Below are 57,671 nucleotides of genomic sequence, written 5' to 3'. Positions count from 1 at the left end.
GGTTGGGATGCTTCTTTCACAACCTCAAAAGCGCCCATCTGGTCAGTCGTGTATCGTGGAGTTCCACCGCGGCGGTCCACATAATCCCTGCCTTTTTCATCGACAGGATATTTTTTGTATTCAAAATCGTCGGTATACGGCAACGGCAAGATGGTGTCTTTTGAAACATCCACCGGTTCCGGTTGATATTCAAAGCCTTCCACTTCTGACTTCTTGTCTAATGTGGAAATGGTTACGATAGAATACGGTTTTACTTCAATCTCATATACACCGTCTTTTGGTGTTACCTTACCCACATTTTTAAACCAGTTGGCATCCACGCTTTCTCCCTTATCGGAACCACGGGTTTCCCAAACATAGACAGGGGCATCTTCTTTCTCTTTTAGGTTTTCAAGTTTAATCGTATATTTTCGGGTATTCTTTGTATTATTGGCAAAAACGGTTGTATAGTCATCTGTTTTTGGATCTTTTAAGGTTAAATAATTGTGTGTGCTCGTATCGACATCGACACCACCGTCGAAGAAGGCACCGTCACTATAGGTTGCCCCTTTTACATACATCCAGCTCTCATCTTCTGGGGTGGAGAGATCATCCTGTCCGACAAAGTTCATTACATGACGGACACCTTCTAAGCCGCCATCCGCTTCATAAAAACCGGACCATGGGTCGTACGCGCTAATCAGGTGTTTTGGATTATAGGCAGCACCTTCGTAGAAAGCTGCGACAGAAGGCTGGAAGTCAAATGAAACGGCATTAAGCGGTGTATTGCCCGCACCGGTCCAGTTATAGACAGAAATAATCCTTGATGTGACATCAATGATTCCTGCTTTTCCGCCAAGCCCATTATAATTCGGCTCCATGTTTTCACGGTACCTGGCATTGATCATTGGGGCAATTCCCTCGGACACCCAGTTTTCTTTAGGCTGTTTGCCCTCTGAAATCAATTTATTTTGCAATTGGTTGAGTTCATTTGACCCCGTCAGTCCATAATGAGAGCTGATGACATCAATTTCATCGATTAGATCCGGATTGTTAAGCAGCACTTGGCTGATGGATTTGGTATCACGATACCCATCGGCTGCAACCAGTTTAATATCTTTATAGTCTGTATCATAGTTGGGTTCTTGCTTGATTCTTGAAGTAAAAAATTTCAGCCAGTCCACTTCGTTACGACTATCACTAACATTATTATTTTGGGTTCTCTCATTTTGAGAGATTCCAATATAGTCCAGTTTAAAACCATACTCTTTATAAATCGCATCGAAAGTCTGCTTATACCATTGGTAGCGGTTCTCGTATTCGTTATTTTCTGCTCCGTTCCAAGTCCAACGCGGCTCACCCCAGCGCAGGATTTCAACCGAGATATTTGGATTGATTGATTTGGCATCGGCGGCAAATTGTAACCCCGCCCCTCGAAGTACATTGGCTGGTTCATCCGCATATCGCATCGTGGCAGGCTCCGTACCCGATGAGGAGTTTACATCGGCTCCAAGCTCTACTTTAATATGCGTTAACCCAGCCCCTGTGTCTTTATTAAACAGTTTGTTCATGATTTCCCAGTATTCTTTTGGATGTTCTTCCTTGTAATCAAGCAATAATCGGGATGTATTGTTGGCCGTGACCGTTCCAAAGCCTTTAAAACGATTATATTGATCTGTATCGTTGCCGTTGATTGTAATGGTTTTCGTGATGACATCCGCCTTTGAAACATTGGCACCGACAAATCCAACGGATCCCAATACCATGGAGGCCGCACATAGACCCCTGAATATCTTTTTAGCCTTTTTTCTTCCCATTTTTTAAAATCTTCCCCTCTTTTCGCTCAAGACAAAAAAAACGAAATCAACATATGATTGCGCTATTTCTATTAGAGTTTTATGAACTTACCTGGCATTACTGAAAGATTCTGAGGTTATTCTATGGAGGCGTGTTTGCATGCTGTCATTCTTAGGGGTTAAAAACATTTTGTAAAATTCTTATCAGATCCCTCCTTTTTTAAAAACCTATTTTCCAAAGGAACTTTGATAACGCTTTCATTATTTCATAGATTCTTTTCATCCATATAGCATTATATTGACTAGATTCATTGTTTTTTTTACATCTTTTTCCTTCCATACTTTTTAAAAAGGTTTTGTTAAATTTGGCCTTTGATTTCCGCTCCAGTCGCTTAAGCATTCCCGTGGGCGTGCCGGGGAGCCCCGTACTCCAGCACTAGTCGAGCGCCTTTCTCTCCTATCAACAGTGTTAAAAAGATCAACATTATTGTTGAAAAAAGTGAGAGGCAAGCGCCGCTTTATGGTAATATGTAGGTAATATTAGGAAAATTCGGACTTACACATACAGGACATATTTTTGAAGAAAGAGGTCTACTTTGTTGAGGTATTTAGAATTTTTATCGGGTGGAATGCTAGGTTCGCTTTTCCAATTGTTATATGGGGGCATCCTATATATTCTTTTCTCTTTTATTCGATTGTTTTTGCCATATCAGCACCTATCACCACTTATTATCGAAACACTTATTTTCGCATGCTTTTATGGATTCGGATGGTTCTTTTACTGGAAGTTCAACAATCGTCAAAGTAGAAAACAGGTCATTTGGAAAATTGGTATGGTGACACTTCCACTTTTCATTCCTTTAATTTTATTTGATCCATCCGATAAACCGATGGCTATGATTCCATTCTCATTTGCCGATTATCGATTTAATTTCATGCTCTTTGTTACAACACTTATCCTTTTCCCAATATATTCTTTCCTTTTAAGTCGCCACGTTTTTGCGGGAGAGGCCAATCGAGTTAGAAAAACAACCTTTACCTTCGCATTCTTATTTTTAATCGGTACCTGCTGCGCCTTTATGAGCTGGTCCATCATGCCGTTGATTTATAAAAAGTAGAACAAAAACGCCTCCTTTATAGACTAACCTACTGAAATGAGACACTATAAAACACCCTCGAAATGGTACACTTATTAAAAGTACTAATTCGGAGGTGTTTTTGCGTGGGCAAAAACGTTTATTCAAGTGAAACAAAGTGGGCAGTAGTTAAGGATAAAATGAGTGGGCAGTTTACAAATCAAGAAATTATGAAAAATTATGGGATAAAAAATGTATCTCAAATTAAAACATGGATGAAATGGTATCGTGAAAATCAAGTAAACAGATTTAATCAGCCGATTGGTAAACAGATTTAATCAGCCGATTGGTAAACAGTACACCTATGGACATGGGCCGGATTATCAAAGTGCTGAGGAAAAGAAAGAGAGTCAAATTACCCATTTAAAAATGGAGAATGAAATCTTAAAAAAGTATTTGGAGATCGAAAAGGAGTTGAGAAAGCAGTAGTCCTCCAGTTAGTACAAAGGTTGCGTAAAAAGTATACTGTTACAGCTATTTTAGCAGCTCTAAATGTCCCCAGAGCTACTTACTATCGTTGGGCATCCAATCAAGAAGTCAAATTGTCCAGGTATGAAGAGACAATTATTTCAGTATGTATTGAAACGAAATATCGTTATGGGCACCGTAAGATTACACAATTATTAAAACGTAATTATCAAATAAAGCTAAATCGAAACACAGTTCAACGCATTATGCAGAAACATCATTTACAGTGCGGAGTGAAACCCAAACGAAAATGGAAATCTCAAGGAGAATCGGTTATTATTGCGCCCAACCTATTAGAGCGTGATTTTAAGGCAGTTTTGCCTAATCAAAAGTGGGTAACGGATATCACTTACATACAATATGGTTCATCTACGCTCTATCTATCGACCATAATGGACTTATACAATAATCAAATTGTGTCTTATAAACTGTATACACATCAACAAACACCTTTAGTTATAGATACATTAAAAGATGCGTTAGAAGTAAGAGGAAACCCTACAGGCGTTATCATCCATTCGGATCAAGGTAGTGTATATACTTCATATGCCTATCAAAATATAGTAAAAGAGAAGAACCTGGTAAGTAGTATGTCAAGAAGGGGGAACTGTTGGGATAATGCAGTTATTGAGTCGTTCCACTCAAATCTAAAATCAGAGGGATTCCAGTACGTGAAGTTTAATTCAATGTCTTTAGAGGCGGTCAGAGAGCAAGTGGACCAATATATTAAATATTACAATGATGAGCGTATCCAAGAAAAATTAGGCTACCACACACCATTAGAATATGGTAGTATGGCAGCCTAAGAAGGTGTTTTATTATTGTCTCATATGCCTATGTCAGTCTATTACTACGGGGGCGTTTTTGTTCTAACACTAATTCACGTCTACTCAATTACATGCCAACTCTATGAATCATAAATTCAAATTCCAGGTTTTCATTCGCCTTGAGGAGGTGCTCCTCATGAACCGGTGACCCCCAGCTATCATCCCCGCCGACTCCCATTTGCTTGCCAGCCACAGTGACAACCGTATAGTGGATGTTAGGCAGCTCGTAAACATGCTGAGCGTTCTCAAGCTCGAATGCTGTATATGGAGAAAAATTGCACTCCAATGGTTCTGTTAAAGAACGTATTTCCATTCCCTGCTGATTTCCGTCCGTCAAGCTTACTCGTCTGACACCGGTACGATTGCCGGACTCTTGCGGCATCACATAGCCTGATAAATTGTCTGTTACGTTATTTTGGAAGATACCGAGTCGTGCTCCCTTGTTTCGGTCAGAGTAATTTTCTTCCGGCCCCATTGCATACCACTCTAGTTGATTATAATCTGCAGGAACCTTAAAGGAAAACGCAAAAATCGGCAGCTGCGGTAGACTCTCGGCACCTTTATACGCCGTTTTTACCCGTACACTAGCATCAGGATAAACCGTGTACGCTGTTCTCACCTCAATCTCCTGGTTAATTGAGAACGTATACGTGAAGCTAACAGTCACTTGTCCCTTGTTTTCCTCCACTTGGGTATCCACGCATTTCCTTGTTAAGCTGGCCGCATACCAAAGCCCAGAATGGAAGCCTTGGGAAAATCCCCGGTCATTGTCTGTCGTTGCTCTCCAGAATAATGGAGCCGGCGGCAGGGCAATCATCTCTTTTCCTGCGTAATTCAAAGAAACCAAGCTTCCCTGCTGCTTTGAAAACATGACCGTAAAGTCCTTGCCATGTACGCCAATATTGACATCTCCATGAGCGACCCGCAATTCACCTTTAGGGAGGGCTAACTCCTTTGAACCAGACTGGAAGACATATTGCCCAAACGCAATCTCATACCCGGCCTCCGCCCATGCCGTGCTCTCCTTCAGCTTTAAAGCTGTATGGACACAGTACTCACCATTAACTGCCATGATGCCTGCAGGCCAGTTAAACTCAAAGTGTCCCGTGCTTTGCGGTCCGACAGCGGCAGCCAGCGTGTTACGGTATACTTCCTGCCCCTCTATGAACAAGGCATATTCCAATTCATAGTCACTCGTATTCGAGAACAGGCTTTCATTTTTAATGGTTACACCGGTTTGGTCAGGCAGAAGCTTAAAGTTTTGATATAAAAATTTAACCTCCTGCATCTTTGGTGACAACTCCCGATTGGCATACACAATCCCATTTGTGCAGAAGCCGTAATCTGTCGGCCTGTCTCCAAAATCACCGCCATATGCGAGGTATTCATTGCCATAGCGGTCCTTCTTATATATGGCTTGGTCAATATAATCCCAAATAAATCCACCTTGATACATCGGATACTTCTGTTCTAACGCGGTATATTTATACATGCCCCCCACTGAATTGCCCATAGCATGCATGTACTCACAGCTGATGTACGGCTTTTCTGGGTTTTCCGTCAGATATTTTTCAATAGCATCAGGTTTAGCATACATACGGCTTTCCATATCGCTCGTTTCATTATAATCACGGTTATGGAATACCCCTTCATAATGAACCAAGCGGCTTGGGTCGGTCTTTCTGAAATAATGGGATACGTTCAGGATGACCTCTCCGGCATAGGATTCATTGCCACACGACCAAATCAGAATGGAAGGATGGTTCTTGTCCCTCTCCACCATCGAAATAGCCCGGTCCATGACAATGTTCTCCCAATCGGGCCTGTTGCCCGGAACGTTCCAAGATGGCTCTACTTTGCCCATCTTTTGCCAAGAGCCGTGTGTTTCCAAATTCATTTCATCAATGACATAAATTCCATATTCATCACATAACTGGTACCAATAGCTTTGATTAGGATAATGGGACGTCCTTACTGCGTTGATATTATTTCGCTTCAACGTCTTAATATCCCATAGCATATCTTCCTTTGTAATGGCACGTCCGCGGCGGGGATTGAATTCATGGCGGTTTACCCCTTTGAAGACAATCCGTTCGCCATTGAGCCGCATGATTTTATCAACGAGCTCGAATCTTCTAAAACCGATCCTTTGTGGAACAACTTCTACCAATTGTCCAAACTCGTTATAGAGTTGGAGATATAATTTATACAAATAAGGATTTTCCGCGCTCCACAGGTTAGGCTTGTCTACAGTGATGGAGATGTACCATTTTCCTTCCTTCTCGTTCCCGGTGGTGCTGGCAACGAGATTCCCTTTTGCATCCACCAACTCGGCTGTTATTTTTGAAGGGGCCTGCCCTTGAAGTTTTACATCTGCTTTCAATGTCCCTTTGGTAAAAGTGGAGTCCAGTTCCGGGCGGACAAATAAATCCTGGACATGTATTTCCGGCACTGTGTAGAGATAAACATCGCGAAAGATTCCTGAAAATCGCCAAAAATCCTGGTCCTCCAGCCAGCTTCCGGTACTGCGTTGATATACCTCAACGGCAAGCTTATTCTCTCCCTCCACTAGATAAGGAGTCAGTTCAAACTCAGCCGGAGTAAACGAGTCCTCACTATAACCAACAAACTCCCCGTTTAACCAAACAAAGAATGCGGACTCGACTCCTTGGAATGAGATATAAACCGGTTTATCTTGAAAACGGGCTGGGACTTCAAAATACTTAACATAGCTGCCAACTGGATTATGTTCATCAGGAATTTCCGGGGGCCGAATCTCATGGTGCCCATCCCATGGATACATGGTATTGACATATTGCGGTTTTCCATAACCTTGCAGCTGGATATGTCCAGGAACTGTGATGTCTCCCCACCCGGAGCATTGGAAATCTGTCTTATAGAATTCAGCCGGGCGGATGCCCGGGTTCACACTATAGCTAAACTTCCAATTTCCATTCAAATCCTGACGGAATCTCATGGGAGCACCATTTTGGGCTTCTTCCACTGATTCATAATATTCATGGTCCGAGTGCGCCGGAACACGATTAACCGCAAACACATTTACATCAGTTAGCCAATCTATCGTTGGAATGGTTTTTCTTATGTTTGGAATCACCGTCATAAACTTTTCACACATCCTATCTATTTTATATAAAAATGAGGAATTGAAATTCTACCAAAATAATTCCTTGTACCCTTTTAAACTCGCAAGTCCTTCGACAAAAAAGTAATCCCCATAAATCAACGGATTATCGGTGAATTTTCCTTCAGGGAAATGGCTGGTACCATGAAGAATCAGTCCTTCTTCCGTCCCTTCCCACTCACCATAATTTTTATATAACGATTCAAGGATTTTCTCCCCGGCCTTTTGATAAACAGGTGATTCTTCCGTCCGTACTTTTTCTGCTAATAACAGGAGACCGCACGCAGCAATGGCACCTGCGGAAGAATCCCTTGGGGACGCGACTTCAGCTGGAAGTCGGAAATCCCAAACAGGAACAAAATCCTCTGGCAGATGAGAGATAAAGAAATGGGCGACCCTTTTAGCTGTTTCTAGGTATTTTTCTTCTCCTGTATAGTGATAGCTTAATGTCAGACCATAAATTGCCCAAGCGGTTCCTCTAGACCAAGCAGAATAAGGGGCATAACCTTGCCCTCCTAACGCTTCCACTTTTTCACCGGTATCAGGATCGAATCGAATAATATGATGAACCCCTCCATCACTCCGGATAAAATGTTCCAGCACTGTATCAGCATGCCGTTTGGCAACACTTTTGAACCTAGGATCGCCGGTTTCCTCAGAAGCCCAGTAAAGTAACGGCAAATTCATCATGCAATCAATGATTGCGACCCCTCTGTTGTCTTCTCCTTCACTCCATGGATTCCACGCACGGATGAAGTTTCCATTGACGTTGAAGCGCCCCATCAGAAGGTTGGCAGCAAGCAAGGCCCGCCGTTTGGAATCTTCATTTCCAGTAATCTTATACTGGGCAATACTGGTTAATGTCCACATAAACCCCATATCGTGATCGAGACGGTAATAATCATTTTGGACCTTATCGAGCTTTGCCTCACATTCTTGAGCCAGTTGCTTTAGAGCATCATCCCCTGTCTCCCGATAAACTTGCCATAGGACGCCAGGCCAGAAGCCTGCCGTCCACCAGTACGGCTCTTCCAAAATATATGACCCTTTTTCACTTGCATGTGGAAAGTTAGCACCGATCCTTTTGCTTGTTCTCGTTACTCTTTTTGTTACTTGCTCCCACGCCTCATTAATCCAGTGCAATTGTTCTGCCATTTTTCTCACCTTTCCTGCTTATCCAAGAAACAAATGGGGTGCGCACCTTTGGGAATCGCTTTCAAAAATGTGGCAACCCGTTTCCTGGGTTATCTTTTTTAGTTACATTATAGGTTAGTGGCAGATTGGATGATTAACACTATTTTGATTACTATATAAACATTTTTGACCAATCTTTCCCCTATAAGATTAAAAGCCCAGCCATACACTGGACCTGAATACAAAGAATATTTTAACTTATTGAAACTTTTCCGCTTCGATACTCAACAGGGGTTACTCCCACATGAGTTTTAAATAGCTTTATAAAATAGCTTTGATTATCGTAACCAAGCCGTTCGCAAATTTCCCCAACAGAGCCGGCTGTTTGTTCTAGCAATTCTTTAGCTCTGGCAACTTTCATTTTGGTCACAAATTCAACAAAGGTTTCCCCCATCTCCTTCTTAAACAATCGGCTAAAGTAACTCTGGTTTAAGTACAGATGACTCGCAACCTCTTCAAGGCTGATCCTCTTTTCCAAATGAGCAGAAACATAACCGATGGCATCCAAAATTTCCTTGCGTTTCGTCCGATTGTAAACTTCATTTAAGAAGTGTAATAACGTTTTAAAGTAATCGATTAGAAGGAATTTTAACTCACATAAAAAGTCGCAAGTCAGGATTTTTTGATGAAGGCATTCCATCGAATGCCCGGAACGAAAATAATGCGAGGCCTGCAGCCTAATCTTGAGATCTAACAGAAGCTTTAGGATCCATTCCTTTACCTGCTCAGGTGAGTAATTCTTTTCTTCAATCAATTGTAACCATTTGGAGAAAATGGGATCTAACTTGCTTTCATCTCTCGTTAACAACAGTTCTCTGAAATCCGACGATGCTTTATCGTAATAGGAAAACAAGTCTTCGGACTCTGCAGGAACACAGGTCCCCCTTTTTACAATAGAGCCTTTCTGCATATAAAAACTCTGATGCTTTGCATTTAATAGCTGGGACAGCTCCTGTTTTAAATTAGATAAGTTGGAGACATTCTCGCCAATCAAAAACGATACCTCAATATTCAATATCCCCTTCAACGCCTTCTGTAGCTTTTTCATATTTTCATAGGATTTATTAAAGGGATCTAAATTGATGGGTTGAGAATACGGAAATAAAAGGATGAACTCTTTTGGACTGAAGCAGAAGTGAAGGGCATTCCAGTTCAACTCTTTCATTACTTCCTCCATGACATTATTAAGGGCATAGGTGAGCATATCCTCGGTCTGAAACCGTTCATTCACTTTGTGAAAATCATGGACTAATAGAAGTGTCGCCATGTAACTTTCTTCATTTAATTCCAGTCCCAGGGCCTTGGCATCCATGAACCATTCCTTTTCAGGTATTTGGGTTTGATGAATGGTTCTCCGGATGAATTGATCTTTTACATTCTCTCTATTTCTGTCCAACAAATGCTGCATTTGAAGCTGCTCAAATGTCTGCTGTTTTTTGTCGTCAAGGGATTCTTTTACCTTCAGAACTACATTGTACAAATCTTGGGGGTCAAATGTATCTTTAACTAAATAATCCTGAACTTGAAGTTTTAACGCTTGTTTGGCAAATTCGAATTCCGAATGGCAGGATAATATAATCACCTGCAGGTCGGGATTAATCTCTTTTAGTCGTTTGGTCAACTCGATCCCATTCATTTTTGGCATTCCGATATCAGTAATTAGGATGTCAGGCATTTCTTCCATTGCTCTTTCCAATGCGCTTATTCCATTTTCATGAGTGCTTTGAAGCGTTATCCCCAGTTCCTTCCACTGAACCGTTTCAGATAAAAACTCCACTACCGGATAGTCATCATCAACTAGCATTACTTTGTACATTAGACTTCATGCCTCCTTTAGGGATGGACAGGATGACCTGAGTTCCCTTGCCTGGTTCGCTTTTTATATCCATTTTGAATTCTGGGCCAAACGACATATACATCCGTTCATATACATTTGACAGACCCAATGAAGAAAAGCCTTTTTTATTGCTGCTATTCGAGTAATCAGTGCCATTTGATGGGATGAGTTTGCTCTTCAACTGCATCAAATTCTCTTCGTCCATCCCTTGCCCATCATCCTCTATCACAATCATTACTTTAGTGTCATCGGCCTTTGTCATGACTTTAATGGTCCCTGCACTCTGATTAAGACCATGGATAATGCTGTTTTCAATAATCGGCTGCAGGACAAATCTGGGAATCATGATGGAGTTTGTTTCCTCTTCTATTGATAATTCCACATTTACTTTTTCTTTTTGCCGCATATTCATAATGTTGATAAAGTCTGAGACAATCTGAATTTCTTCATGAAAAGCGATCGTCTTTTTCTCTTTTGATATCGTCATGCGCAACAGCTTTGACAACGAACTGATCATATTGGCACTTTCTTTGTCTCCTTTTACCATAACCTTCATTCGGATGGAATTCAGAACATTAAATAGAAAGTGTGGATTGATTTGCGCTTGGAGCATATCCAGTTCCGCTTTTCTTTTTCTCTCCTCCGTCATGGTAATTTCCTCAATCATTTCATTGATGCGGTCTAGCATCTGATCAAATGATTTTGATAATTTTCCAATCTCATCCCTGCTGTGAATCCGGGAGCGGATGGTTAAATCTCCTTGCTGAACGTTGTCCGCAACTGTTCCTAGACGGGCAATCGGCTTTGTAATGGTCCTTAATAAATAAATCATTAGGAGGATAAAGATGGCGAAAAACAGAACTTGTACTAAAATGACTTTGTTAAATATGGAATTCACTTTATTGGTTGCTTCTTTGTAAGGGACAACGGAAACTAGCTTCCAGCCTGTGAAAGAAATTTTATGCTCCGCAAGGATATAGTTCTTCTTGGAAACCCGAAAAACATTTGAATAATTATTCTCCTTTAACTGATTTCTGTACTCAAATAATTTCCCTATTTTTGAATGATTACTGCTAGAAAGCATGTGATTAGTGGAATCCAAGAGTACCATTTCTTCTTGGCCATCCATGTTTTTGAATATTTCACTGACTTTACTTTCCATTATGGTCACGATAACATAGCCATAAATGTTTAAATTTTCATCCCTTAATGTCCTGGCAACAGATATTTGATAGGGATTCTTTTTCTTCTCCGATTTAAATACGGTTGGTTCACTGCCAATCCAAACGGATTCGTATCCTTTTGTTTGGTTTAAATGTTTAAACCATTCTTCATGAAATAAATCAGTCGGATTATATTCATTAATCGAATAATTGGTATACGATTTTCCATTTTTTAAGAGGATGGTGACGTAGGATTTTCCTCCGAGCAACGTGATATTATCAATTGTTTCGTTGATTTTGCTATCATCCATAAATAATTGATAGGTTTGGTCAGGGGATGTCCCTATCGTATCTTTTGATTTTCTCTTTAATAGAGTATTCATTTCAGCATCTACTTGGATGAAATTTGTAATGTACATCATATCCTCGAAGAGCTTTTGCACATATTCATTCGCTATGGTCAACTCCCGATTAGCATTCGATAACGCTTGATCCCTAATAGTATCTTTTGTCAAATAGTTATAGATAAATAACGTCATCGCTGCCGGTATGAGCAAGCAGATGATGGAGATGAAAATTACTTTATAACGAAATGAACGAGCCGACAGTATTGTTTGAATCTGCTTCACCATATGCTCAGTCCTTTAATCAAAGTTGGTCGACTAAACTACCCCTGCCCAGTTTTATTGATTATTTTCGATAATCTCTTGTGTTCTTGCTTGACATGCTTTTATTGTTTCATCGATATCTTGTTCACCAAAAATTAGCTTTTCATATTCTTCATTAATAACTTTATATATTTCTTCCTGATAAGGGGCCGGAGAAATAAACTTGGACGACTTCGCATCCAGTATCACACTTTTTAATGACTCTTTATCCACTTTTTCGGGATGCTTTGTGCCACTAATAACCTTGTCTATTATTTTTGTTATCTCACTGTCACTAGTCTTGTTCCACGATGGAATATTTTTACCCTGTACAATTTGTCCTTCCGTCGTATACCAGCGAATAAACGTATAAGCTTCTTTTTTATGCTTGGAATTGGCGGCAATCGCCATATAGTCTGTTGTCACCAGCGTGTATCCACCAGTATCCGTTTTTTTATTTTTGGGGAACGGGGCAACAGCTACATTAAAGCTGAGTGGATAAAGGCCTGTTCCGCCAAGTTCTGTGTTCATCCAGCTCCCGATTATGATGGAACTTACGTGTTGGTTAAAGAACTCGTCCCGGTAATGAAGCTTTTTTGAAATCGTATCCGCATAGGGAACAGCCGAATGGTCTTGTTTTTCCATTTTAAGTCTGATTTCCAGTGACTTCTTAAACAGCGGGTTGTCTAAATTTGATTTCCCATCACCCGTTACAAATTCAGAGTTTTCAGGCTCACTAGCAAGTGCAAGCCTCATATACTCCAGCCAGCCTCCGTCCTGTGGTCCATGAAAGTATGTTCCGTAATGGCCGTCCCTAGTAAGCGCTTTAGCATATTCCATAAATTCGTCCCAGGTCCAGTCCGTTGGCACCTTAAGTCCTGCTGCATCCAAATGATCTTTATTTAGCAAGACATACCATGGATTAAATTTACCGGGCAGTGCATAATATTTTCCATTTATTTGAGTATCTACTTTGTATTCCTCTGAAACCTTATATCCTTCATGATTAATAAATTCATCCAAGGGTGCAGCCATCCCCATATTGACATGTTGAGCATAACTAGCAGAATCACTGAACATCAGAACATCCATTTGTTCTCCCGATGCTGCAGCAAGGTCCAGCTTTTTGATAGACTCCCTCGTGTCTCCCTTATCACTAAGAACCACTAAATCAATATCAATGTTTGGATACTTTTTTTCAAATGCCTTTATGGTTTTCTTCCAGTTGTAGTTCGCCTCGGTCCCGTGGGAATAGAATTTCAATGTGATTTTCTTGTCCTTTTTTGGAGCTGACGCAACCTTGCCTTCGCTGTCCGAACAGCCGGCAATTAGGCCGGAAACGAGTATGGTGCAAATAAATAAAGACCATATTTTTTTCTTCATTCTACACCCCCCAGGAGTCGAGCTTCAACAGAAAGCCCTTTCAAAATTCCTATCAAATTTTCTCAAACTGGTACAAATTTATTATACTAGTTTGAGAGGAAATATGACATGGTATTTTCCTCCCGGAGGAGATTGGGGGAGAAGCTTCGTCTTGTTTTCGAAACTTCCTCTTTATTATAAAGGAAGCCAAAATTTTCAATTTAACGTTATTTTGATGCATCCAGCCATATTTTTTACTATCTTCATTTAAACCTTTTAAAAAAATGAATTGCCTTCCTTGTTTTTGTAATCATGTAAAGAAAAGACCTTTTACAAAGCAGGAAGGGTTCCTTCTTTGTAAAAGGTCGTATTCTTGAGAAACTACTCGTGGTTAGTTCCTTCACGCTTAAATTTTTGTTTCTAAATCTAATAGTAATTTTGGGATTGAAACCTTATTTGGGCCAACAGATAAAACAACAGCATTTTCTTCCATCGAACAACTAGGCTCAGCTAGTGTATCCTCCATCATTGCCCCATAAAATCCATGAATCAGGATGTGTTTGCCAGGTGCCACGTGATCTCTTGCCGTTGGAATATAGGTTTGTTGGCTAATGATATTCGAATTTGGTTCACCATAAACAAACTCCAATTGTGAATGATGACTAAAATCTAGCACCCCAGCCTGATGTTCACCATTGTTAACCTTGAAATGTTCAGGCTCCATTACCATATTCTTTTGCATGTCAGCACCATCAATGTCAAACCCAAGAGCAAAGCCTCCATCAGCCAGATAGATCGTCTTATCTGTTTCCACTAAATGGATACGGAAATGGAATGGTGTAAACGGAACAATGATACTCCGTATTTTAACGCCATCGTATGGATGCCACTCGGTGGCCAAATAATTTTCCGTAATTTGATATGCTGACTTTTCATAACGCATTTTATAATACCGTTCAGGATCCAAGCTGACAGCAAGCGTATTGTCATAAGCTCCCTGCCTTAAGTTCAATTGGCCTTTCGAAACACTGAAGCCAAATACGCTGGAATAGACGAACTTTTCATATTTCGCATCACAATGGGTATGTGGCTCACAATGCAGCCCGACTGTATACAACTGAACTTGGTGATTGCTTTGGTCCCGTGTCACCAACATCCGCGCCGGAGCAATTAACTTTTTCTCAGGAAGGCTCGGGGCCTTCTCAGGTATTAGCCAAAAAGGATGGTCTTCAGGGAGACCCAATAACAAAAAGGTCTTAAATGCCCAATAAGGTGAACCAAAGGCATTGTATCCTTCCGTGTACACCTGATTTCGATAATAGTAGCCCACAGTCAGCAAACCTTCATGGCTAAAAATGCGTTGTTTCATCCAATGTTTTAAGTGCTGGACCACTAACCATTTCATTTCTGCATATGGCAATACTTCCACCTCAGCAAAGATGGCGGCACTAAAGAATGCCACTTGGGAAAAGCGATAAGTCATACTACGGCCAAATGGAACAGCTGCCCCATTTCCATCAAAGAAGCAAGCAAATGATTGGGCAAATTCCTTGGACCGCTCAATAAAAATCTTTGCATCTGGATCCTCCTCAACCGCTGTTTTTGCATACACCAATCCGTAGAAATGGAGGGCAAACGCCACATAATAGTCTACTTGGTCGGGATAACCGTCGACATACCACCCTTCAGACCGATAAAACGAGTGGACCGTCTCCAAGTCCTCCTTCAGCCTTGCTGCATCATAGGCCAAGCCATTAAGACGAAATCCATGATTAATTAAAATTCGGAAGAAAAGCCAGTTGTTTCTTGGAATATTTCGCTCATTGATTTGATTTAGCCAGGCATGGAGCTGCTTCTGTTCCAATTCCGAAAAGTAACTTAACCACTTATCCCCGCAAATGCATAGGGCTAACCCAATCACAGCCATTTCCACAAGGCGCTGGTCGTAATCATTCGTTTCCCCAAAGTAATGGGGATGCTTCGGATTAAAGCCATCCTTAAGTTTGCCGATAAATGATTCCAGTCCTTTGTATTCTGTCCCTCCGGCAAGCAATGGGACGATTCCCCACAGCGGTCTGAATAAGGCTTCCATCTGACGTGTTTTTTCACTGTAATGCGTACCGCCTGTGTCAAACTTCAATCCGGGTCCATCTTGGTCAAAATGCGGTAATAGCGGATCCGCTAATTTTTCTAAAATATCAGCAATATCCTTCCTGCTTGTTGCGTTCATTGTTTCTACCTTATTCATCCTTTTCACCATCCAGCCAAGATACCTTTATATCAAACTCAAGTCTATTATGATCTTTGGAAATAAACTTCAAATTGAAGACCGTTTCCTTTTCGCCAAAATGATTGCTTATTTCCAGCTCTTCCAACTCAAACATAAATAATTCCTTGTCAAAATGGAGAGTCCATTGTCCATGATTCCAACTAAGGGTCTCTGAGAAAACGTCGGGCTTTATTCTTGTGATAAAGTGTGTTTCATAGGGAATTGGCTGCGTAAAAGCATCTTTAATCCTAAGTTCCCGTTCACCTGCCGCTAATGTGTAGGTACGTGTAAACTGACTATCTTTTGTGATTGAATAAGCTTTGTGAAGGTCATACACAACCGAAAGTCGACCAGGTTCTTGGCTAATTTCTTCAATAGAAGATTGATAGTCTCGGCCTTCCCTTTGCTCCTGATGATCCAAATATGGAACAGAATGGAAGAAAGATCTTGTATGGACAAATTCATAACGTTTCTCTCCAAAATAATCAGCCGTATAAACCGGAGCACCTAAGTCATCAAAAACTAACCCCTTGGCATCACCTAGAACAAAATGCCCCAAATCATTGTGATTATGGGATTCATCATTATGTCCGCCTTTAGCGGCAAAATAAAAATCAGGCTGCTTTACTATGACCCATTTTGCATCATCGAGAATAAACTCACCATTTAGTTGTTGAAAGGAATCTCTTACTTCCTGCTTACTCCACCACAATATCCGGCTAAGGTGGCCCCAGCGGTAACAATGATCAAAGTGAAAGTCTGTTACGGCTGTTTCTTGTGCAGGAACAATCCCAAACTTTTTAAAGAAAAACGCATTTAAGCCGGAAGGAATGGACACTTTCTCGGGTGAGTCCGAAAAAGGAAGGTAATTCCCCGAAGGCAGCATGGCTTTTAATGGGAAGGCTGCGATATTTCGCCATTTGGAGGCTGTAAATAAGTCCTTCCCTTCGACCTGTTCATACATGTCTGCAAAATAGCTATAGTAACCTACCCCATATACCCAATAGCCCATTCCTTCCACGCAGGCCCCATCTTCCCCATAGCCTTGCAAGAAGCATTCCATCGCCTTTTCTACCCTTTGTAGGATCCGGTGCCTAGTTTCCCCATCTTCTAACAAAATCATTGCAGCCATTCCGATGGACCCGGCACAGACGGCACTCCAGTTATTCGTAAGTCTTTCAAACTTCCATTCCCGATTTACGAATGGGATTAATACCCGTCTCTGAATTTCCGTTTTCATTATGCTTAATAATGCTGGAGTTAACTTATTTTTAAAAAGAACCGTACACTCTGCCAAAAAGTGTGCCGTTTCCGATGCAAATAAATCTACCGTTTCATAAGCATCTGTATAACTGTTTTTTTCGCCATTGATGCGAATATGGGCAGGCAGAGCCCAGCTATATTCCTGACAAATAGAGAATAGCATTTCTTCGAATAGGCGCCATTTTTCTTCATTTTGCTCCCATTGCAAATAAAGCGCTAAAGATGTGGCATCTTTTCTGCGCTTAAAATAGACGTCCTCTAACTGCTTTCGATTGCCATCTTCTAAGTAAGCCAGATAGCCTTCAAACTTGGGCAATAGAAGCGTTTTATCACTGGTTAGTGTCTTAATATGCTGTTCTACTTCATCTTGAAATACCTTTGTATAGGGTTGATTTATACGATGGCCGGAGAAATACTCCTCTATCGATTTCAATGTTGGGCACTTCCTTTAATGATTGTCATTTCATTTCGAAAAATCGCTGAACTATTACGCACTATCAAGAAGAAAATGAGACTTGGCAGCACCATGAAAGCAAATACAGGCTTGATAAACAAAATAAGCAGGAAAAAGCTTGCCAGAAACAGATTCAGGAAAGTAAGATAAAACTTTTTGATAGCATAATAGAACGACAGAATCAAAAGTGTTTTTAAGGTATGTTTCGTTTCTGTAAGAATTACCAAGCCACATATCGCCATATTGATTAATAGGATTGATAATATAATAAATAAAGGAGAAACAATCGCAAAGATTGATTGGTTGGCAAACATCGCCATATCCATTGCTAGTATGAATAGCAGGGCAAGAGTAACGAGCCAAAGCTTCATAGAGCTTGAGAAATTCCCCTTATAAAATCTCCAAAAATCTTTTGTTACACTAATATCTTTTTCAACTACTATTTTTTTCAAGGCCGCAATTAAGGCTGCAAGGGCTGGGCCCATCGGAATAAGGGCAGCCGAATAGTAAACCAGATTGGATGGAACCAGCTGCAATAGCACGAAAGCCGCTATTAACGGAATATTAGCAAGTGCAAAATATAGATTTAACATGAGAAACCAATAGCCATAATTAAACAATGCAGCATATTGAAAATGTGACAGATTCATTCGAAACATACAGATCAGCCTTTCATACCAGTCGTTGCAATTCCTTCAATAATGTATCGTTGGGCAAAGATGAACACAATGGCAATCGGAATAATCGATATCAACGAGGCAGCCATAATCAACGCATACTGAGCATCATACAAAGTGACAAACATCCGCAGACCTAACTGAATCGTTTTCACTTCAGTTGAATTTAAATAAATAAATGGACCCATGTAATCGTTCCAAGTATTAACGAAAGTTAAAACGGCCAGGGTGGTCAGAGCCGGTTTTGATAACGGCAAAATGATCTTAAAGTAAATTCCGTATTCGTTTAACCCATCCACGCGGGCGGCTTCACTTAGTTCCTCTGGGATACTCATATAAAACTGTCTCATTAAGAAAACACCAAATGCACTAAAGGCTTGCAATAACACCAAAGACCACAAGGTATCAGTCAGATGCACTTCCCTCATCATGATAAACTGCGGAATCATATAAGCCTGCCATGGGACAGCGATCGTGCCAATATAAGCAAGGAACAGTGTATCTCGTCCCTTAAACTTCATTTTAGAAAATCCATAGGCTGCAAAACTGCTGGTCAACACTTGAATGATGGTAATGACTACACTTAAAAAGATCGTATTTTTAAAGAAGGTTAATAACGGGATTTGATCCCAAATAACGACAAAGTTATTCCATTGTGGTTTGGAAGGAATCCATTCCATTGGGATACTAAATACTTGGTTATCTTGTTTTAATGAGGATGAAATCATCCAGAAAAATGGGATCAATACCAACAAAGATAGTAAAAGTAAAAAGATATACGTAATGGCATTTCCGATTTTTTCTTTTGTTTTTCGTGACATCACTGGGCTTTTCGTTGCGGTATCCATTGTTTTTGCTGAAGCGTCCAAGTTGTTCACCCCCTAAAAGTCTGTATTCTTTTCCTGAACTCGGAATTGAATAATCGTAATTCCTAAAACAATAATGAATAATACTAACGAAATAGCAGAAGCAAAACCAAAGTCGTAATTGACAAATGCTTCGTTGTAAATCAGATAAACCAACACGTTGGTAGCACGGCCTGGTCCACCCATTGTCATGACCTGAATCAAGTCAAATACTTTAAAGCTGGAAATGGTTAATAAAATTAATACTAAGAAAGTAGTTGGTGCAAGCATTGGCAGTGTTACATGCCTAAATTCCTGCCAAGTATTTGCGCCGTCAATTTTAGCAGCTTCATATAATTCTCTCGGAATACTCTGTAATCCCGCTAAATAGAGGACCATGTAATAGCCCATTCCGCGCCAAACACTTACGATAATAATGGCTGGCATCGCCCATTTGGAAGAAGATGTCCATCCCGGAGGATTGTCAATTCCAATCCAGCGTAAAAAGTCATTAATTAGCCCCATATCCGGGTGAAATAACATATTCCATACCACGGCAATAGCAACTAAAGAAGTGACATACGGGAAAAAGATGGCGGCACGAAAGGTGCTGATTCCGCGGACTTTTTTATTGAGTAAAATGGCTAACAGCAAAGCGGCAATTAAGGTCAGTGGTACGGTGCCGATTGTATAATAGACCGTATTCCAAAGGGAGATCCAAAATGTCTGGTTATGAATCATCGATTTAAAGTTCTCAAAACCAACAAATTCTGGAGCGGAAAAGGCATCCCACTTCATAAAGGCAATAACAAAGGAAGCTATTACAGGGACTAAGGTAAAAATGGCGAATCCAAGGAAATTTGGGGTAATAAAGGACCATGCAATTAAGTTATTTCTTCTTCGCCGCTGCTTTTCTGTGACTATTTTGGGAGTAGTATTTAGCATCAAGTTTGTATTACTCATATTGGCCCGCTGTTTTTAATTTAGCGGTTCTCTCCTTTCAACAAAGGGGTTAAATGGGGACAAAAGCGAGGATACATTCCCCCTCGCTTTTGCCCCATTTATTGTTTCTATTTTTTCAATACTTCAGATTTCACACGGTCTTCCATCGCTTTAAGACCTTTATCCACACTGTTTTCGCCTATCATGATCAAGTCATGTTCTTCGTTAAGAATTTTGTCAATAGCGGCAGAGTTTTTGTCCATTGGCATTTCAATATTGAAGAAGTCTGTTTTAAACGCTTTCTTAGAAAGTTCATCGCTTGGCATTCCAGCAACCTTAAAGTAGGTTTCATTAATGGCATCCGTACGATATGCCGGAACGACGCCAACTCCTGCTACCACTTTTGCACCCTCTTCGCCAGAAGCCCATTTCACAAACTTTTCAGCTTCTTTGCTGTGGGCAGCGTTTTTATTAACCGCGAAAGCCGTTGGAGAGCCCCATGTTTTTACTTTGCCTTTTTCCTTTTGTGGAAGTGGAGCAATTGCCCAATCTACATTGGTTTTACCTGCGTTTTTCGAATTAAGGACACCAGCCATATACCAAGTACCCATTGGAAGCATTGCGGCTTTTTCTGTTTCAAATTGGGATGCATAAGTCGTGTTGGTTGATTTTGCAGTACCATAATCTAGAACACTCTTATCTTCCTGCATGCCTAGGAATGTTTTATACATATCTTTAATGAAGCTATAATCGCCTTTTACTAATGCATCTGGCTTACCAACAACTTGTGCGGCAGCAGTAGAGTTTGTAATTGATCTCCAAACATGGTTATAAGCACCGTATACTTTTGTATCCCCTGAGCCAGAGGTTAATTTCTTCGCTAAGTCTCTGTATTCTTCCCAAGTGATGTTGTCCGGATATTTTACGCCTGCTTGGTCAAACATTTTTTTGTTGTAATAAAGTACCCAGAAGTCGTTCCGGTAAGGCAATGCGTAGATTTTTCCATTATCATCTTTCATGTAATCTAAAGTGCCCATGTACTTATCTTCATCTAATGTTTTTGCGTAGGAAGTCATGTCTTTTAATTGGCCACGGTATGCATAGTTGGAATACCCAATCAAGTTTTTCATGGTTAAAACATCTGAATCATCGTTACCAGCCAGCATGGTTGTTAATTTTTGGTCATACTGTGCGGCTTCAATGTCAACTGGTTCGATGGTGACATTCGGATTTTCCTTTTCATAGGCTGTGAACAAAGCCTTGAATTCAGGTGTTGTATCGTAGTTCCATACGGTGACTTTTAGCGTCACTTTTTCATTTCCATCTTTGCTATCTTTTGAATCGCTTGATGCGGTATCTTTAGAACCGCACCCCACCAATACACTACTCATTAACAGAATGAGTGTAAAAATTAAGCCGAGACTCTTTTTCATAATGAACCTCCCATTTTTAATTTTTAATATCATTTTTGAAAACCTTTACATTTAAAGGTTATCAAATTTAACCTCTCATCCTATAAGATTAATTTTACTGGTTATATGACTTTTTTGACTTTATTGCTCCAATAAAAAGAGGACTTTGTTACCCCCCTTTACGTGGAGTTAACAAAGTCCTCTATGAGTAAATACCTATGCAATGTCCATCAAGCAAGACTTCTGACTTTAACAGGCACTTTTTATTTTGCGTTTTCATCTGGCTGATGAATACCAAAAATATTTCCTTCTGTATCTACGTAATAACCTTGCCAAGCCATTCCTGGCAGGGCGTATTTAGGCAAAGCTACCTTACCGCCATTCTCTAGTATTTTGGCTTCCACTTCATCGTAGTTTTCCACGCCCATTGTACAGGCATATCCGTTTAAAGGCTGGTTTGCTTCCGGAGGAGGACTTTGACGCTGCATAAGTGCTCCATTAATTCCAGGTTCCTTCTCTTCTCCAGTCACTGCACCAAAATAAGACATCCCTGCGTACTCACTCCAGTCTTGGAATGCCCAGCCAAACACCTCTCCATAAAACTTCTTTGCCCTATCCATGTCATCCACATGGATCTCAAAATGTATCAATCTTCCCATGGTAATCACCTCTATTATTTATAGTAGTATGTCGTAGTCTTGTATAATACCTCTCTATTATAGCTTATTTATTGGTTATATATTCCAACTTTTGGATTATAAAATTCTTCTCCGTTATGTATTTAGCAATCCAACTGTCCAAGCCCCAATTATATATCATTTTTCTGAAAAAAGAATGGACATCAACCATGTTCTTTTTATGAGACAGTTTATACACAAAAAAATATTTTGATATTTTCTGCACTGACTCGACAAAATCTTATACTACTAAATTTTAGGAAAAATAATAGGGAAGGAGCCTTCCAAACTCCATGAACACTACAGTCTTAAAGGTTCTGATTTTTTTAAAAACAAAGTTCCCTGATTAAAGAAAAATGGTTTTTTGCAAATTTTGTAGAATGGAAGTGATTGAGTTTTAAAATTGTTGTTTATTATAATGTACTTAATAAAGAACAAATTTTAAAAAGGAGGATTACATTTTGAAAGTCAAACGATTGTCTATCTTATTCATCCTCATGCTTGCTCTGAACACCCTGTTCTCTTCATTTGCATTTGCAGACGGCGAGGATGATACGTCAAGCCTCGTAGCACTTGGGGACTCTATCACTCTTAATTCTGGAGGAAATCCCAGATTGGCCTTTCCTCATCAGATAGGAAATCATGGGGAATATGTTGTACAAAACTATGGCAAACGCAATCAAACATCACAAGAATTGCTAGACTCTCTTGTCCATCCGGAAGGCCAGTTTCGATATCATTTAGAGCATGCCGATGTTATTACTCTTAATATTGGAAGCAATGATCTAATTCAAGCTACAGGATTGACAGACCTTGAGCGAAAGAAACTGACATGGGAAGAAAAGCTGGCGATGATTTCTTCGCTAAATGCTGCTGCAGATAAACTGGCAAGTAACTTACCAAAAATTATTAAAGAAATCCGTGACCAAAATATTTGTGCGCCGATTATACTTTACAATCTGTATAATCCATTTGGAGAAAGTGAAGATCCTTTTTATCACATTCTACATAAACTTGGTGATGAATTCATTTCAAAGGTCAACGATAGTGCCATTAATCCGCTTGATGGTCATTCTGATACGTATTTAGCAGACGCTTATTCAGCATTTGATGGATATCAGTCGAAATTACTGTTATCGGGTGACATTCATCCAAACCCAAGAGGTCACCATGTACTTGCCGGTTTAGCAGATGATATCATTGGCTCACTTGATGGGGAAGAGGAGCTCTCCATCCAATTGTCAGCAACACCAACAGAACAGACAACAGATCCAGTTACCATCTCTGTTGAAACAAATGCTGATGAGGTTGTTTCCATGAAATGGCTGCCTGGTGAAAAGGCGGTGGAAGACTTCGTATCAGATGGTACCGAGATTAGTGACTCTGCTTTTCAAGTAACCGAAAACGGCCAATATACGGTTTATGTAAAAAGCACAAACAAATGTGAATGTACTCAGGAAAAAGTTGCTACCATTGATATTGAAAATATTATAAAAGAGGAACCTGTACCGGCAGACCCAGAACCGCCAACACCGACTGAGCCTACAACACCGACTGAACCAACAACACCTCCTGCACCACCAACACCAACTGTACCGACAACAACGGTTCCGACAGTTCCGGCAACTCCTGTCTCGACCGTTGCTACGACAAACAGCCTGCCGCAAACCGCAACCCCAATGTATAATTATTTGACGGCAGGAGCGCTCATTTTCTTGATTGGTTTGTCCGCAATGTTCGTTCAAAGAAAACGGATCAAAAGTTAGAATGTTTAAGGATTATCGATAAGGCCATTTTGTCGAACTACAGCTAGGCTACTTGGCTGGAGCATGAATCAACAGAAGCTCAAGAATGATAAGTACAAACGAGGGTGTCCCAAAAAGTCATACTTTTGGGACACCCTCGTTTCTTAAAGTACAACTAATTATAAATTATTAATCAAGCGCAAAATACAAGGCACTGAACTTTTCGGTGCTTTTTATTTTATAAACCAATCATTCCAACCATGATAATGGCTCCTAATAGAATATTGGCTTGTATCACTCTACTTGTAATGAAATCCTTGTTTCTTCAAAGTGGGAGCGGAGTTCTTTGCATATTGATCAAAACCATTATCATAAAAATAGGCGATTTTACTTGACCAGTTACTCGTATCTTGGCCGTCCGTCCGTTCTGACATATAAGATGAGATGGTTTGATCATATTGGTCTATGATTTCCTCTTGGAGTTTTTTATCATAATGTTCTTTTTGAAGAGTCGCATTAAGCGGCAGCCTTGGTTTTTGTCCAGGAATAGTTTTTGAGTGACCGACGACCAGACCTGATATGGGAAAAACATATTCCGGAAGATTCAACACATCCACGAAGGTTTGGGAGTTTCTCCTGATGCCACCGATTGGCACTGTCCCAAGCCCCATCGATTCAGCTGCTGCAACCGCACTTCCTAAAGCGATTCCGACATCGGTTGACCCGACAATCACCGCCTCTATGTCATCGACAATTTTAAAATCAGCACCATTCTTTTCAGCCGCAAGCTTCGCACGAAAGAAATCCATGCAAAAAACAAGAAATACCGTAGATTCCTCTATCCACTTTTGGTTGCCAGCAGCTATTGCCAATGCCGCTTTCCGTTCAGGGTCTCTTACCTCGATTACACTCACCTGCTGGCCGTTAATCCAATTGGGTGCAGCCAATGCCGCCTCAATAATGGTTTTTATCTCATCCTCATTTACTTCTCTTTCCGAATCAAAGTCCCTTACTGAGCGATGGTTTCTTAACGTTTTAATGGTTTCATTCATACAATTCACTCCTCGTGTATACGATACTACACCAACGACTTAAAATACAAACTGAGGAAAGCCTCACGAAAAAGACCAGTACAGACATTTTTGCCGTGTTGGTCTTTTGCATACCAGATAAACAAAAAAAAGAACCCGTTCAGTTTATTGACTGAGTCGGGCTCATTTTTTATATCGTTAGGAACCGAATATTTTATTCTCCAACTATCTTGGCTTCCTTTAACATCTCCTCTGTTAAGGTAATCCCTTCTTCCTGAGCTGCCTTTTTGTTGATATACAGCTCAAGCTTTTCTGGGAAACCAACAGGGATATCACTTGGTTTCTTTCCTTTCAGAATATCTACTGCCATTTTTCCTGTCGTATAGCCAAGGTCATGGTAGTCCAGTCCATAAGATGCAAAAGCGCCCCGTTTTACAGAGTCTCCTTCACCAGCAAACAAGGGAATATCTTGGTCATTGGCAACTGTTATAACAGATTCTAAAGCAGACACAACCGTATTATCCTTTGGAATATAGATTACATCTACACGGCCCACCAATGACTCGGCCGCTTGCTTTACTTCGGAGCTCGTTGTTATAGTCGTTTCAACGGATTCCAGCCCAGCTTCCTTTAATGCAGCCTTGGCATTTTTAACGTTTACAACGGAGTTAGGTTCACCGTTGTTATAGATAATTCCTACCTTCTTTGCATCGGGTACAAAGGTTTTAATGGAAGCAATGGTTTTCTTTATCGCATCTGGGTGCGTATCTGATGTCCCCGTTGCATTTCCGCCAGGCTTGTCTAGACTTTGCACCAGTTGTGCACCAACGGGATCTGTTATAGCAGTGAATAAAATGGGAATATCCTTCGTGGATTTGATCACCGATTGGGCGCTTGCTGTAGCAATCGCCAAGATGAGATCTTCCTTATCAGCTACCAGGTTTTGGGCAATCGACATATTATTGTTCATGTCCCCCTGGGCGTTCTGGTAATCTAGCTTTAGATTCTTTCCTTCTTTATAACCGGCATCCTTCAAGGCGGCAATAAACCCCTCCCTTGCTGCATCCAAAGAAGGATGTTCAACAAGCTGGGTAATCCCTACTTTTACAACTTTCTCTTTTTCTTCTCCTCCGGCTTCTTTATTCCCCCCACCGCATGCTGCAAGCAGCAGGACCAAGCTAGACAATAATAGTGCTAAACTCTTTTTCATTCCTTTCCCCTTTCTATTGTAAGATAATCTTACAAACTATTTATAATATTCAGATTTTAACACGTTGTGTCATTACGCGACAATAGAAATTTTCAAATAAAATGATATTTTGTCATTTTCTACCTCATTAAGAAAAATAAAAAAGCGTAAACCATCTATCTTGGGTTTAAGCTTTCCTTAAGTTTACCGATTTATCTATTCATATCTCGTACTTTAGTATTCTCGATCATGGACTTATAAATATTTTATATAACTATCATACTCATTCGACACCTTCATTCCCATGCCCTCATACAATGCTTTGGCTGTATAATTATTCGGTGCTGTTTCTAACATGATATACCTTGCTTTCTCTTTTTCTCCAAACTGGAAGGCTGCGTTCATCAGTGCTATGCCAACACCTCTTTTTCTAAAGTCTGGATCGACAAATAGGTCATTTAAAATGTAGGCTTTCTGCATGCCAACTGATGAAAAGGTAGGATATAACTGCAGAAATCCGGCGGCCTGTTCTCCCTCAAAAGCTACAAATATGATAGATTCACCATTTTCTATCCTAGCTTGAATAAAAGCCCTTGCCCCTTCTTCGTCATTTGGCTGTTCATAAAACATACGATAGCTATTGAACAATGGTACAATATCATCCAAGAACTCCATACTTGCTCTGACAATTTTCATACTCTCTAACCCCTTTTTAAGAGAATGCCACTGCAACTTTTTCTTGCATTACCTTGATTCCTTAACTATATTATTCACAAGAAGTGACATAAGAAAAAGGTACAGATTTAATCATATTTACATGTCAGTTAGGGGACTTTAATGAGGGAATTATTGATACTATTCGATGAAAATAGACCGAAATATAAGCAAATCTATCATTCGATTCGACAATTAATTGAAAAAGGAGATCTGGAGCCTGATACACATCTGCCTTCGATCCGCCAACTTGCTGAGTCTCTAAACGTAAGCAGGAATACATCGCTTATAGCCTATGAACAATTATTGGCGGAAGGCTATATCCGAAGCGTACATAAAAAGGGCTATTATGTTGAACCATTTACCCCCATCCATATCTCTGGTCCTCAGGAGACAGAGCAACCCATGATTTCAGGTAAAAAAAAGATTGCCATAGACTTTCGGGCAGGTGCAGTAGACCAGCAAGCCTTTCCCCTAAAAGATTGGCGACGTTGTTCTAATGAAGTGTTAAGACAGAAGATCACGTACACTTATGGCCAACGAAACGGGGAACTGCAACTGCGAAAAGAGATTGCAAACTACCTATTGCAATCAAGGGGAATTCAAACCGGACCCGCATCGATTATAATAGGCAGCAGCACCCAACAATTATTAATGCAATTAGCCATTTTATTAAAGGCGTTTTACTCTTCCATTGCAGTTGAAAATCCAGGATATGATGGAGCTCGATCCATTTTTGAGATGCACCAGTTTGAAATTGCCCCGATCGATGTGACATCAAAAGGTATCAGCATGCAACAGTTGCAGCAATCGAGTGCGAGGTTAGTCTATATTACTCCTTCCCACCATTTTCCATTAGGTGTTACCATGCCGATACCTGAGCGTCAGCAATTATTAAAATGGGTACAGGAAGTAAATGGCTATATTATTGAGGATGATTACGACAGTGAATTCCGGTACAAACAACAGCCAATCCCCGCTCTATGTTCGCTTATACCGGATGCAAGAGTTATTTATTTAGGTACTTTTTCAAAGGTATTTTTGCCATCAATCCGGCTGAGTTATATGGTTTTGCCTGCCCCTCTGCTGGAACGGTTCAACCAACTTTTTGACAATGTTGAACAAACTGCTTCCGTTATTCACCAGCAAACAATGGCGCTATTTATGGAACGCGGCCACTGGGATTCACACATTCGAAAAATGCGAGCTACCTATAAACGAAAAATGCAGACGCTCGTCAGTACTTTACAAGAGACATTCGGTGAAGCAATCACCCTTATTGGAACTGTTTCAGGACTTTATTTATTAATCGAATTTCAAAGCGGCACCACCGAGGATACGCTTATCCCACAAGCACTAGAACAGGGAGTAAAGGTGTATCCTACTTCACAATATTACATAAACCAAAAACCTCCAAGACCCATGCTCCAACTAGGCTTTAGCAACCTATCAATTGAAGAAATCAAAAAGGGAGTTCATCTCTTGAAACAAGCCTGGATTGGATAAAACATGGGGACAGTCCCCCATCTTATTAACGCGATAAAGCCTCTAAAAAAGCTTGTCACCACCCGAATTGAATGAAAGTTTCAGGGAGGTGGCAAGCATTATTTTTCATTCCACTTTTTCACTAAACGTTTGGGTGCTGCTCGCAAATAGGCTTCTTGTATTAAATCGGCCAACTCAGTCCATACTTCGCCAGTTGGATTCTCAATTGAAACCCAGCCGTGATGTCCTATATAAGGCGTTTTATAAAAATAGCTTTTTTGCAGCAAAAGTTGTTGTGTCTCCCGGTCTGACTTAAATGACAACCTGAATCCTTTCTCCCCTTCACCTGAGATTACAAAAGATTTCCCATTCACTTTATAAGTGTTGTGACCAAAACCATCAATTAGTTCTTTTGCTTCAGGCATTTCAAGACAAACCTTTCGCAATTGTTCAAGTATATTCTTTGAATTCTGTGTCATCATCTCTTGTTTCACCTACTTCAGATTTAATTTACCTTCAAGAACTGCAATGTTATGTTAGGAATAAGCACACAAGATATCGGTTGTCCATTGGATGGTGTCTCCTCGCAAATAAATTTGCAACGATTGCAGAAACCTCTTCCCCAAAAACATCCTTAATGGCGCAACCTAAAAAAAACAAACGAGTCCAACTACTCCCTCTTTAATAAATAAGGCGCAGTGCCAATCACTCCTATAATATAGAGAATAACCGCCACATAAGCCGGCAATAAGTGGAGAAAATCAGTATAAGCAATGACAAAATGAGTGACAATTCCAGCTGCAAAGGCAGGAATTGCACCAATGGCAAAAGTCCACCAGACCCAGCTCTCTCCTTCTCGAATTCCCCATAAAGAGAGCATCAAAACGAGTAAGCCCACACTTAGGAGGGCACTCCCAAAACCAGCCCGGTCATGCGCTATAACCGGAATTAGCCGTTCATTAAATTCATCCATCATCTCTGCAGACAGACATAAATAAGTAAGGTCAGTTGGGACAAAAACACTTGATACCCCAATGCTAGAGATGACCACCCCGCCAACCGCTAAAGCTGTCCCTAACGAGATAAACGCCAACTGTCCAATTAAGCTCCACTTCCAAAAGCGGTGATTGTAAAGGTTGGTTCCGGCAGGTGCTGCTTTGGCATTTCTAGATTTGACATATCCTCCAATAAATAACGGCAATAAAATAAGCCAAAACAATCCATGAAGCCCGTCAAAATAACCGTAACCGATAAACAACAAAATTCCAAGAAAACCAAGAATTCCTGCCGTATTGACCGCCCTTCTTGCCCAATGAAGGTTATGCCGGATACCATGCCTCGCAAGCTGCATGTAGATAAATCCCCCTGAGATCATCGTTCCGGAAAGAGTCGTCCGGTCATGTGCCATAAAATACAAAATAGCTGGATTAAAATTTAGAATATCGTTTCGCAGAATCCCTAAAAACGATTCATCATACGGAAGGATAATAGAAGTCATGCTGAATATGAGTGCGATGAAGCCGGCAATGGTAATCGCCAACCCAAATAACCAATACCAAAGCCATCCTGTAGTCATCACTGGTTCCTTTGGGAGCCTGTTAGTGTATGCCTCATTGATCCGCTTTGGCAAACCCGGTCCAGCAAATATATACTCAAAGCCCAACATGACCAAGGAGGCTCCATTATTCAATAAATGGAGGGCATCTGCCGGCTGGCTAACTCCACCTGAAGTGATAATTGGAGTCTCTTCATTAAATAACTTTTTGAATGCATTCAAGGAATCAGTCATCTCATCTGTCGAATTACAGCCTTCTAGGAGAATTCCACTAGGATGATAAAGTTTCAGCTGATCCACATTCGAAAAATCCCCCCCAAAACAGGCCAATATAACCGGTTTCCTAACCTTTTCTTGAAAATCATGATATTGGGCTGGTGAATCGAAAGCATCGTTGTTTACAATAAATCCAACACTAAAAGGAAAGAGCTCTTCACAAATCCGCTCGATTTCTTGAATATTTCCCTCTACTCTTATAAAGAAGGGTAACTTCTTTTTCTTAATAGCCTTAAGTCTCTCCTTAACCGCCTCTAGCTGTATAGGCTGTCCGGTATATCCCTTTATTTGTTTCAGTTTTGAGTCGACAAAAAGTTTTTCCTCCACTGTTGGGCCTTGTATGGAAACGGGACCAATCTCTAGGAAGCCAAAACCAAGGTTTTGAAAAGCTGGCAGACCAGTTAATTGAGAGTCAATTTTGCCGCTTAGTCCAACTGGAGATGGGAAGGAACTGCCGAACCTTGTTTTTTCAAGTTGTTTCGAAGGACTCATATGGCCAAGGAACTCGATCAACGCTTCCCCTATTGATATGGAAGATAACAAACTCATGCTACGGTGAATGAATTCCCGGCTAAAGGAAGTCGGCAGCTTATGGAGTATGGGTTTAAATAGAGTATGATACGACCAATCTGGCAAAGCTGGACTCCCCCTCCTCTCTCAACATCCTCAAAAGGATTTTTTTGTTTAATTTTACTATATTTCTGTACATCTATAAATTGGAAGAAATCGTTTTGGGGATATTAAAATTACATCACTGTTATTCATAGGAGGTAAAAGTTTGGCAGATTTTTGCGCTTCATTATGGCCGGAAGAACTCACTCCTGAAGACCAAAGGAACTGCAGCGAATGTGGATTGGATAAGCATGGATCACGAATGGTTTGGGGTGAGGGGAATCCAGATGCACCGATCTTGATTTTGTTAGACAATCCTGGAGCACTTGAAGACAGAGACAACAAACCCTTTGTCTGTGGAACAAGGCACACGCTGCAGCAAGCCGCCAATGAGGTGGGGTTAACAGTTAATGATTTATATGTCACCAATATTTTAAAAAGAAGGCCTACACGGGCATATGATAAAGAACGAACAAGGGACATCTGTATGCATCACCTAAAACAGCAACTGGTATCAAAACGGCCTCAATTTATCTTCTGCCTTGGAAACGTTTCGGTCCAAACCTTTTTTCAAAATCCTGAGACCGACGTTAAATCATTACGGGGGAAAATGCATGATGTCCACGGGTTTCTAACAACTGCAGCCTACCATCCTTTAGCTGTCAGGCGGCGGCCTAACCTTTGGCCATTATTCTTAGAAGATTGGAGGTTGCTGGCAGACTGCTATTTTAAAAATGGACCATTCCATTAGCCCTGTTATTAAAGCTCCTTATATGGGATATGCTTTTATTTGCTGCACAAAGTGGCACATTTGAAATGTCAGGCAGAGCCTGGCTGTTATTAACTTTTTGTTCTCTACATCATTATTTTTTTAATACTTTGCTCTTTGAAAAGAACATGTTTTGGTTACCAGCAGTTTGGATCTGTTTACCGGCAAAGTTCACAATTTTACCGGCGCTTTTTCCATTGCCCCCAAAAAAAGAGGGTCCTAATTAAAAGGGACTCTCTCCAAGCTCTATTTATCGCCCCATCTACTTGCTAACGCAGAAGGATTGTTTAGCTGTGAACTACTATCTCGGTCCTTTTCGTTTTTAATGACATGGAAGCAAGGGCAGACTGATTGAATCCTTTAACAATCAGCCATACCGCTAAAATCATTTCATTTGCGGCTACTGGCAGTGCCAAAATGCCACCCCAAAAAGAAACCTGTGCAATGACACCAAACATGACTAACAAAGCACAAAGAAACACTAGTGCTGCCCCCGTCATACCCAAGATAGGGATCAATCTCGGAACGAGCTTGGATTTATAAAAAATATAACTGTACATAATCGTATTGATACCCAGCATAAAAAGGGGGCCGAGCATGAATGTCCAGTCATGTATCGCTTTTAAAATAATACTTGAAGCTTGAAAAGAAGCAATATCTGAGGCACCTGCTGATACGTATTCCCGTCCTAATGTTACTAGTGACAACACACTGATGACACCAACAGTAATGATAATCGCTTCAAGAAATCTAAAACATACATGCCAAAGAGCAATCGTTTCATTATACTTTCTTAAAATAGGAAACATGGTAGTGGCTGTACCTATGGCTGAAACCACAAGAATTAGCTCCATTAACGCTCCCAGCAGCACCTGATTGGCATGTTCCGAACTTTTCACGAGATAATTGGAGTCGTTTAGGACAGGATCATAGAAAACAAAACTGCCTATTACCGCTGTTACAGCCGCCAGTATAAACAAAGTCCCTACAATCCTTGCCGCCTTCTTTGAATTCATCTTATCCCCTTCTTTCCAATAAATTCATTTCTCTCTTGTGCTATCCCCGTAAAAGAATACTTCTTCCAAAGGTAAGTTAAAGACGTGAGCAATCCGAAAAGCCAGTTCTAGTGATGGGGAGTAGTTTCCCTTTTCGAGCGCCACGATTGTTTGTCTTGTGACGCCTACCTTGTCAGCCAACTGTTGCTGGGTCATTTCATCATGGTTGAACCGTAATTTTCGGATATGATTGCCGACAAGATTTTTTCCCATGCTAAACTCCTTTCCTATAGTGATAAAGTCTTGTGGCAGAACCAATCAGGTCAGAAATAAATCCTGAAGCGATGAGAATCATGAACATCACTTGTGAAGGCTTAGAAACGACCAGTGACCCCATTGCCATAAGAAAGCCTAAGATAAACACAAAAAAGGAATTTCGAAATGCCTTTAAGGAAATTAACTTATCCAGTTCATCCTCAAATTTTGGTTCCTTTTCTCCAGTCATCATTCTAAAGGTGATATTAAAAATAATGCTAATTATGATGTGCGCTATGATGGAAACCAAAGTCAAGATGAGGACAAAGGAACCCCAAAATCGAAATGTTTCAGTCGACTCGAGACCGCCACCGGGATACTTTGGGTACATGTACAAACAAAAAGAGATAAATATGAAAATTACGCTGACTAACGATACAATGCTTTTCTTTTCTTGATAAGTCAGGGTTAACACCACCTTTTCCTTATTTAGTAAAGTTTGTTATACATAATGTAAAGTAAACTATACATCAAGTCAAGAAATTTTTACCAAAAAATAACAGAAAAAATCACCGCTCCAATTCTGCAGAATTCAGTTGGTTAGAAAACTGCAACAAAAAAAGAAGTACGATTAACTTGTACTTCCTTTTTGTAAGGCACTCCTCGTTTCTAACACCTTTAACTATTGACAGGAAAGTTGACAAAAAATGTGGTGCCTACATTCTTTTCGCTTTCAACCCTAACCGTTCCATTAAAATGATCCACCAATTTTTTAACCATGAATAGCCCGATTCCCTGACCGCTTTGTTCTTGATTTACTTTTTCGTACTTTCGAAAAAGCTTTTGTATTTCCTCTTGAGACATACCAATACCATGGTCTTTAATTTTAAAATGCAAATATTGATCCTGTTCAGTAACATCTAAATAAATGGCACTGCCCTCAAAGCTATATTTAATGGCGTTACTAAGCAAGTTGGAGAGGACTAATTTAAACCCAATTAAATTAGCTAGGATCATTTCATTTCCACAAAGCATGATGTTAGCAATCAATGTAATTCCCTGGGTTTGTGCCTTTATTTTCATAATATCGTACACTTCTTCGATAGCATCCTTCGCTAGAAGTAACTTCTTCTGCCAAACTGCATCTGTTGATAGCATTTGTTCGGTATTAATAATATGTGAGATTTCATGGTCAATAACGACCGCATAGTTTTTAATCGCTTCTAATCTGGCAATTCGATGTTTATCCTTTTCCTCATTCGCCAAAAGTGCTGCGTACGATTTGATGACCGTTAACGGATTTCGTACTTCATGAGATACTACATGAACAAAGTCAAGCTTTTGCTTATACAAATCCATTTCCGATTCAATCTTACTCTGTGCACTTAAAGATGGAAAAACGGATGGATTATGAAGGTTAGAAGTCTTATAAAGGCCGCTGCGTACGATTTCATTATCTGTCATGATGTATGTGTGACTTCTCATCATTTCTAAGAAAACGTTAGCAGAAACCTTTCCACTTTCATAGGCACAAACGGTGGTATATCCTAATTGGTCCACTGCAATATCACATGAACATTCATATTTCTTTACTCTGCTTAGAACTTGATTTTCCTTCAACCAATCCACGTGACCCCATAGCCTAACAATCAGTTCACCATCAACATATGGCTGGAAAACATCCTTTAAATTCTTTAGAACTCGTTCAAAGTGAAAGTCATGATACATCTCGTAAAATTCAAAATTACACACATATTTAATTTTTGACATATCAATCTTTCCCAGTCTTTCCAAAACACTCTCATATATCTGGGGAGTATCTATGAAAACAATATACTGCCCTAAAGCAATACCTGTTTCAATAAAGGAAACGGCATTATCCACATATTTTTCGTATGATTCATAGAAATACAGTATATGTGCACCTTGTTCGACTTTTAATGAATTGGTTAAAGGAACTAAATAGGTCATGTTATCCTCCATTTCTGTGTCTGTGTTGTTCAACATTCTATCCATCCCATATTTACAAGGGATATCCTTTAAGCCTGCTATTTATACAGCTTGCAATCAATTATCGCTAAACCCGAGTAGAACCAGCGTACTGTTTTAATCTAAGATAATCGGAAATTAGCGCAATAAATTTCCCATTACTAGGTTTACTCTTCCATTCGCTTACAGAATGGCCAAATATAGTTTCTAATACATCCCTATTTCCTCGATTCCACCCCACTTCAATCGCATGCCTAATCGCTCTTTCTACCCGGCTGACTGTAGTATGGTGTTGTTCTGCAATAGCTGGATAGATTTCTGTCGTTAACCCCCAATTTCCTCCTAATAAAATATCCTCAGCACCAGCCATTTGAATCGCTTCTCTTAAAAAAAAGTATCCCTTAAGATTTGCTGTAATCCCTAAAGAGCGAAGGATGTCTGTAACTTTCATTTCTAAATCATCTATTTTTTTATTCAATTGCTCCTTCTTCTCTTTCTGTTTGTTTGTAGAGAGGCTTTCCTCTGGGAAAATTGAATTTATTGTATCAGATAAAACGCTTAGTTCAACGGGCTTCATCAAAAAGTAGCTTGCTCCCAACTCCCTAGCTCTTATAATGATATCCTCAGACCCTAAGGAGGTAAGGATTAAAACCTTTAAACCTTTGTAGTCTGTATAGAGGTTTTTCAATAATGAAAGACCATCGGAATATGGCATGATGAGATCTAATATTACGAGGTCTGGGTTTTCATCGCTTATTAATTTCATTCCATTTAGCCCATTATGCTCTACCCCTACCACGTCTATGTTTTCCAGAGTTGATAAGTACTCTTGGAGAATCTCTGTAAATTCGATGTTATCATCAATGATAGCAACCTTTATCATCTTGACGCTCCCCCTTTTTATCTATTAATTTTTGGCTTTTTTCTCAAAATGGTTCATTTAAAAACAAGGCTCTGCTAAATTTGGATGTTGATTTCCGCTCCAGTCGCTTAAGCGTTCTCGCTGGCATGCCGGCGATCCTCCTCGGCCCCGTACTCCCGCAGGACACTGAAATTCATCCTCGAATCTGCCCACGCACGAAGAAAATGTGATAGCACAAGGAAAGCATCCATGAACTTTCTCCGCACGAAATTATGCGTTGCATAATTGAGGATTTTCGAGGAGTCAAGCGCCTTCCGCTCCAATCAACGAAGTTAAAAATTCTACATTATCGTTTAATAGAGACAAAAACAAAAAAAAGCCAAGACGGGAATAGGACCCATCTTGACTTATGACTAGCTCAATCCAATTGTCTAGCACATTACAGTCGGTCTATAAAGGAGTATTCGAATAATCTATCAAAATGTAAACAACCATAAAAAATAAGAGCTTTATAACCCCTATCCAAAATATTATTATAATGTAAAAATAAGTATTTTGCAAGATATTTCTAAATTGTGTGAATTCAAAGAGAGATAAAACAGACGTGCAGCGTATGGTGAAAAGGATTTAGGACAAAACTAGAGCGTATAAAAACGGCAAATAACTTCAAGAAAGAGCAGGTCAAACTATGATTCGATGAGGAAATAATTCGTTATAGGAGAAAAAGCAATGACAAAGAGTGAATTAATGAAACTACTAGTTTTAACGGAAAAGGCCTATCCCAAGTTCCTATTCAAGGATGGTACGGTTCAGCAATGGTTCGAGTTTTGCAGCCAAATGGATTTTGATAAGGTGATGGCCAAGCTGAAAAACCATATTAGGATTAGTCCGTTCCCACCCGCTATGGCTGATATTGCGGTATTTGCCAGTGGAGATGCGGAAATCCCAAAAGCGTTACAGAGATGGATGAATGAAGAACGTGAGAGAATTGAACGTGAACAACACCATTTCCACCGAACTGAACTTCCTTACTGGATTGCTGAATATTCAGTAAGGAGTGTAAGGTAACCTCTTATACAACACTGTAAATCTCGCTGATTCTTACAAAAAAACTAGCTCCTGTTCAGCCATGCCGGGCTATACCAAGACAACAGTAGATAAAAAGGCGCCTAGTATCTCCAAAACAGGATGTCGCAGGCACCTTTTTAACAGAGTTATTTTAATTTTAACACCTTTATTTGTAATTGGTTATCTAGATCCCAAAGTTCAATTTGACCATTTTCATAAAATGCAAAAGAGCTGGTCCCGTCCTTTGGGATCGTGGTGCTTCCGGGATTAAGTACGATAACCCCGTCTTGTTCCTTTAACACTTTGACATGAGTATGGCCGGAGATGACAACCTGGCATCCAAGCTCTTTTGCCCGCAGGATCCGCTCTTCTTCCGTCTCTTCATATCCATGAACGAGATAAAACTTGTAATTGTCAAACGTGATTACTCTTGATTTATGGGAAAGGTCTTGCCCCAGCACCATCTCGTCGACATCCGCATCGCAATTGCCGCGGATATAGACTATATCTTTCCGTCCCTCAAGAAATTCCGCCAATTGCTTTGGGTTATACGTTTCCGGAATATCATTTCGCGGGCCATGATAAAGGACATCACCCAAATGGCAGATTTGATCAGAACCTTTAAGAAGCTTTAGAGCTTGGAGTGTATTTTCATAACCTCCATGTGTATCACTGATAATTCCCAGCTTCATCTAATCATCCCTCACATGCAGCGGTCACCCGCCATCATTTATATAACCATTATATTAAAACTGTATGAACGGATAAAGCCATGGCAGAAGGATTGAAGTAATAATCGCTGCAAAGCCCATAGCCATACTGGATACCGCTCCTTGAACTGGTCCTTCTGTCATGATTTGACTGGTGCCAATCCCATGGGATACCGTACCAATACCAATGCCACGAGAAAACGGATCTGTAATTTTCATTAACGTTAATAAGATTGGTCCTAATACGGCTCCAAAAATGCCTGCCGTAATGACAAATGCTGCTGCAAGTGGAGGATTTCCACCAATAAGAGCTGCCGCTTCAATGGCCACAGGCGTTGTAACGGCCTTTACAGCAGATGTCGCTTGGATGGTATCGGATAAACCCAATAATTTCGAAAGCCAAACGGCAGAGGTAATCGTGGCGATCGTGCCGCTGACCAAACCAAAGACAGCTGGCTTCAATCTTTCCTTTATAATCTTTTGATTATTATACATAGGCACTGCAAGAGCAACAGTAGCAGGCCCTAACAAAAAGGTCATCCAATCTTTCGCCACCGTATACTCGTTATAGTTAATATGCAGCAAGCTAAGGATAGCGATAATGGCGATAGTGGCCGTTAGGATTGGTGTGGTAAACGGCGATGGAAAACGCTTTGCCAGTTTGGATGCACCTATGTAAACAGCAATTGTAATGATGATACTAAGCAGAGTGAGACTGTCCATGGTATCCCTTGTCCTCCTCTGCTGTTTTCTTATCCTTCCTCGTCAAATACTGTGTGATTCCAGCCGTGATTGCTAGGCCAATCATGGTACTTCCAGCTATCATGAGCAGCAATTGTAATCCATGAGCCTTGATCAATCCTCCATAATTCATTAATCCGACGGCAATTGGTACGAAGAAAAATCCTAAATGTTTGTTTAAAAAGGCGGCTCCCTTCTCAATAAACTTTACCTGGATGACTTTACAAGTTAATAGAAGATATAAAATCACCATCCCCAACACACTTGATGGAATCGGAATATCAAGGGTCTCAACCATGTATTTTGAAAATGCATAAATAGCCCAAATAAAGAATAATTGGGCAACGAACAGGAAGGCACTTTTCACAAAAAGACATCCCTTTCTCTTTACTTTTCTATGATACTACTTTATCAACAGCAAATGGATTTGAAAAGGATGAAGTTTATCCTTCATACTCATCGACCATTTTTTAGACTATGAAACAATAAAAGGATTAGCCCTCCCGAGGACTAACCCTTTATTATAGTTTATATGGCTTATTTAAAAACTAAAATTTTGCCAACTGTTCCATCTGCACTTTGGCCAACTACACGCACCTTAAGTCCGAGCTTTGGAATATTGCGGCCAACATCCGGTAATTGAGGGTTGCTGTAGTCTTTGCTATCATCGAACAACGCATTGCTTTGGGTAAAGTTGTCTTTTAGATAGAAAGATGGATCACCAATGGTGACGTTGCTGCCCTTATTTAAGCTAAATGCAGCATCATGCATTTGATAGCTATTTGAACCCAGTAATTTATCAACAGAAGCTGAAGTTGTTTTAGTCTTATCTAACCAAACATTATTATGCTGGTCTGCATCGACAACGCCCAGGAAGCCGTCACCAGGGTGGTAGCCAGGTCCTACCCAGTTGTTATCATATTTATTGTCCACATACCATACAACTAAGCCTTGATCGTAGGACAGCATAGTTCCTTTACGGTTTACATTTGCTAGACCTGAGTCAGAACCGTTATGTGTTCTCCATTCTAATAGATAGTATTGGCTTGTTTGTTTTGTACCATCAGATTTAGAGAAACCTTTGAATGTGAATGGAGTTGTTCCTTCGGCATTATCTGAAAGAACTGATTGTCCATCCGCAGTTACTTTTACATCATCTACAAAGAAACCAGGCATCGCTAAACCGCCATCTGTGTCGTAATTAAAGCTTAGTTTTATAGATTGACCGGCAAATTGTGACAAGTCAAATGTAGCATCTACCCAGCCTTTTGAGTCGCCAGTGATGCCATTAACTTGTTCTTTAGTAGTTGTTGTGATGCTGCCTTCAATTGGTGTACCATTTACCTGAACTGTGGCAAAATCGTAATCCTTCTCAATGGAATACCAAGTTTTAAAAGTAAGCTGAACTTTTGACGCACTTGGAACGTCTAAATTAACGGTCATACCATTTCTTAAATTATCTCCGCTTCCACTGAAATATTCTGACTTTCCACTTGCTGGACTGTTAACAACAGTTACTTTATCAGGAAGATCTACTTTGACAACATCATTGTTGGTTCCTTTTGAACTTGCTTCATCAAGTAAAAATTCCTGTCCTTTTGTAGTGACATCTTTTACGTTAATCTCACTGCCTGTCTGCCAGTTTGGTGTAAAGGTGTCAGTTGTCATGGACTGTTGCAAGTATTCTTTATCGTATGGGCTGAATCCAGATGGTTCCGTTCCAGGAATTTTCCCTGTCCAGCTTCCGCTTGACATGATGGACCAGTAGCTGACTGCCTCACCAGCACCGCTGTAGATGGTATCATATTCATCTGGCAATCCAAGGTTGTGGCCGAATTCATGAGCGAATACACCAGCTGCACCGTCTTCTGGTTCAACGGTATATGCTAAACCTAATAAGTTATCTGAACCAAGATAATTTACATTTGATTTTGTACCTGGAATCTCATAAAGAGAACCTAAATCCCAGCTATGAGACCAAATAGCATCTTCGCCAATTTTTCCGCCGCCTGCTTCTTCCCCTACACCAGAGTGAATGACCATTAAGTGATCGATAATTCCATCGGGTTCACGGGTATTGCCGTCGCCATCTAAATCATAAGGATCTTCTTTATCGTACTTATTTAAATCCCCTACCTTAGGGTCTTTAGCTGCATCCGCTAACGCTTCCTTAATAAGCGCTCGAGGATCTATGTCGTTATCATCATTTTCAGTATGAGCACCATAATAAGCAGCCGAATTCTTTGCTGTATACCAACCTGCAACTTCACCATCAACGGTATAGCTTCCACCAGATTGCTGTTCATAAAACTGCTTCATGGAAATTAATGTCTTTCCATTTGGACCAACATAACCATTATCACCAAAAATCATATCTTGATAATGCTGGTGAGAATAGGCGTCGGAACCACTGTAGTACATATCAGTTTCATCTTTACTTAATTGACCATGTGGAAGATCCGGGAAGTCAATTAAGAGAACAAGTACCTCATCCTTTCGCTCTTGTCCATCCCATCCTTCTTTTTGCACTGGTCCAACTGTGTTTTGTTTAGCTTGTCCAAGCTTATTGCCTTTTCCGGCTTTAATTCCATTAGAATCCATTTCCGCTTTCACTTTTGCTTTTAACTCAGCCTGCTTTTTAGCAAACTCGTTTTCACTCTTGCCAGTCGCCGCATTCATTGCTAGCTTATGGAGATACTGTTGTAACGCCTTTTCTGCTTCCGCAGCATTTGCATCTTTGGCAATTGTGCCATTTTTCTTTAGCATTTCAATTAGCCTGTCATTATTGGCAATTGCTAAATCTACTGGCGCTGACTCTTTCGCCGAAACTTTTAATACCGGTGATGATACACTCTCTTGACTTACCACCCCAGGAGCAAATGCACTAAATGCAAGTCCAGCAGATAAAAGTGGCATGCCGATTCTCTTGTTCCACTTCAAAATGGATTCCCCCAATAGTAGAAATTAATATTCTGAAAAAATAATTTATTAGTAGCAAATAACATTATACTCCGGGTCTCGAAATAAACAACGGTACTTTCAGACTATTTTAACTAATTTATAAATTTTTTACTTTCCCAACAAACTAATAGTTTTCACGGAAGTTTAGCATACTTAGATACTTTCCAATCTTCTATGAACAGGCCGATATTTTATTGAAAAAATTATATTCAAATGGAAAAGAAAAGAACTTATCCATCTCTCCGAATCAAAGGTGACTGCCAGTTCCGTGGCATTAAACAATTTCAAACAATAACTGGATATGACAATATGATATTGAAATTATTGTGACAAATCGTAGAGATAAATGTTTTATAGTATACTTGTGTATAGTATATGAAAGAGGTGAGCCTATTCCGTGAAATTAAAACTCATGACAGTTACTTTGCTAATAGCTAGTTTGTTGACTGCTTGCAGTGGAAAGAGTACAGATGAAGGTACTGTTGTAAAAGAAAAACAACCAAGTGACATAAAGGAATTGGTGGCAGATTATAGCGCACACAAAATAAAGGACCAAAACGCATCCATTACCTCTCAACAATTGATTGTCACTAAAAAGAATGGAAAAGAAACGACTTACGACTTACCAAAGGATCAATTTTTCGTGTCTATTGCACCCTATAACCAACAAACCCATCCATGAACGAGTCATAGCTTGACAGGTTGTCAAGGTGAACTAGCAAATGAAGAGTTTGATGTATATATAGAGGACACGGAGGGAAATGTGATTGTCGATAAGACGGTTACATCGCAATCCAACGGCTTTATGGATTTGTGGCTGCCACGTGATAAAACCTTTGAAGTCAAAATTACGCATGAAGGAAAACAGGCCGAATCCCAAATTTCCACTTCTGAGAATGACCCTACTTGCATCACCAATATGCAGCTACAATAGGAATGAAAAAACATCCCCATGACGAACATGGGGATGTTTTTTTTATTCTTCCTTATAAAATCTTTCACCGGTATCCGGATTGAAGTAAACTGTCAATTTTTTATTGGTTGTCGGGTCAATAGACACCTCATTTGTACGTACAAAGCCTTCAGGCACTTGTTGGCCATGGTTTTTTTTTAAGCGCCGGTCCCAAATTAGCCAAGAGCCAATTACTAAAATAAGGAGGATTACAATCTGCAAGCCGAAATAGCCAAGAATCCATTTCATAACTATTCCTTTTCTGCAATAACAGCGGTGCCATAAGCAACGATTTCACTCATATTTTGGCCGATTTCACCCGAGTCAAACCGCATCATAATAATGGCATTAGCCCCCATCGCTTGGGCATTCGCTACCATCCGGTCGATTGCTTGTTTTCTGGCATCTTCCAGCATTTCTGTATATTGATTGATTTCTCCGCCCACCAGTCCTTTTAGAGATGCCACGATGTCTTTTCCAAGTCCTCGTGCCCTGACTGTTAATCCAAATACAGGTCCCTTCACTTCTGTAATTTTATAGTTTGCTATTTTTTCCGTCGTAACAATAATCATTTGCCCTTCCCTCCCTTAATATGGTCTATCTATATGTTTATTTTACTTTCACCTTACATAATATACCATTGTTTTCAAAAATATATTTTAAGGTTTGTTTTTATAGAATTACGGTCATTAGCTGTCGGAACTTCATAGTTTAGACAGGAAGTAGTATAGATGTTGATTCATTTTTTCCTCAAGTTCCTGTGTATCTTTACCGTCATACCGCAACAGCAAAAATTCCGTCATCATTGCAAATAAAGGATATTGGTATTCTACAGCTAAAACCGCTGCGTTTTCCTGGTTAATTTTCTGTTCCTGCATAAATCCTTGAAGTGCCGTTTCCAAAAAGCGAATCGTTCCATAATAAACATCTTTTAAAATAATCTCTCTTGCCCGTTGATCACGAAACTGCTCAATATTTAGAATTCGCCACATTTTTTCATGAAGAGGGTCTGCAGCGGCCTGTTTGAAATTAGACAATCCTTGCGTTAAAAACTCCTGAATAGTTGTATGTTTTACAATCATCCTAAGTTGCTCTTCAGTTGGCCTCGTTTTTGCATGTAGTTCACGGAAAAGGTCATAAATCCATTCCAAAATTTGGTCTTTGGATTTGAAGTGATTGTATAATGCACTTTCTTTTATCCCTACTTCTTTTGTTAAATCACGGACTGATACGGCAGAAAACCCTTTTCGGGAAAATAACTCAATAGCTGTTTCCAGGATTTTGTACTTTGTGCTTGTCTTATCTAGATCTTTTACTGAGTTATTCATTTTTTAATTCCTTTCTCTCTTTCTTAAAATGTCATGATGAGCAGCTGTACTACAAGCTGTAAATCCATGAGTCCATGCGCTATGGCGATTGGCAGCAATCGGTTTGTTTTTGTAAAAATAAAGCCTAAGACCATTGCGAGAGGCACGAAGGATAAAAATCTCCAAAGCATGTAAGGGACATCAAACACCAAGGGAAGGGCAATGTGCTGCAATGCCAGGAAGGTACCGGCCAAAAGAATAGCCGGCCAAAGCTTACCCGTTTTCCCTTTAATCCTAGGTAGAGCGTAACCAATATAGGTTGGAGTTTCAACCAGGCCATTAGTAATTGGAAATAAAATTAAAGCAATAACTGCTGCCCAAACAGGAAGCTCTTGAAACATTGTATCTGGCGGAATGACCGAATCCAGCAAGAGGTAAGAAAATAAATATAAAGGAATCGCACCAGCTGCCAAACCAACTAGTAAGAGCCACAATATCTCGATAACATTCTTCTTTATATTTCCTTTTTTATAACTAAATAATGAAAAATAAGCAATGCCTTCTTTACTTAATAACCCACGCAAAATGAGGAATGTTAGGATATTCGCCAGGATGGCTTGAAATGGCCACCATTTTTCCGCCGCCTGCAGGGGCGACTCGTTTCCCATTAAAACAAAGAGTCCCACAATCGAGGCCCCTGAAAGAGCAAACAATAATGTCCGCATTACTAAAGAGATGGCAATACTTCCTCCAATATGCGTTTTATTCCCAGAGGTATTCGTTTTAACGACTTTCTTGTTTATCACAAAATCCCCCAAACCTACCCCTCCCTATATTCCATCTGTGCATGAACGTTCGTTCATACACATCGTATATGTTTATATTAATTAACGTTCGTTCATACGTCAATGAAAATATATAAATTTTTCCAAGTAAAATCTTCTGCATCATTTTCATTCTCCCTCTGGAAAACAAAAGAAGGGATCCTAAGAATCCCCCTAGCTTCAATCTTATTTTTGAACTAATTCTAAAAAGGTACAAATCGTCAAAATGCCTTTATCAAAGTTTTCCAAGTTAAAGTGCTCATTTGGGGCATGAAGATTTTCATCTGGCAAGCCGAAGCCCATCAGGACAACCGGAGCATTTAGCGCTTGATTAAAGTCCGATACAATCGGAATGGATCCGCCTTCTCTTTTGTAAACAGGTGCTTTTCCATAGACTTTTTCATAGGCCTCAGCCGCTTTTTGAATCATTGGACTGTCAATCGGAGTTAAAAATGGATTACCCGTATCGCCAAGAGCTACTTCGATTGTACAGCCTTTTGGTGTATGTTCTTCTATGTGTTTCTTGATTAATTGCTGGATCTTTTCAGGGTTTTGATTGTGAACCAGGCGGCATGTGATTTTCGCATGGGACTCATTCGGGATAACCGTTTTCGTGCCTTCTCCCTGGAATCCGCCCCATAACCCATTGATTTCTAATGTTGGCCGAGAACTAATTCTCTCAGGATAAGGGAAATTGTGTTCTCCACCGGTCAATTCCGTTAACCCCAACGATTTTTTTAGCTTCTCTTCGTCAAAGCCCAATGCTTTAATTTGTTCTTTTTCAAATTCCGTCAATTCCACAACATCATCATAAAAATGCTCCACATTTACTTTTCCGTTGGCATCATGTAGGGTGGAAAGCAGCTGTACCAATAAATGATTGGCGTTTTGGACTCCCCCGCCGAACATGCCGGAGTGCAAATCAGAATTAGCCGTTTTGAGAGTAAATTCTAATGAACAAAGACCTCTCAAAGAGTAGGTAATAGCAGGAACGCCTCTATCCCACATATCAGAATCGGAGATAATGACTACATCAGCGGATAGCTTTTCATTATTCTCGGATAAAAATTGCGGAAGATGAGGACTTCCGATTTCCTCTTCCCCTTCAATGCAGAATTTTACATTAACCGGTAACTTCCCTTCTGACTCTAATAAGGCTTCAACCGCTTTAATATGTAAGAACATTTGCCCTTTGTCATCTGTTGCACCTCTGGCAAAGATCTTTTCATCACGAATGGTCGGTTCAAACGGAGGAGTTTCCCATAAATGAACAGGGTCAACAGGCTGTACATCATAATGACCGTAGACTAAGACAGTCGGTGCGTTTTCCTGATGAAGCCAATCTCCATAAATGATGGGATGACCTTTGGTTTGAACGATTTCCACATGTTCCAAGCCAATTCTTTCTAATTCATTGGCAATCCATGAAGCTGCTTTTTGAATGTCCTGTTTATGGTCTGATATGGCACTAATACTGGGAATCCGAAGCAATTCCTTTAATTCTTCCACGTTTTTTTCATGATTAGTGGAGATAAACTCAGATAATTTACTCATGTTCTCACCTTTTCTATTTTGGTTTCCATTCTATTTTATACAAAAAATTGCAGAAAACATAATAATGGCTCTGAAAAAACATGGTAACCCTTTCTACTGTCTTGTCCTTAACTGTAGCTGCGGCCTTTTCCTAGTTCAACCAATTAATTTAGTTCTAATCGACCATTTTTCACAAGAACAATGACAAACAAATGATACTTTTTTATACTTTTGGTAGTACACTAAAATAATTTTTAGAAAGAGATATTAGATGAAAACAAAGCAAACAAAAACTTCCCACGTCGAAAATGGTACCTTAATGAAAAATATGATATTTGTCAATGTGGTTTTCTTTGCTATTACAGCTTTTTTCACGTTGGTCTGCTATCAATTTTCAAATATGATTCCCAACCAGTTTATACTTATCTCAGTATATATGATGATGTTAGTCAGCTTAGGCCTTTTTCTTTATGGGATATGGCTGCGAAACCATTTAAAGAGTACCAGACAAATGAGCATCTTTAGCTCCTTTTACTGTATACTAGCCAGCATCCTGCTTTTCTTAACTTCAAATGTCTTGTATGGGGCTGGTGTAGCAGAAGAATTTATTGATGAGAAGGTTCACTACTTCACTTTTTCATTAATCATATATTTAATTATCATTGCTATCTTATCAGCCATCATTTTCATCCTTTCAAAAGTTTTAAGCCGAGAAATCAACACCCCAAAAGGATATGTTTGGATAAGTTTACTCGGTATTGGCATTGTCATTCTTGCTTATATCGTTATGATGGCGATCATGAACAAGACTTTTACCAATCCAGACTCTGTTAAAGATTCGTATGAAATCTTAGTTGGTTCAGTGGGATTCGGTTATATTGGCTGTGCAATAATGATTGTACTAAGCCGCGGAAAAACAAAAGAATCTAAATTCAAATAGGCTGTGCCAAGGCTCTTTGGCACAGCCTATTATTTTTTTCATCTATGTCATGTCCGGAGAATGCCAATGCACTCATTAGTTTGACATAAATAAGATACCGACTGTGTTTGGCCCACAATGGGAAGAAATGGTGCAACCCGCACGTGTTACTAAAATTTCCTTAAAGTCGGCAATCTCTCCTATTGTGTTTTTAACCACCTCGATATTCTCAGAAGATGTACCGGAATGGGTAATGAAAATCCGGTCAGCTTTTACATTAGCCTGGCCATCTAACTTGTCTTTTGTGTAGTGTTTTAAAACCTTTGGCAATGCCCCCCGATATTTTTTCCCTGGGTTCATATTTCCACTGCTAGTGTCGACCTCAATACAAGGTTTAATATTTAATAGATTTGCACTAAAGGCAGTAAGCGCCGAACATCTGCCACCCTCACGAAGATAGGTGAGATTATCAATGACAAAGCTTGCCTGAACCTTCGACCTTAATTCATTGACCTCTCTTGCGATTTGGGCTGCCGGCATTCCCTTTGCGATTCGTTCTGCAGCTTCAATCACAAGAAGCCCCATTCCTGTCGATAGATTACCAGAATCTATGGTATACACATTGCCAAGCTCTTGGGCAGCGATACAGCTATTTTGGTAGGAAGAGGAAAGCCCCGACCCAAGACTGATGTGGATGACTTCGTAGCCCTCATCCGTCCACTTTTTAAAATAATCGATGTATTCCGCTAGATTTGGTGCCGATGTTTTTGGCAACATTCGTTGCTGTTGATAAGTTTCATAAATGTCATCCGGCGTAATATCTACTCCATCCAGGTACTGTTCACCGCCCAAATTGATATGGAGCGGCTGACAATGAACTTGGTATCGTTCTTTTAAACTATCGTCAAGATCACAAGTACTATCTGCGCTGAGAATAATTTTATTCATTTATTGTGCCCCCATCAGTGTGTTTGGATGTTCCATTTTCACAATTCCATGAATTGTGCTCTATTATGTCTATTATCAATCGTTAATCATGAGTTTTTACCTATATCTTACCATAGGGAAAATGAATCTTCATTCATAAATTTGGATATTTCGACAATCTGTGCGGAGTGACATGCATCAACTTAATGGTGATGTACAGACTAATCCCTAAACGGAGGTGTGTGGATAGAGTGAGGATAAAACTCGTCGTAAGTTTATTTATATTTCTACTTTTATTTTCAGCAGCCTGGTTTCTGGAACAAAAAAACCATCTTGAATATGATGTAAAATTCATAGAAACACATAGAAACCAATTAACCTTAATGCCATTAAGTACACGCAATACTGAGGTAACAGATAATCGCAAGAAATTATCTATACCATTTAAACCACGAGAGTATGTCCGGATTACAGGGCCGGAAAAAAGGTGATCTCTCACCCTTCCATGACAAAGGCTGTCCCATCCAAGGTTCACCCTCTTACAAGACAGCCTTTTTCCAATTTTAATCTGCAGATGAATCATCCTGCATTTTCTTATGATATTCTTTTAAGTCATCCCTTACACTTTGATCCCAAAGCTTTACACCGGAGTTATAGGCAGCCCTGTTAATTAAATGACCCGAAATTGGGGAAGTCAAAAACAGAAAAACGATTCCAAGAATCAGCCGTGAATTAAAATGCCCTTCCACGGAATAAAAGTATAGAAAAGTCCCCAGCAGCACAAACATAACCCCCAATGTAGCCGCCTTTGATGCCGCATGGTTTCGTGTATAAACGTCAGGAAGCCGAATGACTCCGAACGTAGCAATGAGAAAAAGTAGAGCCCCTGCTAGGATTAAAAATCCAATGATAAAATTAACGATGGTTGTCACGTTCAATAATAACCCCCTTCTCCAAATATTTCGCGAAGGCCACCGTTCCAATAAAAGCGAGGATGCCAATCAATAGGATAATTTCAAGAAAAGCGGAGGATTTCAGTACAATACAAATGAGTGCTGTAACCGCCACAAGATTCACCCCAATCGCATCTAGGGCAATCACCCGGTCCGGCACGGTGGGTCCTTTGATCACCCGGTAAATGAGCCCCAACATAGCAAGCGAGCAGCAAAGCAAAGCAATTCGAATTACGATTTCAAGCACTACCGGCTCACCTCCAAAATGGCTTTTTCAAACGTTTGTTTAATACTGCTGATTTCGTCCTCTACTTCCCCTATATCCATGGCATGAACAAATAATGTCCGATTGTCTTCTGACACATCAATGACCAATGTGCCCGGGGTTAAGGTGATTAAACTTGATAACAGAGTGATTTGCCAATCCTTTGTTAAATCCGTTTCTAAGGCAAAAATCCCTGGACGCATGTCTAATTTTGGCTTTAAAACAATTTTGACAATCGCAATATTAGACAATACCAGTTCTCTTAAAAAAATAAACGTCAGTCTGATAAACGCCCACACTCGGTACAGGTAAAAGCGGCTGCGAAAAAAACGCCTTAGCAAGAACATGACAAGCAGCCCGAATAAATAACCTTTGATAAAACTGATTGGGTCAAAGGCTACCTTGATAAACATCCATAAGAAAGCCAGTACGACATTGAGCAATATTTGAAATGCCATTTCATCACTCCTTTAAGACAGCTTCAATATAAATTTGCGGATCTACTAACGTGTCAGCTGCCTGGGCAATATACGGTAAAATGGCTTCTGAATTTACTCCATAAAGGGCTGAAATAGCAACCAATATAACCGGTGCAATCAGCAGCCATTTGACCGGGGCTTTTTCTTCGCCTTCGTAAGTCTGATTCTGCCCCCAAAAACCGTTTATAAAAATTTTCATGACTGAAAATAATACCAACAAGCTAGACATTAACACAATCGCAGCACCGAAAAAGCTCTTTCCTTCAAATCCTCCTTGCACAATCAGTAATTTTCCAACAAACCCGCTTAAAGGAGGAATCCCGGCTAACGCCAAGGAAGCAATAAAGAAAGTCCACCCCACCCCCGGATATCGGCCGATAAGGCCGCTCATTTTTTTCAAATTTGCACTTCCCGTTAAATTGATGATGATTCCAACAAGAAAGAACAGGGCTGCTTTGATAATCATGTCATGAATCAAATAGTATACCGCTCCTTTAATGGAAGCAGGATTCATAACCGAAACGCCATACAGAATGACACCAACCGCCACGATAATGTTATAAATAATGATTTTCTTGACATCCCAATAAGCAATTGCCCCAATCACCCCAACGACGATTGAAAGAATTGCCAAAATGGATAACAGCTGAAAAGCAAACCCCTTATCATGATAAAAGAACAACGTATACGTTCTGGTGATCGAATAAACACCGACCTTTGTCAGCAAGGCTCCGAAAAGAGCCAACACGGGAGCAGGCGGTGCATAATAGGAGCCGGGCATCCAAAAGTAGAGTGGAAAAATGGCTCCCTTTAGGCCAAAAACAATTAAAAACATCACGGCAATCACGGTTAGAATACCAGGCATTCCATCAGCGCTGATTTGACTGACCCGCTCGGAAATATGGGCCATAGTCAGCGTTCCGACAACTGAGTATAAAAAGGCAACCGCAATGACAAACAGGGCAGATGAAATGACATTAACAAGCAAATATTTAATGGATTCTCTCAATTGAATTTTCGTTCCGCCAAGCACGAGCAGAACATAGGAAGACATCAGCATGACCTCGAAAAAGACAAACAGGTTAAAAATGTCCCCCGTCGTAAAGGCTCCATTGACCCCAACCAATAAAAAGTTAAAAACTGAGTAATAGTAATGTTTTTCTCGCTCTTCCCCAATCGATTTGAAAGAGTAAAGCAAACAACAAAATGCAATAATACTTGTTGTTAATATCAGTAAGGCTGATAACATATCCGATACTAAAGTAATGCCAAACGGCGCCTCCCAGCTGCTAATATTAAGCGACTGAATTCCCTCATTATGGACCTTTTGAACAATAAAGAGGGCAGCAATCATCGTCAAAATCGATGAGAATACCGCAACAATGCGCTGGGCAACTATTTTCTTATTTAAGAAGATTAAGATGGCTCCAGTTAATAACGGAATTAATATGGGTAATACAATTAAATTAGTCATTTGGCTCTGTTCCTTTCATTTCTTCCACATTATCCGTTCCCAATTCTTGATAGGCCCGATAAGCCAAAACTAAAAAGAAGGCGGTAACGCCAAAGCTAATGACAATGGCTGTTAATATTAAAGCCTGCGGCAAGGGATCTGTATAATTATCTGCATGTTCACCCAATAGAGGGGCTGAACCTCTTTTTAACCCGCCCATCGTTAAAATGAGCAAATGGGCGCCATGGCTCAACAAACCGGTTCCGACAATAATGCGCAATAAACTTTTGGACAGCATCAAATACGTAGCTGACATAAATAAAATACCGATGACAAACGCCATTAAAATTTCCATTATTCATCCTCTCCTATCGTTTGAATAATGGTCATCGTCACACCGACAACAACAAAGTAAACACCTAAATCAAAAAGTGTGGCTGTATGCAGGGATATCTCCCCCAATACTGGAAGCTCCACATGGGTAAACCTATGGGTTAAAAACGGGACATGAAACAAAAGGGAACTTGCGCTCGTCCCAATTGCCAATAATAATCCAATCGCCGTGATAATCCGGTAGTTAACGGGCAAAATCCTTTGTACGGTTTTAATATCGTAAGTGATTAATAAAAGCACAATGGCTCCCGCAGTCATCAATCCCCCGATAAAGCCTCCGCCCGGATAATAGTGTCCGGCTGTAAAAATATAGACGGAATAAAGGACGATGAAAAACAGCAATGCCTTTAAAGAAGTCTCGAGAATGATATTATTGGTCTTTTTCATCCTTCCTTCCTCCCGTTCCCTCTTAATTTGATCATGCCATAGATTCCCAATGAAGCAATTGCAAGAACAGTAATCTCAAAAAGGGTATCAAAGCCGCGGAAATCCACGAGAATGACATTGACCATATTCTGTCCGGCAGCCTTTTCATACGTATTTTCCACGTAAAACTGCGAGATGGAATCAAACAGCTTATTACTGTGTGCAGATAAAGCAATCACAGTGACAATTGCACCCACTCCGACAGAAATCAGGGCATTCGTGAGTTTAAATCTTATGCGAGTTTCGTATTGGCGCAACTTCGGCAAGTGATAGAAACAAACTAAAAATAGAGCTACAGAAATCGTCTCAATCACCAGCTGAGTCAATGCCAAATCCGGTGCCCTAAAGAGAACATAAAATAACGAAACAGTATACCCTACGGCACCAAGGAGTATAATTGCCGTCATTCTTGATTTGACAAACAGAATGGAAATCGAACCCGCCACCACAAATAAAGCTAAAACCCATTCATATATTCCTATTGAGGAAACATTTACAGTATCCAGTTTAAAGGCATCCTGCCCAATGAGTGTGGCCGCTAAGATAAAAATAAAGAAGGCAAAAATGTAAACCAGATAGGAATGAATCGACCCGGTCATATACGAGCTGGTTAATCGATAAGAACCAGATTGAGAAGATTCCAGCAACCGGTCATAAAAACGAAAAAGAGAGAACCTCTCAGGAATTTTCTTATAAACCCCTTTCCACTTCGGAAGGGTCCGATAGAGAATGATACCTAAAACGACAACACCCAAAGTCATAAACAACTCAATGTTAATCCCGTGCCAGAACGAAATATGAACCATAAACTCCTCTCCTGTACCGATCAGGCTTGGGAGAACGGCAGCCATTGCTGGTGAGATGAGGCTATCGGATAACAGATTGGGGAAAAACCCAAAAATGATAACAAGAGAAACCAATATAACAGGAGGAATTAACATCCCTAATGGCGCTTCGTGCGGCTTTTTATCCAGCTTTTCTGGCTGATAGTTACCGGTGAACGTTTTGAAAATCAGAATCATGCTGTAAAGAAACGTGAAGACGCTGGCAATCCATGCAATAACCGGGAATAAAATCCCCCAAGTTCCAAGGTTGAAAATGTCCATTTCCGTTACCCGGACCATTCCTGTAAAGAACATCTCTTTACTCAGAAAACCATTGAAAGGCGGAAGGCCTGCCATGGAAAAAGCACCAATGATGGAAACCGTAAAAGTAATTGGCATAAACGGCATAAGACCGCCCAGTTTCCGGATATCCCTAGTCCCTGTTTCATGGTCAATCATTCCAACTGCCATAAACAGGCTGCCTTTGAAGGTAGCATGGTTGATTAAGTGAAAAATGGCCGCTGAAGTGGCAACTAGAAAAATATTGTCATCCAATGCTTCGTAGTGGAGGGCAGCCGACCCAACACCGAGCAGAGACATAATCAGCCCAAGCTGGCTGACAGTGGAAAAAGCAAGGATGCCTTTTAAATCGGTTTGTTTCACCGCAAATACGGATCCCCAGGTTAAAGTAATTAACCCCACTCCGCCGACTAGCCAAAACCAGAAACCAGACTCCCCAAATACGGGGGTAAAACGTGCGACTAGGTAAATACCAGCCTTTACCATGGTGGCTGAATGTAAATAAGCACTTACCGGTGTGGGAGCTTCCATCGCGTCAGGCAGCCAAATATAGAAAGGAAATTGCGCCGACTTTGTAAATGCCCCGAGCAAAATACAAAGCATGGATGGAATAAATAAGGAATGTTGGTATAGTTGATCCGAATTTCCCACGATTTCTGTAATACTGAATGTCCCAGTCATGATGTATAAAAGGATAATTCCCCCAAGCATGGCAAGACCGCCAAACACCGTAATTAACATCGACTTTTGGGCGCCATAACGTGATGCTTCCCGATCGTACCAGTATCCAATTAATAGAAAGGAAGAAAAGCTCGTTAACTCCCAGAATGCGTACATGACAATCAAGTTATCGGATAATACTACGCCAAGCATGGCCCCCATAAATAGGAGCAAATAAACATAGAAAGACGGGAGCTTTTCTTTAGCTTTATCTAAATAATAAATCGAATAAAAAACGACTAGTGCCCCAATGCCCGTAATTAAAAGGGCAAATAATAGGCCAAGCCCATCTGCTTTTGCCGTAAAGTTGATTCCTAAAGAAGGAATCCAATTTATAGCTTCTGTAACCGTCTCTCGACTGGAAGTTACAGGCAAGAGGGAAAGAAAATAGATAAACAAAAGAATGGGCAAAGGAAGAACAAACCATCCCGTATGAACTCGTTGAACCCTTTTAAAGAAAATCATCAAAATCGAAAATAACAACGGCAATATAATCACCAAATGCAATAAAGACAAAACGAAACCTCCTTTTGCTTTTATCTAATAAACCTATATTTTCCTAAACATGTTTCAAATAAATACCAATCCAACTACCCCCTGTTTATATCTTTCAAGAAATGCAAAAAAGGAGTCTGTCAGCAAAGGGCATAGTAATCCCTAAGTGACAGACTCCTCCATAAAATTCAATATTAATTTATAAAATATCATACCATATTTTCAATCTAAAAAAAAGGGTGTAATTCACAAGGCTGTGCTATTTCTGGCACAGCCTAACTTTGTGATGGATTAAATGCTGCGGCCTACTTCAGTAAAATAGGGAAAGAATAGATTGTTCGGTCACCTACATCGACCCTAACTTTATATTTGCCTGCTGACATAGCCTTAGTACTGAGGTTGAAGATGTATTGATTGGCATCAGCATCGTAACGGAATTGATTGTCTTTTACCGCTGCACTAGTAGATACTCCATTAGCGTCTTCCACATAAATTTTTGCCGTTGCACCAGTCAAGTAGTTTCCTTCTTTGTCCGTTAATTGGAACTTAACCGGAATTGTGCTGCCCGCTTTATAGGATTTTGATTCATCTGTTATAACAGGTGCAAGAATGCCGCTAGAATTGATTGTTTCTTCAGCAGCGACAATCGGCAAATTCGATTCACCTTCACTGTTTACTGCCGTTACCTTGTAATATGAGGTTCCGATCGGTGCTGTGCTGTCAGTAAACTCAGGGATGGTAGAAGTTCCTACTTTTGTATATTCACCATTTGGAGTGGAGGAACGATAGATATTGTATTTCTCAATACCTAATACAGGAATCCAGCTTACATCAATATCCGCGCTATTGTTGACAGCGGCTTTAATCCCTGCTGGGACTAGGTTTTTAATAGTCAAATCATATCTTCGGGAATCATAACGGCTGAAGTTGTAGTTACGGAAGTCTGACATCCGAGTTACACCGGTAATATGTTCTTTTAAGTTGCTTGGACCATTGGAATATACATATGCAGACAAATCTCCGGTCAGATTATAGACGATCAGTTCATCTCTGGAGTCTCCTGCCATGTCAGCGACCATCACCTGTTCTTTTGCATCCGTATGTCCATCAAATGTTACGATCGGATTAAAGTAGCCGTCATAAAGCTTTGGTACAACGCCATTTGGATGGTCAGCATCTTTCCCCCTTCTATAGGCTGTAATGAGTGGAGCATAACTGCCTGTCCAGTTGTCAAGAGGGCGCACGATGCTTCCCCAATCTCCCTTCGCACGTTGTTCATGGTATAAAGTTTCGCCTTTTGAGGTGAAAAGGAACATTCCATCTTGTCCTGGATTCCCTCTGTTCACCCGGTCCAGTCCTGCGAGCTCTAGCCCAGGAGAATCGATTCGATAATCGCCAACCAATATCTGCTGCGGCTCGACCGTATCACCATTTCGGAAAAGTAGGTTGCCGTTGACGTCAAAAGCATACGTATCTTCACCGCCAAGAATGATTTCCATCTTACCGTCGTCGTTTATATCGGCTACCCAGTGGGTATCAACATGAGCCGGCAAATCCTTTCTCCATAACTCCTTGCCATCATGTGAAATCAACGAATAGTTGTTGACTAACTCATCTCTTCCATCTCCGTCAAAGTCATATGGCAGCAAGCCATGGCCGGTATTTCCAGCATAATGCCATAGCTGGTTGCCATCTTTGTCCAAGGCCCAGATGTCTGAGTACCGATCCTTCAATAAAATGTCTTGTGGAGTTGGATTGCCTGAGAAGTTGGCGATAAAAATCGCATCATGGGCTCTTTGGCTAGGTAGTTTAAACTTTTTCTTTATCTCGCCCGTTTTTCCATTAAAAATGTAAAAATACTTTTCCGTGTCGTCTCCCATTTGCATGACAGTTAAGACTTCGTTTTCACCATCGGCGTCAATATCATAGATCTGAACCGGTTCATCCGCTCCGCTTGTTGTTACCCTCGGATCGACGGTTCCTTGTTCCCATAAAAGCTTTCCTTCGATATCATAGGCAGCCAGATGGGCCACATAACGAGGGTTACGAGCATCATCTTTTACATAAGCTGGCTGCACCATTAAAAGATCATAGCGGCCATCTCCATCCATATCGCCGATGCGCATTCGATTTCCTGTACCCGCTGCACTGATATCAATCTTGCTGATCAGGTTGGGGAATGACCATTGTGTCATCCCTAGAACCTCCGCTGTTTGATTGCCTTCTCCAGAGGAATTTACGGCTGAAATCTTATACAAATAGCTAGAGTCCTTTTCAACAGTTGCATCAGTATATTCTGTCGTTTGCGTGCTGCCAATCAGCTGATAATCCTTATATCCAAGTTTAGCTCTGTAAACATTATAATTAGCAGCCCCATCTACACTATTCCATTTCAACGAAATAGAAGTTTGCGAGACTGCAGGAATTTCAATTCCACTTGGAGCCGATAGCGCTGCATTTACAGCACTATCCGCAAAGGCTGGTTGGCTTAGTGGAGCAAATTCGGCTACTAATGATAAAGATAGCATAGTAGCAAGTATCGGTTTTGACTTTTTAAACATAACCTTCCCCCTCACACACATTGGTAATATTACTTGTTCTTTTTAGCGTTCAATTCACGGTTCTAGATATCATGGCTACCATGATGTTCACGTGTGCAATTTTAGGAATCTATTAGTAGCTCTGAAGTTATTACAAAAGAGGTCATTATGTTGAGGAATCTATGAAGAGATTTGCATTAAATAAATCTAACAATGAAGCTTTAAAATCTGTTTTGTACCTTTAGTAAAATTTGCGTGAAGAAGTTTGTCCGACCGCAACACCTCCTTGTTAAGGAATCGCTTACATATTAACATGTTGCCTATTTTAATAAAAGGTAAAATTTTACTAATTTTGATGAATTTTGGGTTCGATTGATAATGCTTTAAAGTTTATGGGAATGCTAAAAACTAAATATGCTTTGACGTAATACTTTTTAGTGATATAATAAAAACAACACCAATTGGTGTCATATTTTTACTAGGAGGCACATGACATGGACAAGCAAGGACAAGAAATGTTTTTAAATTTTATTCTCCAACGGGTTCAAGAGGGCAAAGAGGATGAAGCAAGGGAAATCCTTCTAGAAAACTTCAAAAAACAAGATGAAGGTACTTTTACAAAAGAGGATATCGAGCAGTTTGTCCCTAAGATGATGAACCTCTTAAAGCCTGAAAAAATCGATGAAATTAAAGCAGTTGCCAAACAATTTGCTGGGAGTTTCGGCAATCAATAAGGCCAGCCAGCCTAAACACGATGTTTTCCAAGCCATTTCAGACCCTACTCGCCGAAGCATGTTAAAACTGCTTGCTGACAGGGAAATGTCTATCGCTGAAATTGTGGAATACTTCCCCATAACTCGTACGGCTGTAAATAAGCATCTTCATATTCTTTCTGAAGCAGGTCTTGTGAGGAGCCGAAAGGCAGGCCGCGAAACCCGCTATATGCTTATTCCAGCCCCATTAATTCAAATACAAAACTGGTTGTCCTTTTTTGAACAGTATTGGGACGAAAGGCTGTCTGCTCTAAGAAGATTTGTAGAAGAAGACAATGACTAGGAATGGACAGGGGCTGTCAAGTAACATTAGGGTTTTTAACAGCCCCTCTCTAAGTAACCGTATACTTTTAAAAATCTGGATTTGGGTCACGTAGACAATCTCTACGTGACTGTTTACACTGAAAAAACTGGATTTGGGTCACGTAGACACCCTCTACGCGACCGGTTGCTTTGAAAAAACTGCTTTCGGGTCACGTAGACACCCTCTACGCGACCGGTTACTTTGAAAAAACTGCATTCGGGTCACGTAGACACCCTC

General features: G+C 40.2%; 50 protein-coding genes and 1 pseudogene (1 of these 51 only partly in view). 10 read left to right on the top strand and 41 right to left on the bottom strand.

Features of this window, described 5'->3' with window-relative positions:
* On the bottom strand, positions 1-1,796 hold the 5' end (the start) of the coding sequence (locus BN2425_RS15840; protein ID WP_042461480.1) for a glycoside hydrolase family 30 protein. Its footprint begins 2,008 nt before the window's first position; 1,796 of the gene's 3,804 nt are visible here — the first part of the coding sequence; its start codon is at positions 1,794-1,796; its stop codon lies beyond the left edge, outside the window.
* Positions 1,797-2,374: 578 nt separating this feature from the next.
* Between BN2425_RS15840 and BN2425_RS15830 the strand changes: the two genes are divergently transcribed.
* The gene (locus BN2425_RS15830) at positions 2,375-2,893 is read left to right on the top strand and encodes a hypothetical protein (RefSeq protein ID WP_042461476.1); all 519 of its coding nucleotides are present in this window, start codon (positions 2,375-2,377) and stop codon (positions 2,891-2,893) included.
* Positions 2,894-2,997: 104 nt separating this feature from the next.
* Positions 2,998-4,185: pseudogene (locus BN2425_RS15820) on the top strand (IS3 family transposase).
* Positions 4,186-4,273: 88 nt separating this feature from the next.
* Here BN2425_RS15820 and BN2425_RS15815 read toward each other — a convergent pair.
* From BN2425_RS15815 to BN2425_RS15755, 12 genes are all read right to left on the bottom strand, one after another.
* On the bottom strand, positions 4,274-7,327 hold the full coding sequence (locus BN2425_RS15815; protein ID WP_042461470.1) for a glycoside hydrolase family 2 TIM barrel-domain containing protein: 3,054 nt from the start codon (positions 7,325-7,327) through the stop codon (positions 4,274-4,276).
* A gap of 51 nt (positions 7,328-7,378) precedes the next feature.
* Positions 7,379-8,503 carry a glycoside hydrolase family 88 protein gene (locus BN2425_RS15810; RefSeq protein WP_042461467.1) on the bottom strand — a complete coding sequence of 375 codons (1,125 nt, stop codon included), beginning with the start codon at positions 8,501-8,503 and terminating at the stop codon, positions 7,379-7,381.
* 232 nt (positions 8,504-8,735) lie between these two features.
* On the bottom strand, positions 8,736-10,358 hold the full coding sequence (locus tag BN2425_RS15805; RefSeq protein WP_042461464.1) for a response regulator transcription factor: 1,623 nt from the start codon (positions 10,356-10,358) through the stop codon (positions 8,736-8,738).
* Positions 10,336-12,174: a cache domain-containing sensor histidine kinase gene (locus tag BN2425_RS15800; RefSeq protein WP_042461461.1), complete on the bottom strand. Its 1,839-nt coding sequence runs from the start codon at positions 12,172-12,174 to the stop codon at positions 10,336-10,338. The genes BN2425_RS15805 and BN2425_RS15800 overlap by 23 nt, the downstream gene beginning before the upstream one ends.
* 51 nt (positions 12,175-12,225) lie before the next feature.
* Positions 12,226-13,572, bottom strand: a complete 1,347-nt coding sequence (locus tag BN2425_RS15795; RefSeq protein WP_042461458.1) for an ABC transporter substrate-binding protein — start codon at positions 13,570-13,572, stop codon at positions 12,226-12,228.
* Positions 13,573-13,957: 385 nt separating this feature from the next.
* Positions 13,958-15,799: a DUF2264 domain-containing protein gene (locus BN2425_RS15785; RefSeq protein WP_052352900.1), complete on the bottom strand. Its 1,842-nt coding sequence runs from the start codon at positions 15,797-15,799 to the stop codon at positions 13,958-13,960.
* Entirely contained in the window at positions 15,792-17,516 is a 1,725-nt protein-coding gene (locus tag BN2425_RS15780; RefSeq protein WP_052352899.1) for a heparinase II/III domain-containing protein, read from the bottom strand. Before BN2425_RS15780 ends, BN2425_RS15785 begins: the two co-directional genes overlap by 8 nt.
* Complete coding sequence (locus tag BN2425_RS15775; protein WP_042461453.1) at positions 17,513-18,196, bottom strand: DUF624 domain-containing protein; 684 nt, start codon at positions 18,194-18,196, stop codon at positions 17,513-17,515. The genes BN2425_RS15780 and BN2425_RS15775 overlap by 4 nt, the downstream gene beginning before the upstream one ends.
* Positions 18,197-18,201: 5 nt before the next feature.
* Entirely contained in the window at positions 18,202-19,083 is an 882-nt protein-coding gene (locus BN2425_RS15770; protein WP_235714656.1) for a carbohydrate ABC transporter permease, read from the bottom strand.
* A 12-nt stretch (positions 19,084-19,095) separates the two neighbouring features.
* Complete coding sequence (locus tag BN2425_RS15765; protein ID WP_235714655.1) at positions 19,096-20,022, bottom strand: carbohydrate ABC transporter permease; 927 nt, start codon at positions 20,020-20,022, stop codon at positions 19,096-19,098.
* A gap of 107 nt (positions 20,023-20,129) precedes the next feature.
* Entirely contained in the window at positions 20,130-21,434 is a 1,305-nt protein-coding gene (locus BN2425_RS15760) for an ABC transporter substrate-binding protein (protein ID WP_042461449.1), read from the bottom strand.
* A 242-nt stretch (positions 21,435-21,676) separates the two neighbouring features.
* Complete coding sequence (locus BN2425_RS15755) at positions 21,677-22,072, bottom strand: VOC family protein (protein ID WP_042461447.1); 396 nt, start codon at positions 22,070-22,072, stop codon at positions 21,677-21,679.
* A 479-nt stretch (positions 22,073-22,551) separates the two neighbouring features.
* Between BN2425_RS15755 and BN2425_RS15750 the strand changes: the two genes are divergently transcribed.
* The gene (locus tag BN2425_RS15750; protein ID WP_042461444.1) at positions 22,552-23,856 is read left to right on the top strand and encodes a GDSL-type esterase/lipase family protein; all 1,305 of its coding nucleotides are present in this window, start codon (positions 22,552-22,554) and stop codon (positions 23,854-23,856) included.
* 278 nt (positions 23,857-24,134) lie between these two features.
* On the opposite strand, the gene BN2425_RS15745 is transcribed toward BN2425_RS15750, so the two are convergent.
* The 3 genes from BN2425_RS15745 to BN2425_RS15735 all read right to left on the bottom strand — a co-directional run bounded on the left by BN2425_RS15745 (position 24,135) and on the right by BN2425_RS15735 (position 26,751).
* Positions 24,135-24,887, bottom strand: coding sequence for an NADPH-dependent oxidoreductase (locus BN2425_RS15745; protein ID WP_042461441.1), 753 nt, complete (start codon positions 24,885-24,887; stop codon positions 24,135-24,137).
* Positions 24,888-25,080: 193 nt separating this feature from the next.
* Positions 25,081-26,076 (bottom strand): ABC transporter substrate-binding protein, encoded by a 996-nt coding sequence (locus BN2425_RS15740; protein ID WP_042461439.1) that lies wholly within the window; start codon positions 26,074-26,076, stop codon positions 25,081-25,083.
* 234 nt (positions 26,077-26,310) lie between these two features.
* A complete protein-coding gene (locus tag BN2425_RS15735; protein WP_042461434.1) occupies positions 26,311-26,751 on the bottom strand; it encodes a GNAT family N-acetyltransferase in 441 nt (146 codons plus the stop codon).
* A gap of 141 nt (positions 26,752-26,892) precedes the next feature.
* Here BN2425_RS15735 and pdxR point away from each other — a divergent pair, with 141 nt between their 5' ends.
* The gene (pdxR, locus tag BN2425_RS15730; protein WP_042461432.1) at positions 26,893-28,275 is read left to right on the top strand and encodes a MocR-like pyridoxine biosynthesis transcription factor PdxR; all 1,383 of its coding nucleotides are present in this window, start codon (positions 26,893-26,895) and stop codon (positions 28,273-28,275) included.
* Positions 28,276-28,373: 98 nt separating this feature from the next.
* Here pdxR and BN2425_RS15725 read toward each other — a convergent pair whose 3' ends face one another.
* Both BN2425_RS15725 and BN2425_RS15720 read right to left on the bottom strand, forming a co-directional pair.
* Positions 28,374-28,679: an MmcQ/YjbR family DNA-binding protein gene (locus BN2425_RS15725; protein WP_235714654.1), complete on the bottom strand. Its 306-nt coding sequence runs from the start codon at positions 28,677-28,679 to the stop codon at positions 28,374-28,376.
* A 245-nt stretch (positions 28,680-28,924) separates the two neighbouring features.
* Positions 28,925-30,721, bottom strand: a complete 1,797-nt coding sequence (locus BN2425_RS15720; RefSeq protein ID WP_042461426.1) for a dihydroorotate dehydrogenase — start codon at positions 30,719-30,721, stop codon at positions 28,925-28,927.
* 142 nt (positions 30,722-30,863) lie between these two features.
* On the opposite strand from BN2425_RS15720, the gene BN2425_RS15715 reads away from it, so the two are divergent.
* Positions 30,864-31,448: a uracil-DNA glycosylase gene (locus tag BN2425_RS15715; protein WP_042461423.1), complete on the top strand. Its 585-nt coding sequence runs from the start codon at positions 30,864-30,866 to the stop codon at positions 31,446-31,448.
* A gap of 305 nt (positions 31,449-31,753) precedes the next feature.
* Here BN2425_RS15715 and BN2425_RS15710 read toward each other — a convergent pair whose 3' ends face one another.
* The 5 genes from BN2425_RS15710 to spo0A form a co-directional block, all read right to left on the bottom strand.
* A complete protein-coding gene (locus BN2425_RS15710; RefSeq protein ID WP_042461421.1) occupies positions 31,754-32,482 on the bottom strand; it encodes a DUF4386 domain-containing protein in 729 nt (242 codons plus the stop codon).
* A gap of 24 nt (positions 32,483-32,506) precedes the next feature.
* The gene (locus BN2425_RS15705; RefSeq protein WP_042461420.1) at positions 32,507-32,734 is read right to left on the bottom strand and encodes a helix-turn-helix transcriptional regulator; all 228 of its coding nucleotides are present in this window, start codon (positions 32,732-32,734) and stop codon (positions 32,507-32,509) included.
* A gap of 1 nt (position 32,735) precedes the next feature.
* The gene (locus tag BN2425_RS15700; RefSeq protein WP_042461674.1) at positions 32,736-33,182 is read right to left on the bottom strand and encodes a hypothetical protein; all 447 of its coding nucleotides are present in this window, start codon (positions 33,180-33,182) and stop codon (positions 32,736-32,738) included.
* A gap of 212 nt (positions 33,183-33,394) precedes the next feature.
* Entirely contained in the window at positions 33,395-34,723 is a 1,329-nt protein-coding gene (locus tag BN2425_RS15695; protein ID WP_195891953.1) for an ATP-binding protein, read from the bottom strand.
* A 70-nt stretch (positions 34,724-34,793) separates the two neighbouring features.
* Positions 34,794-35,588, bottom strand: a complete 795-nt coding sequence (gene spo0A / locus BN2425_RS15690) for a sporulation transcription factor Spo0A (RefSeq protein WP_042461413.1) — start codon at positions 35,586-35,588, stop codon at positions 34,794-34,796.
* A gap of 708 nt (positions 35,589-36,296) precedes the next feature.
* Here spo0A and BN2425_RS15685 point away from each other — a divergent pair.
* Positions 36,297-36,635 carry a replicative helicase loader/inhibitor gene (locus BN2425_RS15685; RefSeq protein ID WP_052352898.1) on the top strand — a complete coding sequence of 113 codons (339 nt, stop codon included), beginning with the start codon at positions 36,297-36,299 and terminating at the stop codon, positions 36,633-36,635.
* A 146-nt stretch (positions 36,636-36,781) separates the two neighbouring features.
* Here the strand turns inward: BN2425_RS15685 and yfcE are convergent, their stop codons facing one another.
* The 4 genes from yfcE to BN2425_RS15665 all read right to left on the bottom strand — a co-directional run bounded on the left by yfcE (position 36,782) and on the right by BN2425_RS15665 (position 41,002).
* The gene (gene yfcE, locus BN2425_RS15680) at positions 36,782-37,327 is read right to left on the bottom strand and encodes a phosphodiesterase (protein ID WP_042461410.1); all 546 of its coding nucleotides are present in this window, start codon (positions 37,325-37,327) and stop codon (positions 36,782-36,784) included.
* A gap of 54 nt (positions 37,328-37,381) precedes the next feature.
* Positions 37,382-38,068, bottom strand: coding sequence for an LrgB family protein (locus tag BN2425_RS15675; RefSeq protein ID WP_042461406.1), 687 nt, complete (start codon positions 38,066-38,068; stop codon positions 37,382-37,384).
* Positions 38,046-38,453, bottom strand: a complete 408-nt coding sequence (locus BN2425_RS15670; protein WP_042461404.1) for a CidA/LrgA family protein — start codon at positions 38,451-38,453, stop codon at positions 38,046-38,048. Before BN2425_RS15670 ends, BN2425_RS15675 begins: the two co-directional genes overlap by 23 nt.
* 170 nt (positions 38,454-38,623) lie before the next feature.
* Entirely contained in the window at positions 38,624-41,002 is a 2,379-nt protein-coding gene (locus BN2425_RS15665) for an immune inhibitor A domain-containing protein (RefSeq protein WP_052352910.1), read from the bottom strand.
* 442 nt (positions 41,003-41,444) lie between these two features.
* Between BN2425_RS15665 and BN2425_RS23345 the strand changes: the two genes are divergently transcribed.
* Positions 41,445-41,981, top strand: coding sequence for a CueP family metal-binding protein (locus tag BN2425_RS23345; RefSeq protein WP_264757810.1), 537 nt, complete (start codon positions 41,445-41,447; stop codon positions 41,979-41,981).
* Positions 41,982-42,023: 42 nt separating this feature from the next.
* Here BN2425_RS23345 and BN2425_RS15650 read toward each other — a convergent pair whose 3' ends face one another.
* The 5 genes from BN2425_RS15650 to BN2425_RS15630 form a co-directional block, all read right to left on the bottom strand.
* Positions 42,024-42,248 carry a hypothetical protein gene (locus tag BN2425_RS15650; protein ID WP_042461396.1) on the bottom strand — a complete coding sequence of 75 codons (225 nt, stop codon included), beginning with the start codon at positions 42,246-42,248 and terminating at the stop codon, positions 42,024-42,026.
* Between the two features lie 2 nt (positions 42,249-42,250).
* Positions 42,251-42,571 carry a YbjQ family protein gene (locus BN2425_RS15645; RefSeq protein WP_042461393.1) on the bottom strand — a complete coding sequence of 107 codons (321 nt, stop codon included), beginning with the start codon at positions 42,569-42,571 and terminating at the stop codon, positions 42,251-42,253.
* A 132-nt stretch (positions 42,572-42,703) separates the two neighbouring features.
* Positions 42,704-43,327 (bottom strand): TetR/AcrR family transcriptional regulator, encoded by a 624-nt coding sequence (locus tag BN2425_RS15640; RefSeq protein WP_042461389.1) that lies wholly within the window; start codon positions 43,325-43,327, stop codon positions 42,704-42,706.
* 23 nt (positions 43,328-43,350) lie between these two features.
* Entirely contained in the window at positions 43,351-44,124 is a 774-nt protein-coding gene (locus tag BN2425_RS15635) for a CPBP family glutamic-type intramembrane protease (RefSeq protein ID WP_042461386.1), read from the bottom strand.
* Positions 44,125-44,316: 192 nt separating this feature from the next.
* The gene (locus BN2425_RS15630) at positions 44,317-45,684 is read right to left on the bottom strand and encodes a dipeptidase (protein WP_042461383.1); all 1,368 of its coding nucleotides are present in this window, start codon (positions 45,682-45,684) and stop codon (positions 44,317-44,319) included.
* Positions 45,685-45,934: 250 nt separating this feature from the next.
* Here BN2425_RS15630 and BN2425_RS15625 point away from each other — a divergent pair, with 250 nt between their 5' ends.
* On the top strand, positions 45,935-46,603 hold the full coding sequence (locus tag BN2425_RS15625; protein ID WP_042461381.1) for a hypothetical protein: 669 nt from the start codon (positions 45,935-45,937) through the stop codon (positions 46,601-46,603).
* A 75-nt stretch (positions 46,604-46,678) separates the two neighbouring features.
* On the opposite strand, the gene BN2425_RS15620 is transcribed toward BN2425_RS15625, so the two are convergent.
* The 9 genes from BN2425_RS15620 to BN2425_RS15575 all read right to left on the bottom strand — a co-directional run bounded on the left by BN2425_RS15620 (position 46,679) and on the right by BN2425_RS15575 (position 56,378).
* Entirely contained in the window at positions 46,679-47,530 is an 852-nt protein-coding gene (locus tag BN2425_RS15620) for a DegV family protein (protein WP_042461378.1), read from the bottom strand.
* Between the two features lie 542 nt (positions 47,531-48,072).
* Entirely contained in the window at positions 48,073-48,441 is a 369-nt protein-coding gene (gene mnhG, locus BN2425_RS15610) for a monovalent cation/H(+) antiporter subunit G (RefSeq protein WP_042461668.1), read from the bottom strand.
* A complete protein-coding gene (locus BN2425_RS15605) occupies positions 48,425-48,661 on the bottom strand; it encodes a Na(+)/H(+) antiporter subunit F1 (RefSeq protein ID WP_406603198.1) in 237 nt (78 codons plus the stop codon). Before BN2425_RS15605 ends, mnhG begins: the two co-directional genes overlap by 17 nt.
* A 47-nt stretch (positions 48,662-48,708) precedes the next feature.
* Complete coding sequence (locus tag BN2425_RS15600) at positions 48,709-49,185, bottom strand: Na+/H+ antiporter subunit E (protein WP_042461370.1); 477 nt, start codon at positions 49,183-49,185, stop codon at positions 48,709-48,711.
* Positions 49,186-49,189: 4 nt separating this feature from the next.
* The gene (locus tag BN2425_RS15595; protein ID WP_042461367.1) at positions 49,190-50,680 is read right to left on the bottom strand and encodes a Na+/H+ antiporter subunit D; all 1,491 of its coding nucleotides are present in this window, start codon (positions 50,678-50,680) and stop codon (positions 49,190-49,192) included.
* Positions 50,673-51,014, bottom strand: coding sequence for a Na(+)/H(+) antiporter subunit C (locus BN2425_RS15590; protein ID WP_042461364.1), 342 nt, complete (start codon positions 51,012-51,014; stop codon positions 50,673-50,675). Before BN2425_RS15590 ends, BN2425_RS15595 begins: the two co-directional genes overlap by 8 nt.
* A complete protein-coding gene (locus tag BN2425_RS15585) occupies positions 51,014-51,439 on the bottom strand; it encodes a Na(+)/H(+) antiporter subunit B (RefSeq protein ID WP_042461361.1) in 426 nt (141 codons plus the stop codon). Before BN2425_RS15585 ends, BN2425_RS15590 begins: the two co-directional genes overlap by 1 nt.
* Positions 51,436-53,838: a Na+/H+ antiporter subunit A gene (locus BN2425_RS15580; protein ID WP_042461358.1), complete on the bottom strand. Its 2,403-nt coding sequence runs from the start codon at positions 53,836-53,838 to the stop codon at positions 51,436-51,438. The genes BN2425_RS15585 and BN2425_RS15580 overlap by 4 nt, the downstream gene beginning before the upstream one ends.
* 284 nt (positions 53,839-54,122) lie before the next feature.
* Positions 54,123-56,378, bottom strand: coding sequence for a rhamnogalacturonan lyase family protein (locus BN2425_RS15575; protein ID WP_052352897.1), 2,256 nt, complete (start codon positions 56,376-56,378; stop codon positions 54,123-54,125).
* Between the two features lie 473 nt (positions 56,379-56,851).
* Between BN2425_RS15575 and BN2425_RS15570 the strand changes: the two genes are divergently transcribed.
* Together BN2425_RS15570 and BN2425_RS15565 are read left to right on the top strand one after the other, a co-directional pair.
* Positions 56,852-57,091, top strand: coding sequence for a hypothetical protein (locus BN2425_RS15570; protein ID WP_042461355.1), 240 nt, complete (start codon positions 56,852-56,854; stop codon positions 57,089-57,091).
* Complete coding sequence (locus tag BN2425_RS15565; protein ID WP_081798089.1) at positions 57,039-57,413, top strand: ArsR/SmtB family transcription factor; 375 nt, start codon at positions 57,039-57,041, stop codon at positions 57,411-57,413. The genes BN2425_RS15570 and BN2425_RS15565 overlap by 53 nt, the downstream gene beginning before the upstream one ends.
* Positions 57,414-57,671 lie beyond the last annotated feature (258 nt).

This window comes from Neobacillus dielmonensis (genome assembly GCF_000612665.1).
GTDB lineage: Bacteria > Bacillota > Bacilli > Bacillales > Cytobacillaceae > Neobacillus > Neobacillus dielmonensis.
Note: the sequence above shows the minus strand (reverse complement) of the source record. Positions and strands in the feature narration are given on the sequence as shown.

Coding starts and splice junctions, on each gene's coding strand:
- BN2425_RS15815 (WP_042461470.1), bottom strand. CDS start 7,327: ATGACGGTGATTCCAAACATAAGAAAAACCATTCCAACGATAGATTGG.
- BN2425_RS15810 (WP_042461467.1), bottom strand. CDS start 8,503: ATGGCAGAACAATTGCACTGGATTAATGAGGCGTGGGAGCAAGTAACA.
- BN2425_RS15805 (WP_042461464.1), bottom strand. CDS start 10,358: ATGTACAAAGTAATGCTAGTTGATGATGACTATCCGGTAGTGGAGTTT.
- BN2425_RS15800 (WP_042461461.1), bottom strand. CDS start 12,174: ATGGTGAAGCAGATTCAAACAATACTGTCGGCTCGTTCATTTCGTTAT.
- BN2425_RS15795 (WP_042461458.1), bottom strand. CDS start 13,572: ATGAAGAAAAAAATATGGTCTTTATTTATTTGCACCATACTCGTTTCC.
- BN2425_RS15785 (WP_052352900.1), bottom strand. CDS start 15,799: ATGAATAAGGTAGAAACAATGAACGCAACAAGCAGGAAGGATATTGCT.
- BN2425_RS15775 (WP_042461453.1), bottom strand. CDS start 18,196: ATGTTTCGAATGAATCTGTCACATTTTCAATATGCTGCATTGTTTAAT.
- BN2425_RS15765 (WP_235714655.1), bottom strand. CDS start 20,022: ATGAGTAATACAAACTTGATGCTAAATACTACTCCCAAAATAGTCACA.
- BN2425_RS15760 (WP_042461449.1), bottom strand. CDS start 21,434: ATGAAAAAGAGTCTCGGCTTAATTTTTACACTCATTCTGTTAATGAGT.
- BN2425_RS15755 (WP_042461447.1), bottom strand. CDS start 22,072: ATGGGAAGATTGATACATTTTGAGATCCATGTGGATGACATGGATAGG.
- BN2425_RS15745 (WP_042461441.1), bottom strand. CDS start 24,887: ATGAATGAAACCATTAAAACGTTAAGAAACCATCGCTCAGTAAGGGAC.
- BN2425_RS15740 (WP_042461439.1), bottom strand. CDS start 26,076: ATGAAAAAGAGTTTAGCACTATTATTGTCTAGCTTGGTCCTGCTGCTT.
- BN2425_RS15735 (WP_042461434.1), bottom strand. CDS start 26,751: ATGAAAATTGTCAGAGCAAGTATGGAGTTCTTGGATGATATTGTACCA.
- pdxR (WP_042461432.1), top strand. CDS start 26,893: ATGAGGGAATTATTGATACTATTCGATGAAAATAGACCGAAATATAAG.
- BN2425_RS15725 (WP_235714654.1), bottom strand. CDS start 28,679: ATGCCTGAAGCAAAAGAACTAATTGATGGTTTTGGTCACAACACTTAT.
- BN2425_RS15710 (WP_042461421.1), bottom strand. CDS start 32,482: ATGAATTCAAAGAAGGCGGCAAGGATTGTAGGGACTTTGTTTATACTG.
- BN2425_RS15705 (WP_042461420.1), bottom strand. CDS start 32,734: ATGGGAAAAAATCTTGTCGGCAATCATATCCGAAAATTACGGTTCAAC.
- BN2425_RS15695 (WP_195891953.1), bottom strand. CDS start 34,723: ATGTTGAACAACACAGACACAGAAATGGAGGATAACATGACCTATTTA.
- spo0A (WP_042461413.1), bottom strand. CDS start 35,588: ATGATAAAGGTTGCTATCATTGATGATAACATCGAATTTACAGAGATT.
- BN2425_RS15685 (WP_052352898.1), top strand. CDS start 36,297: ATGACAAAGAGTGAATTAATGAAACTACTAGTTTTAACGGAAAAGGCC.
- yfcE (WP_042461410.1), bottom strand. CDS start 37,327: ATGAAGCTGGGAATTATCAGTGATACACATGGAGGTTATGAAAATACA.
- BN2425_RS15675 (WP_042461406.1), bottom strand. CDS start 38,068: ATGGACAGTCTCACTCTGCTTAGTATCATCATTACAATTGCTGTTTAC.
- BN2425_RS15665 (WP_052352910.1), bottom strand. CDS start 41,002: ATGCCACTTTTATCTGCTGGACTTGCATTTAGTGCATTTGCTCCTGGG.
- BN2425_RS15650 (WP_042461396.1), bottom strand. CDS start 42,248: ATGAAATGGATTCTTGGCTATTTCGGCTTGCAGATTGTAATCCTCCTT.
- BN2425_RS15645 (WP_042461393.1), bottom strand. CDS start 42,571: ATGATTATTGTTACGACGGAAAAAATAGCAAACTATAAAATTACAGAA.
- BN2425_RS15640 (WP_042461389.1), bottom strand. CDS start 43,327: ATGAATAACTCAGTAAAAGATCTAGATAAGACAAGCACAAAGTACAAA.
- BN2425_RS15630 (WP_042461383.1), bottom strand. CDS start 45,684: ATGAGTAAATTATCTGAGTTTATCTCCACTAATCATGAAAAAAACGTG.
- BN2425_RS15625 (WP_042461381.1), top strand. CDS start 45,935: ATGAAAACAAAGCAAACAAAAACTTCCCACGTCGAAAATGGTACCTTA.
- BN2425_RS15620 (WP_042461378.1), bottom strand. CDS start 47,530: ATGAATAAAATTATTCTCAGCGCAGATAGTACTTGTGATCTTGACGAT.
- BN2425_RS15605 (WP_406603198.1), bottom strand. CDS start 48,661: ATGTTGGGGCTCATTTACCGGGTGATCAAAGGACCCACCGTGCCGGAC.
- BN2425_RS15600 (WP_042461370.1), bottom strand. CDS start 49,185: ATGGCATTTCAAATATTGCTCAATGTCGTACTGGCTTTCTTATGGATG.
- BN2425_RS15595 (WP_042461367.1), bottom strand. CDS start 50,680: ATGACTAATTTAATTGTATTACCCATATTAATTCCGTTATTAACTGGA.
- BN2425_RS15590 (WP_042461364.1), bottom strand. CDS start 51,014: ATGGAAATTTTAATGGCGTTTGTCATCGGTATTTTATTTATGTCAGCT.
- BN2425_RS15585 (WP_042461361.1), bottom strand. CDS start 51,439: ATGAAAAAGACCAATAATATCATTCTCGAGACTTCTTTAAAGGCATTG.
- BN2425_RS15575 (WP_052352897.1), bottom strand. CDS start 56,378: ATGTTTAAAAAGTCAAAACCGATACTTGCTACTATGCTATCTTTATCA.
- BN2425_RS15570 (WP_042461355.1), top strand. CDS start 56,852: ATGGACAAGCAAGGACAAGAAATGTTTTTAAATTTTATTCTCCAACGG.
- BN2425_RS15565 (WP_081798089.1), top strand. CDS start 57,039: ATGAAATTAAAGCAGTTGCCAAACAATTTGCTGGGAGTTTCGGCAATC.